The following is a 57671-nucleotide window of genomic DNA, read 5'->3' on the forward strand; positions in this document are numbered from 1 at the left end:
CACACTTCGCCTGACTTTTGTTACTATGGGCCGCCTTAGTTACACTTCAGCCTACTTTTGTTACTATGGGCTGCCTTAGTTACACTTCCACCGACTTTTGTTACTATGGGCCGCCTTAGTTACACTTCGCCTGACTTTTGTAATTCATGCAATAAAAAAAGAGCACAGGAACTAAATATCTGTCCCATGCTCTTAATATCAATTTATTATTGCGTTATCTTTTCATAAGATTTGCCATTTACAAAGAAATGATCAAATATAAATGTTCCAAAAGGAATAAATGCTACTATAAAAGCAATGACTGGCCACTTTATATGAATTCTAACAATAAGTGCCATTACCAATATCATGATGACATACATTGAAAATAATCCGCCATGTATCATGCCTAATACTGAAACTACATTTGGATTACTCAACATATACTTGATAGGCATTGCTATAAATACTAATAACAGTAATGATCCACCTTCTAAATATCCTGTAAACCTAAATAATGATGTTAATGTAGTTTTGCTCACTTTTTAATCCTCGTCTTCTTCGTCTTCGTCAAATATACTTTTTCTTTCTTTTATAAAATCTTTGTGTAAAGCAACTGTCTTAATTTGATGATTTTCAACATCAATGACAACCCATTTATCAAATTCTGTATCGACATAGTCGTCTTTTTCAATTTCTGGGTTATGCGCTTGTAACCAACCACCGATTGTATCAATATCGTCTGAATCTACGAAATCAATTCCGAATTTTTCTTCTAGTTCTGATAAAGTTACACGTCCATTAATTTGGTAAGTATCTTCACCAGTTTGAATGATATCATTTACTTCATCATCATCAAATTCATCACGAATTTCACCAACGATTTCTTCTAATATATCTTCCATCGTGATGACACCAGCTGTACCACCATATTCATCAATAACTAACGCCATATGCACATGATCTTTCTGCATTTTTACTAATGCATCACTAATTCTTGTAACTTCGTGAATAAGCGGCAAGTCATGTACGTAGTTATTAATTTTAATTTGTTCACCTGAAGCATATTCTGTTAAAAATTCTTTAACATTTATAAATCCTTTAATATGGTCTTTATCACCATCTTCAGTAATTGGGTAACGTGTATAATGATGCTCATTTATAATTTCTAATAATTCTTCAATATTAAATGGTTCTGTTAATGTAACCATTTGTGTTCTAGGTACCATGATATCTTTTGCTAATCTTTCATCGAATGAGAAAATATTTTGCATATAAGCTAATTCAGTGTGATTGATTTCACCACTTTGATAGCTTTGAGTCATGATAAGCTTTAATTCTTCTTCTGACATTGCTTGTTCTTCGTTAGTAGGTTGAATACCTATTGTTCTAACTAGAATACGTGCTGCACCATTCATTGACCAAATTAACGGTTTCATAACAATACCGAAATAATATAATGGTCGGCCGAAGACAAGTGTAAGTCTTTCTGCCTGTTGAATTGCTACCGTTTTTGGTGCCAATTCACCAACTACTACATGGATAAACGTTACAATTAAGAAACTGATCGCTATGGAGAAAGTTGTTGTTAATGCGTCTGGTAAGTTAAAGAAGTCTAATACAGGATGTATTAATACTTCAAATGTTGGTTCACCAATCCAACCTAATCCAAGTGATGTTACAGTAATACCAAGCTGACATGCAGATAAATAATAATCTAGTTCTTTGATCATTTTATGTACAATTTTAGCTGATTTACTTCCTTCAGAAATTAATTGTTCAATTCTAGTTATACGCACCTTTACAAGTGCGAATTCAGATCCTACAAATACCATTGTAAATGCAATTAATATAAAGAATACAATAAAGTTTATTATGGTCGAAATTTCCAATTAGTTCCCTATTTCTAGGGATTCACCTCCAAATATTTTGCGGTGACGCTATGGCCACCTTTGTATGATTTTTTTCAATAAGTTTATTTACGGTATACGTTTTCAAAACTAAATCCTTCCCATTTAGCGTCACCTCCCCCGATATTAGCATATTATTTTTAGTGTAGCATATTTTTATCACAATTTAAATGATATAAGAAGGAATGTAAATGTAGAAGTCTACACATACATTCTTTATATAGCCGTCGTTCCAACATGTTGCATGATAAATTTAGAACTAATTTTATTAAAAGCATCAGGTTGATCAATATTACATACATGACCAGCTTGCTCTATTATTTCTATTGAAAAATTTTCATTTTCTTTAACGAGTCTTTCAACTGGAGGCATAAACAAATAATCTTCTTCCCCCATGATAAAGAGTGTCGGAATATCTCTTGTTGCAACTTGTAAATGTGCTAAATAAGGATTTACAAGCTTCGTTAATTTAACCCATTTGATAAATTGTTTTTGAGACACTTTTTTAGCTTCATTCACAAATCTTAAGCGAGATTCTTCATGAGCTTTCCTAGGCATAATAATGTAAGCAAATAATTTATAAAGCAGCATATACGGCACAAAATTCATAATCGTACGGCCGATAGCTAACAAGAATTTAGTCCTTAAATTCACATTAATGATGGCGCCACCTAACACCAATGTCGTAATTCTCTCTGGATATGATTGCGCCATTGTTTGGCCAACTATTGTGCCAAGGCTCATGCCAATAATATGAGTCTTATCTATTTTCAAATGGTCCAATACATCTACAACTTCTTTTGCTAAATGTTCAAACGAATCATTTTTCTTCCATTCTTTATTCGCAGATTTCCCGTGCCCCCTCAAATCTACGAGTAATATATTAAAATGTTTCCTATAATATCTCATTTGTTTAAACCAAATCGAAGAACTACCACCAGCTCCGTGTATCAACGTAACCCATTCTGCGTCATTTGATTTGATAATTGTCTTGTAATATAACATTGTTCACATCTTTCCCTATGTTTACCATTTTCTACATATTATAATAATTTAATTTAATCATATAAAAATTTCCCCAACTTTTCAATTTTAAACATGTTAAATCAGCATCATACTTTTGGCCGAGGATTTAAAGCACTGACTAAAAAAGCTGTCTACAAAGTCACAACTCTGTAGACAGCTTTTAATTTAACACGATATATTGATTATTCTACTTCTTCTGCGATTTCAAGTTGCTCTTTCGTTAATTTAGGTTTAATAACACCATAAATAATTGCTGCAACTAATGCACCGACAACTACTGCTAGTAATGTTTGTAATACATGACCGAAGTCAGTTGCAAATATAACAAAGATACCGCCATGTGGTGCTTGAATTCTTGAACCTAATCCTAAAGCTAACGCTCCACCAATACCTGAACCAACCATCATTGATGGAATGACACGTAATGGATCTGCTGCTGCAAATGGAATAGCACCTTCTGTAATGAATGATAACCCCATCACATAGTTTGGAATAATAGAACCTTTTTGTGCTTTAGTAAATTTCTTTCTAAATATTAACATCGCTGTTGCTATTGCTATTGGCGGAATCATACCACCGACCATAGCAGCAGTAATTGCTGCTGCGTTTCCTTCAGTTAACGCTGCTGTCGCAAATACATATGCCGCTTTATTAAATGGACCACCCATATCAATTGCCATCATTGCACCAAGTACTAAACCTAATAACATAATATTAGAACCAGATAAGTTATTTAATCCGTCTAATAATAAATTGTTTAACCATGCTGTTGGTGGATTTACCACATACACCATAAGTAATCCAGTAAGTGATACTGATAAAATTGGATAAATTAATGTAGGTTTTAAACCTTCAAACATTTGAGGTAAGTTCTTAAATACATATTTGATACCTTCTGTTAAGTAACCTGCAAGGAAACCAGCGATAATACCACCTAAGAACCCTGAACCACCTGCTACTGCTAGCATACCACCGACTAAACCAGATGCGAAACCAGGTTTATCTGCAATACTTCTAGCGATGAAACCTGCTAAAATAGGCACGATTAATTTAAATGCACTTTCACTACCAATCGACCATAAATTAGCTGCAAATTCGTTATATTGTCCACTCTTTGGATCGAATGAGTTTTCACCAAATAAGAATACGATTGCCATCAAGATACCACCAGATATAACAAGTGGTAACATATTAGAAACACCATTCATTAAGTGTTTATATATCGTCTTAGACACACTTTGTTTTTCATTGCTAGAAGCACTACTTTGTTTCGCACCTTTAGCTACGAATGGTTTGCGTGATGTGTCTTGTGCCATATTGATTAATTCTTCCGGGCGTTTAATACCATCAGCAACCGGAACTTGAATCACATTCTTACCATCGAAACGATCTGTTTCAACATGTACATCTGCAGCTACAATGATACCTGATGCTTTTTCAATTTCTTCATCAGTTAAATGATTTTTAATACCACCTGAACCATTTGTTTCAACTTTAATAGGTACACCCATTTTTTTAGCTTGATTTTTCAATGCATCTGCAGCCATATAAGTATGTGCAATACCTGTAGGACATGCTGTTACAGCTAATACAAGTCCTTTTTCTGAATCCGCTTCTGCATTCGTTACAGCTGCTTCTTCTGAAGATTCATCTGAAGCTTCATCATCATGCTTATTAATGATATTTAACACTTCTTCTTTACTTTTTGCTTGTAATAACTCTGCTCTTACATCTTCATCCATCAAAATGCCTGAAAGTTTAGCAAGGGCATCTAAATGTGTTTGTGCACCACCAGCTGGCGCTGCAATCATAAAGAATAAATGAGCTGGTTGCATGTCTAATGATTGATAATCTACACCTTCAACAGATTTACCAAAAGCAATCGCAGCGGATTGTACAGCATCTGTTTTAGCATGAGGAATCGCAATACCTTCACCAATTCCTGTTGTACTTTGTGACTCTCTTGCATGAATCGCCTGTTTAAAAGTTGCTTCATCGCTTAATTTCCCAGCGCTGTTTAATTGCGCAACTAACTCATCAATGACTTGATCTTTACTTGTTGCAGAAAGATCCATTGCAATAGTTTCCTTCGTTAATAGTTCTGTAATTCTCATTTTAATAACCTCCCTATTTTAAACATGTTTAATGATTACTTTAGAAATTATTTTTTCTATATCTTCTATATTAGCTAAGTCCGCATTAAATGCTGTTGCTGTACCACAGCTTACCGCTAATTTAAATGCTGATTCTATGTCTTTGTCTGCTTCTAATCCTGCTACCATACCAGCAACAGTACTGTCACCTGAACCAACTGTATTCACAACTTGACCACTTGGTACGATAGCTTTTAATCGTGTTTGTTGATCCACATAAATAGCACCTTCTCCACCGAGTGAAACGATGACTGCTTGAGCACCTTCATTTAATAATTGCTCAGCACATTCAATGACTTCTTGATCCGTTTCAATTTGTTTATCAAATATTTCTTCTAATTCATGTTTATTTGGTTTAACAAATTTCGGATTATATGCTAGTACTGATTTCATCAAATCTTTCTCAGCATCCACAATTAAATTCGCACCAGTCTGTTTAAGTATTTCTGCTACTTCTTGATATACTGGATTTTGTAGTGAACTTGGCACACTGCCCGCAATTATAACCGTATCTTCTGATTGCGTATTTTTCATTTTCGTTAAAAATTCTTCGTAGTCATGAGGTTCAATATTTGGCCCCGGTCCATTGATTTCAGTTTCTAAACCAGATTTCAATTTCACATTTATTCTTGTATCATCTTTAACTTCTACAAAGTCAGTTAAGATGTTTGCTTGATTAAGTGCATCTTTAATAAAATCTCCAGGAAATCCACCTATAAAACCTGTCGCTGTGCTTTTGATATCTAATGTTTGAAGTACTCGAGAAACATTAATACCTTTTCCACCAGCAAACTTGTTTGTTTCATGTGCTCTGTTTAATTCACCTACTTCAAATTGATTTGTAAACATTACATAATCAATTGATGGATTAAACGTAACTGTATATATCATTTTAGTCCTCCGTTAATTTTATATTTTTCTTTAAATTGATTTAAATTAGTTAATGTTTGAATCGCTTTGTGAGAAGTTAATATTTCTATTGATTTCTTATATGTCACTTCCGCAAACGATACTTCATTAAATTTAGAATGATCTAACAAGACATATACTTGAGATGCTAAATGAATAGCCTTTTCTTTCATTTCAGATTCGTACGGGTCTGGTGTCGTTAACCCATAGTTCAAATCAATGCCATTCATACCAATAAAAGCTTTGTCAAAACGATATCTTTCAAGGGATTTAACTGCATTGACGCCTATATTCGCAAATGTCGTTGCTTTTACTTCTCCACCTGTCATATAAACCGAAATGCCTTTTTCTAATAACGGTCTTACATGTGTTAAACCATTTGTTACAACGATAATATCTTGTTGTGTAATAAATGGAATCATTTCTAAAGTAGTTGTCCCAGCATCTAAATATATCGTATCTCCGTCTGAAATTTGACTGACAGCTAATCGTGCAATCTCTTGTTTTTCATCTTGATGTCGCGATTCTTTATCTGTCATATTACGCTCTTCATGGCGCTTTGCAATTTGAGTTGCACCACCATGAACTCTTTTGAGCAAACCTCTTTCTTCAAGTTGAGATAAATCTCTCCTAATTGTTGATGTACTTGAATTCGTCAAATTAATAAGTTCTTGTAGAGATACTGTTTCCCGTAAATTAATCTCTTCTAATATTAATTGGTGTCTTTCAGTCGTTAACATACAATCTCCCCTATTCCTCTACATAATAAAACGTTTTCATTTCAATGTCAATCACTTTCGTTCACTTTCAACCAAAATCAACCAAAAATTTTTAGTTGTTTTATAAGTGCAATCATTTTATACAGTAAAAGATTACTGTTATACTTTTCTAGTATAATTTTAGGAGGTAAATCATGAATAATTTAAAAGAAAAGCTTTTTAACCTAATTGAAAAGAAAGAAAGTGACATGATTGATATTAGAAGGCATTTGCACCAACACCCAGAACTCTCATTTGAAGAAGCGCAAACTGCTGAATATATTAAATCATTTTACGAAGGCAAAGATGTTAAAGTAACACAACCTTTAGAAAAAGAACATGCTATTATTGTAGAAATTAAAGGTGGTCAAGAAGGTAGAACGATTGGTTTAAGAGCTGACTTTGATGCTTTACCTATAACTGAAGAAACAGATGTTCCTTTCAAATCACAAAATGAAGGTGTTATGCATGCTTGTGGCCATGATGCTCACACTGCTTATTTAATGGGACTTGCAGATGCACTTATTGAAATTAAAGAAGAATTACCTGGCACAGTTAAAATCATTCATCAGCATGCTGAGGAGAAACCTCCTGGTGGTGCTAAAGCACTTGTAGAATCTGGTGCACTTGATGATTTAGATGAAGTTTATGGTATCCATATCGTTCCAGTAGCTGGACCTGAATTTATTGGTTACAATAAAGGACCATCATTCTCAGGAAGTTCAACATTCAAATTGACGATTAATGGTTTAGGCGGACATGCAGCAAGTCCACACAAAACACATGATGCATTAGTTGCTGGGACAAACTTTGTAAATGCTATTCAAACGATTGTATCAAGACGTATCGATCCATTAGATATGGGTGTCGTTACGATTGGCGCATTCGAAGCACCAGGTGGATACAATGTTATTCAAGATAGCGTTACAATCAAAGGTACTGCTAGATATTTAAACCCTGAATTAGAAGAAACAATGTATCAAGAAATCAAAAAAATTGCAGATAGTGTTGCAGTTGGATTCGATATTGAATATGACTTAGATTATCAATTTGGTTATCCTGTACTTTACAACCATCCAGAACAAACTGATAAAGTAGCAGAAATATTATCAAATAGTAAAGGCGACTATTTCCAACAGTTAGTTGAAATACCTCAAGTTACAGGATCAGAAGACTTCGCCTACTATCTACAAAAAATTCCTGGTTCATTCTACATTGTAGGCAGTAAACCAGAAGGCGTAACAGAACCATATATGAATCACCACCCTAAATTTGATGTGAATGAAGATTGCTTACAAGTAGCAGCAAAATCTTTAGCAGAAATTACATTAAATAGATTAGAAAAATAAATATTAATATAAAAGATGAGGCTGGAACCTGTATATAGGTTCCAGCCTCATCTTTATATCATTATCATACTATAATATATCTTCACCACGTGATGCGACATAAATATCGAACCACTCTTGATCTGTTAATTGTAATTTCGTAGCATTTACAGCTTCGTCGACTCTTTCTATCTTACTTGAGCCTACAATTGGCATCACTTTTGAAGGTAATCTGAGTAACCAACTGTAAATGACCGTGCTTACTGATACGTTATATTTTTCTGCTAATGGTTGTATAACTGCCATAATGCGTCTTGCTTTTTCATCAGTTTGATCAAATAATTTACCGCCAGCTAATGGACTCCATGCCATTACTTTAACATCATGTTGCAACATTCTATTTAATGTACAATCTTCAATATTTTCAAGTTGATATGGTGATACTTCAACTTGATTGACTGAGATATGCGACATTTCTTTCTTCAAACTTTCATTTAATAATTCATATTGATTGCATTTAAAGTTTGAAACACCGAACGCTTTTATTTTTCCTTGTTCAACTAAATGCATCACTGCACGCGTCATTTCATCTGGATCCATTAATGGAGATGGACGATGAATCAGTAGTGTATCGATGTAATCTGTCTTAAGATTTAAAAGCGATTTATCAACTGATTCAATAATATGATCATAACTTTGATCATATCGATGACCAGTATTTTTAGCGATTTGATCATTCGGTAAAATAATACCGCATTTTGTGACGATTTCAATTTTCTCTCTTAAATTAGGTGTTAATGCTAATGCATCACCAAATAATGATTCACATGTATAATTACCATATATATCAGCATGATCCATTGTTGTAATGCCTCTATCAACAATTTCATGTATAAAATCATTTAATTGTTGATTGTTATAACCCCATTCATTCAATCTCCAAAAACCATGTACAATTCTAGAATAACTAACATGTTTATTTATACGAATTCTTTCCATCCCATCATCTCCTAAGAAAAATTCAACATATCTAACTTGTTGCGAATACTTGCTTTATCTATAGATTCACCTATTATGACAATTGTTAATGGCATATTCATTATTTCTGGTTCATATTGAGGTACCCCAAATGCATATTGAAATAAATAAGTTTGCTCTGGTTCTTCCCTAAACTTCAGAAATCCTTTAATTCTAAGAATCGAATCAGGTAATTGTCTTAAGAAATTCATTAATAGTTCCATTTCTATCGGACCACTAAATGTATAATTTATGGATTGAATACCGTGATGATGACTATGTTTAGCTTGAAGTGACAAAACTTCATTTACAGGTATTTCAACACCATCAATATTTGAAAACTGCGTAAAGTGTAGCACTGGTTGATGTTTGATTGTTTGTAATGACGTTTCTAATGATGCTTTTTCTTCAGCAGATAATTCATCAGACTTATTAATAATAATCAAATGAGAATATAACATTTGTTCTTCCATTAATTGTTTCGTCTGAACGGTATATCTCGATCTTTCTAAATATCTTTTGCCGTCCATAACACCAATGATTGTTGGCATTTCAACTTTATCTACTAATGTAGGGTTTTGACATGCATCCACTACTTCTACAGGATGCGCAATACCAGTAGCTTCAATTAATACAAGATCAGGCTGGTCTTTATGATATAAATTATGTAATACAACTTCAATATCATCTTTCAATGAGCAACATATACAACCATTTAATAAACTTTGAGTAGAGACATCATCACCTAACAAATTACTATCAACATCAAAAGAACCAAATTCATTCATAATGATTGCGACCTTTTGGCCAGAGTTTTTTGCTTTCATGATGAGTCTTTGAAGTAATGTTGTTTTACCACTTCCTAAAAAACCTGTCAAAATTGTTACTGCCATTTTATTTTTATTCTTCATACTTTGACTCATATTCAAACCACCTTTCTGTAATTATATGATATAAGTTCAGAAACTACAAAGACTTAAAGTTCATCCTATAACTTATACTTTAAATATTCATAAATTACACATCACTAAAATATTTACAAAATAAAAATATTCATTATATAATGAATTAGGAGATTTCAAAAAAAAATAATGAACCATTGCATTTGTAGTTTGGGGGAAAGATTATGCCGGATAAATTAGATATCCAAAACCAATTGTGTTTTAATTTGTATAATGCGCAACGACAAGTTAACCGCTATTATTCAAACAAAATTTTCAAGACGTACAATATTACATATCCACAATATTTAGTATTAACGATTTTATGGGAAACCGCACCGGTCAATGTCAAAAAGCTTGTAACAGACTTAGCCCTAGATACAGGTACTGTATCCCCTTTATTAAAAAGAATGGAAAATTTAGATTTAATTAAACGTGTACGTTCTGAATTAGATCAAAGAGAAGTGTTTGTTCATCTAACTGAAAAAAGTGAACAAATGAAACCACATTTACACCAAGCTTCACATTTAATTCAAGATGTATCAGAGTTAAATGATGAAGAAACCAATCAATTAAACAACTTATTACAAAAATTGATCAATAATGTAGATAAAATCAATCAAGAAAAATAATACAGCAAGCCTCTATCATCTTGCTCAAAATAAATAAGCATATCACGCAACTGAATTCTCAGTTTAAAGTGATATGCTTATTTTTAATCTAATTGCTCATTATATTGAATGACTTTATATAAATAACCTTGTTCTTTAATGAGTTGTGTATAACTACCTTGCTCTATGATATGTCCTTCATTCATAACGATTATATGATCGAAGTATTGTAAATATTTCAAGTTGTGCGTCACAATTACAATCGTATCGTCTTTATTTAATAAGAGATTCATAACATTTTCTTCATTTTCTTCATCTAATGAAGCTGTTGGTTCATCAAGTAACCATATTTGTGCTTTTCTTAACAACAATCTTGCTAAAGATAAACGTTGGCGTTCCCCACCTGAAATATTCTCAGCATTTTTAGTTAGCTGCTGATCTAAGTTTAAATGCTTTAAATTCACAGCAGCAAGAACGTTAGTCATAAGTTCATCTTCCACATCAATTAATAAATTCTCTCTTACTGTGCCTTCGAAATAATGATTATGTTGCAACATTGTATTGATTTCATTCACATAATCTTCTTGAATCATATGAGACAACTGTTCACTTTTATAGGATAAACTGCCATCATTCACACTATATAATCCCATTAATATATTGAGCATAGTTGTCTTACCTGAACCTGAAGGACCTATAATAGCTACATGATCCCCTTTATTTATTTCAAAGTTAATTTGAGATAACGTTTCTCTTTCTTGGAAGTCATATTTAAACATTACATTCTCTGCTTTATACAATGCATGATTTTGAACTGAACGTTCTTGAGGCACCTCAAATGATTGATTGATGACTTCTTCAATATTTTTAAGACTTCGCTCTGTATCCGCTTTGTAAAATGCAACATTAGTCATTGGGATAGCTTGTTCAAATAACGTAATTGTAATCATTAATATACTCGCAAAGAATACAGCGTTTAATACGCCGTCTTGTATTTGCCAAATACATAAAATGGTCATACACCAAATACTCACCATAGATGATAAATTCAGCATAAAGTCATAAGAACTTAAAAATTTCTGTTCTTTATATTTTCTATCTTCATATTGGTATTGTTTATTTAAAACTTTCTCTTTAAATGCACGATATTGTTGGAATCTTTTTAATTCTGAACGTCCTTTTTCAAAATCAAAGTATTCAGCCACATATGCTTCTTCACTTTGTTGAACAGCTTCAGATAAGCTTTCAGCTCTTTTAGCTGATAAATAAGGGATGACAATGACTGACATCAACATTGAAAGTCCTATAATCACACCGGCATATATATTGAAATTAATCATCACGAGTATTGTTATAAATGTCGTAATGATAATAACAATTGGTGGATAATATACTCTTAGTAAAATATTTTGTAATCGTTCAACATGGTTTACCATTTGCGTTAATAAATCACTCGAACGGTATCTTCTAAATACGTTTGGAACAATTGGGATGAGTTGATTAAATAAGTTAACACGTATATCCCTCAACATTGTAAATGTAGAACGATGCGAATATAATCTTTCGAAATATCTAGTAATTGCACGAACAAAACCAAATAACTTAATAGATACAATTAAAATCATTAATGCATATAAAGGTGTTCCAAGTGCACTTTTAGATATCATATATCCACTTAATGCAAACATTCCAAGTGCAGTTAGCATGCCAAAGACGCCTATTACAATAGAAAGATAGAAGTCTTTATCAAATTTAATTTTTATTTTTTTCATGACATACCACCACCTTTTTGAGATGCGTCATATGATTGAACTGTTCCATTATGAATTTCTATAAAATCAGTGGCATATCTCAACACTTCTTTTCGATGCGCGATTGTGAGAATAGTCTTTTGATGCGCAAATTGGTTAACAGTTTGCACGATAAGTTGTTCGGTTTCAATATCTAATCCAGTTGTTGGTTCATCAAAAATAACCACATCTGGATCAAGTAATAGTAATCTGGCTAGTTCTATTCTTCTCATTTCTCCACCAGACAACATTTCATAACCATCACCAATCATAGTATGCATACCTTTAGATAATTGTTTTACTTTTTCAAGTAAGCCCACTTCAGTTAACACTTCATTAACACGTTTTTCATCATAATTTTGGAACATCGTGACATTTTCATACAAAGTTGCGCTGAAAATATAAGGTCTTTGAGATAAATAACCCATTTTTAGTGGTTTTTTATAAATAATCTTACCTTCATTGGGATTTAATTCATTTAACATAAGTTTGATTAATGTCGATTTACCAGCACCACTGGGTCCAATAATTGCTGTATGATGATTTTCTTTTATACTTAAATTGATTTGATCAAATGAAAAATCTTTACGCTCTGGGTAAGTGAATGATACATGATCAAATTGAATGAGATCTTCATCATTAATATTTGAGTCAATATGAATGTTTGAAGCTTGTATAGATTCTTCATTACTCATTTCTTCAATCAATTCAATATAACCTTCACTTTGTTTACCCGTATGGAAAGCTTGTCCTAGGTCTTTAATCGCATTATAAAATTCTGGTGCTAATAATAAAGTAATGATGGCAACTACAAAAGATACATCGTGAAATACGATTAATCTTAGGCCAACTTCAAGTGCCACAATACCTATTCCAAGCATTGAGATAAATTCCAACATTAAGCCTGATAAGAAGGCACTTTTCAAAATTTCCATTGTTAAATCTCTAAATGACGTACTTGATTTATAGATTTTTTCAGTCGTTTGATGTGTTCGATTGAATAGTTTTAACGATACGAGACCTTTTGTTAAATCTATAAATTCTGCTGCAAATTGATCTAAAGATTGCATTTGGTCTTTCGCTTTATCACGAGTTCTTAGTCCAAAGACAATATAGAACAGTGGAATAAATGGCGCTGTAATCATCATAATTAAAGCAGCTGGCCAATGAATAAAGAGTAATGTAATGATAATCGTTACTGGGATAATGGTTGATTTGAAGACTTGAGGCAAATAAGATTCATAAAAAGGATGTATACCCTCAACCACTTCAGTAATCATTGTTATTTTAGTTCTATCTGTTTCATTATTTATCAATTGATGTCTAACATCTCTTTTAACTTTATAAGAAAGTTTTTGTCCTGATAATTGATTAAGGTAGTTAAAGCATGCTCTTAAAAGCAATACAATGAGCAAGATTGCTAGCCATAAATAAAGTTGTTGACCATTTGATTTTACGACGAGCATTTGGTTAATAATTTTCCCTAAATATATATTTTGAAATACGACTGTTAAACTTAATAAAAACGAAGCGAGAAACATAAATATTTGCAACGTTTTATAATGCATACTATACTTTGTTAAATCTTTCACAATCTCACCACCTTGTTCCATTATAACGCCTTTATGAAAAAAATAAACTAAAATGTATTATTAAATATTAGCATATTACATTGTAATATTTGGTACAATGATGATACGGTGATTGTCTCTAGATAACCACAGACTTTCATAAAAATAGAGGAGCAAAGCTATGTTTATATTAGAATTAATAAAAGCCATTATATTAGGTATTGTTGAAGGTTTAACAGAATTCGCACCTGTTTCATCTACAGGACATCAAATTTTAATAGATGATATGTGGTTAAAGTCTAAAGCCTTTCTTGGAAGCGAATCAGCATTCACATTTAAAGTTGTGATCCAATTAGGTTCGATCCTTGCAGCAGCATGGATATTTAGAAATCGATATTTTGAAATGTTACATATTAAACAAAACGAACAGAAAAAAAGAACATTAAAATTGTCACATATTATTGTCGGGCTTGTACCAGCTGGTATTCTTGGACTATTATTTGATGACTTTATTGAAGAACATTTATTTAGTGTTCCAACTGTATTAATCGGTTTATTACTTGGGGCTATATATATGATTGGTGCGGATATGTATTCTAAACGCGTCACAAATCCACACAAAGTAGATGATATGAACTATCCAAAAGCATTTGTAATTGGTCTATCTCAAGCAATTGCATTATGGCCAGGATTTAGTCGTTCAGGTTCAACCATTTCGACAGGTGTCTTCTTAAAGTTAGATCATAAAGCTGCTTCTGACTTTACGTTCATAATGGCAGTACCCATTATGTTTGCAGCGAGTGCAAAAGCATTACTTGGAAATCTACAATTTATAACGTTGGATCAAATACCTTTCTATATTGTAGGGTTTATCGCATCATTTATATTTGGACTTATTTCTATTAAATTATTCTTAAAACTGATTAATAGAGTGAAATTAATACCTTTTGCGATTTATCGTATTATTTTAGTTATTATTATTGCCATTGCATATTTCGGTTTTGGAATTGGTCAAAATATCGGCTAACGTATCGTACCAATCGTTTGAAGATTATGATATAGGGTATTGGAATAAGATATATTATAAGAAATGACTACGGAGGAATGACTCATGAATGATAAAGTTAAATTAATTGTTAACACATTACCACTTGTATTAGTTCCATTAATTAGAGAACGCAAAAAAATAAAAGAACATCCAGATGTTAAACATGTAACTGAAACGACTGTTGATTTTTCACATAAAGTAAAAGATAAAACAATCGAAACGAAAGATAAAGTTGCAGAAAAAACACAACCTGTAAAATCATATGTTGTTCAAAAGAAACGTTTATATGAATATAACAAACAAATGAAACAACCTTTTAAAGAAGAACAAAAAGAAGCAAAACAACAACAAAAAGAAATTGATCATTTAGATAAAAAACTTCAAAAAAATATCGATGCTCGTAATAAAGAAGAAGAAAAAGCACAAAAAGAAAATAAAAAAGCGCGTATTAAAGAATTGACTCATTACCAAAAAGTTGAAGAACAACAAGCTAAAAAAGGTGAAAAACTTCAAAAAGAAAACGAAAAAGATGTGACGAAGTTAGATAGAAAGTTACAAAGTAATATCGAAGCGCGTGAACAAGAAGAACAAAAATTAGGGCAACAAAACAAAGAAGAACGTATTAAAGAAATAAAGAAATATGAGGGACATCAAATGAACACAGCAACTACACAAAGCAGTAATGCAAAATCAATCAACGACGTAAGCTCTAAACAAGCAAAACCAAACATCCAAGAATTAGTCAATGAAAGAGTTAGAAATGAGAAAGAAGAAAAATCTAGTCATCTTCTATTTAATCAACATAAATCGTCAATGTCTCAACATATCAGCCAATTTCCATATGATGAACATACGACTGAACACCAAAAATCTAAGAAAAGATTTCGTCGCAATAAATGATTAACAGAATTATTATAGATGGAGATGCTTGTCCAGTTACGGATGATATCATTCGCTTAACTCAACATACAAGCATCTCTGTTCTTATTATTAGAAGTGTTAACCATTTCTCACTAAGGGAATATCCCGATTATGTTTCAACAATATATGTTGATCATGGTGCAGATAGTGCAGACTTTAGAATTGTCAAATTGACGCAACCAGATGATATAGTTGTGACGCAAGATTATGGACTAGCGAGTCTTTTATTAAATAAAGCCCTTCACGTTATCCATCATAAAGGTTACGAGTATACGCCTCAAAATATTGAACAACTGTTAACGCAAAGACATATTTCTGCTCAAGTACGTCAACAAGGTGGTAGAACGAAAGGACCTAAAAAACTCACACAAGAAGACCATAAAGTTTTTTCAGAATTTCTATCAAAATTAATAAAAAAACATTCTGGACAATGGTAATCGTCCAGAATGTTATTATTCTATCATTTGTTTTTTAGCTTTTTCTAAATTAACTTTATCTATTTCTTTCATTTGTTCTAATTCTAACCGCATCTTATCCGTCTCTAATAGATAGTTCTCATGCTTTAATTTTTCAAGCTCTAATTCATCTTTAACACGTTGGGATTTAATTTTTTCTATTCTAACCGTTTTACTTTGGTGGTTTTTTATAAGACCTGCTACTGATGAAATAAGCACAATAAGCACGACCATTAAAAATATATTCACAGTTATACCCCCTTCTTAAATAAATAGAAGTATCTTTTAAGTTATTATACTACATATGCGAGAGGAGTAATATATATGAAGAAAATTGCTGTTTTCTGTGGTGCAAGTAAGGGAAATGACCCAATTTATACAGAACAAGCTTATGCGTTAGGTAAATATTTAGCCGAAAATAAATATGAATTAGTATATGGTGCCGGATCAACTGGCATGATGGGAGCAGTAGCCAATGGTGTCATTGACCATGATGGTATTGCTATTGGCGTAATGCCAAGATTTTTAGGAGAACGTGAAATCGCTCATGAGAATTTAACAGAATATCATGTTGTCGAAACAATGCATGAAAGAAAACAAATGATGTCTGATATGGCTGATGCATTCATTATGTTACCTGGTGGTGCTGGTTCTTTAGAGGAATTCTTTGAAATTTATACATGGTCTCAAATAGGACTACATCATAAACCAATTGGTGCATTAAATACTAAACAATTTTTCAATCCATTAAGTTTAATGATTGATCATTTAATATCAACTGAATTTATCAGTTCAGATTATAAAAATTTAGCGATTATTAAAGAAAATATCGATGATTTATTTAGTGCTATGAAAATGGCACAACCCGTTAAACTTCGTGATTATCAAAAATAGTTAAAAATGTTTTTTCATCATAGACGTTAATACCATTTAATGTAAAGAGGGCTGTCGTAACACCGACACCTTCTTTTTTATTTCCCGTAAATGTACCATCGTATATAACAGTACTACCACATGAAGGACTGTCACTTTTCAGAATAACTGTATCGGCATTTAAATCTTTAATAATAGAGAGTGCACGTTTAGCGCCTTCTTTAAATTGTATTGTGACATCATGACCTGTAACAGTCATGACCTTTGCTTGATCATTCCACACATCACAACCATCTCCTCCGATGATTTCTGCTGGTTCTCTAGGAACTTGTAAGCCACCTAATATTTCAGGACAAATACTAATTGCTTTCTTCTCATCTATTAGATTCTTATAGAACAAATCTAACTTATGGTTGCCATCATACCTTACTTTTTCTCCAACTAAACATGCACTAATAACGATCATATCATCTACTCCTTACAATACTTTATGATATAAAACATGTGCTGCTAAATCATCATCATGTATGACTTTTGGATGTAAGAAATTCCTAATATGGTTCATTTCTAATTTTTCCATGACTCTTCTGGAAGGTTTATTAATTTCCGACGTAAAACTATACACTTCATCGATACCTTTTGATTTAGCATATGTTAATACTGCTTCCGCCGCTTCTGTTGCTAACCCATTACCCCATACATCCTTATCCATGCGCCAACCTATTTCATAAAAAGGTAATTCTGGGAAACTTAATTCGCTACCTTCTGGGATATAATTCAAACCTACCATACCGATAAAGCTTTTAGTTTCTTTTAATTCCACAGCAAATAAACCAATTTCATGTTGATCGATGACCGATTTCATTTGGTCAATCATATTTTCAGTCGCACGATAGCTCAATATATCTGGAAAGTACCTTCTCACTTCAGGACTTGCATTCATACTTTGAAATAATGCAACATCCTCATCTTTCCAATTTCTAAGTATTAAACGTTTTGTTTCAATGTAATGTTTCATTTCATTCACCCAACCTTTATCATATTCAAAAAAGGATGTACTAATATTTTAGCACATCCTTCAAAAAATTATGATCTTACTGAACTCCTAATGTGAAATCTCTTCCCAGTTGGGCCTTCTATACTAAACATACCGCCTCTTCCATCAACAACATCGACTTCTAAATTCGTATGTTTCCAATATTCATATTGCTTATTATTCATATAGAATGGGACACCTTCAATTTCACCTAATTTCACGTCTACATCTCCAATAATTAATGTTCCTTCAACAAATAACATTGGAGAGCTACCATCACAACATCCACCTGATTGATGAAATATAAGGTTTTCACCATGTGTTTTCTTTAATTCTCTAATGAGTGATTTGGCTTTTTCAGTAGCAGTGACTTGTTCAGTCATTTAGAACAGTCCTGCAGGCTTCTCGTCATAACTCACGAGTAAGTTTTTAGTTTGTTGATAATGTTCTAACATCATCTTATGGTTCTCACGGCCAATACCACTCATTTTATAACCACCGAAAGCAGCGTGAGCTGGATAAGTATGGTAGTTATTCACCCATACACGACCTGCTTGGATTCCTCTACCAAAGCGATAAGCTTTATTTTGGTTTCTAGTCCAAATACCTGCACCTAAACCATATAAAGTATCATTCGCCATTTCTAAAGCTTCTTCATCGTCTTTAAATGTTGCTAATGATAATACTGGTCCAAAGATTTCTTCTTGGAATATTCTCATATTTTGTGTGCCTTTAAATATTGTTGGTTCAATATAGAAACCATTTTCTAATTCTCCAGCTTCTTCTCTTACATTACCACCAACTAATACTTCTGCACCTTCTTGTTTACCAATATCTAAATAGCTCTTAATTTTTTCAGCTTGTTCTTGTGACGTTTGTGCACCCAGCATTGTTTCTGGATCTAGAGGATTACCTGTCTTAATTTGTTTTACACGCTCGATACATTTTTCGATAAATTTATCATAAATATCTTCATGTACCAATGCTCTTGATGGACATGTACATACTTCACCTTGGTTAAGTGCGAACATCACTAATCCTTCAACAGCTTTATCTAAGAAGTCATCATCTTCATCCATAATATCTTTGAAGAAGATATTTGGTGATTTACCACCTAATTCAAGTGTTACTGGAATTAAGTTTTGACTCGCATTTTGCATGATGATACGACCAGTAGTTGTTTCACCCGTAAATGCAACTTTATTAATATTTTCATGTGTCGCTAAAGCTTGTCCTGCTTCCGCACCAAAACCATTTACAACATTAATCAATCCTTCTGGTAATAAGTCTTGAATCAGTTCAATAAAATGTAAAATAGAAACAGGTGTTTGTTCTGCTGGTTTAAGTACAACAGCATTACCTGTTACGATTGCTGGCGCTAACTTCCAAGTAGCCATTAATAACGGGAAGTTCCATGGAATAATTTGACCAACTACTCCAATAGGTTCCTTAAAGTGATACGCTACTGTATTGTCGTCAATTTGAGAGATTGCCCCTTCTTCTGCTCTGACAACTCCAGCAAAGTATCTAAAATGATCTACAACTAATGGTAAATCAGCTGCTAGACATTCTCTAATAGGTTTACCATTATCAAATGTTTCAATAACTGCTAATTCTTCTAAATTTTCTTCAATACGATCTGCTATATCTAAGAGTAATTGCGAATGTTCAGCTGGCGACTTTTTCGCCCACTCAACTTGTGCTTTATGTGCTGCTTTAACTGCTTCATCTATATCTTCTTTTGTAGAACGAGGAATTTTTGCATATACTTCACCAGTTACTGGCGATCCATTATCAAAGAATTCACCATTTTTAGGATCCACCCATTTACCACCGATAAAGTTCTGATACTTGTCTTTAACTTTGTATTTTGCATTTGCTGCAGTTGGATATTCAAAAGCCATATTAAAACGCCTCCCTTAAATTGATTACAGTTTAATTTTAATCTACGGAAGCGCTTACATCAACTAAAATGCATTTTATATTATTAATAAAAATTTAAATAAAAAGTTACAAATAACTATATAAATAGCGTCTGGAGCATAAACTTATGTACAGACGCTTTAATGTCGTTATATGAAATTTATTGAGATACTGCTAACTGTCAGAATTTCGAATTGTGGTAATTAGAATGCGCTAACTTCCATTATTCTGAATTGTGGTAATTAGAAAATACTCACCTAGGGACATTTCTCCAAATTCTGTCCCTAACGACACCCGTTATTGTACATTTAATGTGGTTTTAGCTATCACGTTGCCGCCTGATAAGACTTCAACTTCTACTTCGTTGTCTGCTTCGTTTGCTATTTTGGATTTAAAATACCAATCAGTTACTCCGTTTTTAATTTTTGGTGATACTGAACTTGAAACTCCTGGTGCTTGTCCGTCAAACATACCTACTTCTCGTCCGTCTTTGTTTTTGATAGACAACTGAAATTTATTATTTACTAATTTCGATTCATCGACATGGACTGTTATTTCAAATTTCTCTTGTTTTTGAACGGATGATGGCATTTCAAATGTACCTTCTTCGCTATTGGATGTTTGATTATTATTTTGTTGCTTAGAACTAGACGTCGTTGATTGATCAGCTTTATTATTTTTACTTTCTGAGTTTGCACCATAACTTCCAGATGCATAAGTTGAGGAATCATACCATTTATAGCCTTGTTTAGGTGTTCCCCAAGGTTCTTTTTCATTTTCTCTACTATTCTCAGGTTGTTCAAAATTCAATAAATTAGTCTTATCATCAAGTTGAACATTCATGGTTGATAAATCTTGGTCATCATCTTTTTTATTTAACCAATCTACAATTTGCATAATCATTTTTTGGTTATCTTCTTCTTTAAATCCATCATAAGTCTTTTTAGTTTCTCCGTTGTCTTCACGTTTATACTTTGGTGACTTGTCTTCTACCATTGAAGAATCGCCTATAAATGCGCCTTTACCTTTAGAAACTTTACTCACAGCAATATATGGACCTTCATTGCGGCCACCACCATTGTATATGCCTTGGTCTACTGCATGATTCCATGCATCATCTTTTGATAATTTAGGAACAAAAGCGACACCTTTTGCTTTATCAGGATCTGTAATAGCGATTGTTGAACCGGCATGCATCGATACTGCTTTAACACCTTTAGTAATTCCGAAGCTATCTTTTTCATCTGCCAAATCATCAACTTTAATGTTACCTAATGCATTGTATCTAAATCTCAAGCCAAAGACTTCGTTTAAGAAATCTCTACTTTGAATATCTTTCATCTTATCTGAGGAGCTTTCTTCAGCGTTCATGCCTTTTGTAGGATTATCAAAAGCACCTCTTCTATAACCATTCATCACTTCTGAAGAATCATATCGATTAAAGTTTCTATCGGCATTATAATGATCACTAATCATTAATATACTTCCACCAGACTTCACATATTGCTCTATAGCATCTTGTTCACTCGCTTTAAGTGGATTATTAGCCTCTGGAATAACAACGACTTCATAATCTTTCATCTTATCATAATTTAATAATTGGTTATATCCTAAATCTGTTACTTCATAGTTTTCTTTCGTTAATGCATCAGCAAAATCAGAAAAGCCACCATTAATGACCCAATCTGCACTGCCTGCTGTTTGACCATGTGCACTATCAAACAAGACTTTCCCTTTAATGTCATCACTTTTAGGTGATAATACAATTTTTCCATCTTTGCCTTCTTTCTCAGTTACGTCATTTGAACAACCCGCAATAACAAAGACAATCAATGTTATTAAACTCCATATCGACAGTTTAGACCTCATTATATTTCTCCTTATGTATAAAATATGGAGCGAGTGAGAAATCTTTTATACTTAAAAGATTTCATCATCCCGCTCCGTTATGTGTACTATGCTTTTCTAATATATGTTAGCAGTCTAATTGTTACAGGATCAGTATCATAATTTTTAAAGCCTCTAGGAACTTCAATCGTTGCATCAATCAAATCATTAACTTCGTTAAAACGATATGTGACTTGATTAATATTAGATTTGCGATTAAAAATTACTGCTTCTGATGGCCAACTTCTAACCTCACCTGTTGTTGATTGTAATGTTCGACCTGTGATTGTTTCGATTTCATGACCTAATTCTAATAATGTCATTTTTCCGCCTTCAATCAGAACAAATTCTTTTTCGTGCACGATGACATCCCTCTTTTCAAATAATCCTTTGTTGTTTATTCCCTAATACAATTCAATCTAAACGCGACCTATAAATCTAATTTAAATGATTTTACTTTATCAGTTGCATCATCAAATGTAGCAGTTTTACTTACGCCACCGTGTATATTGAAAGTAGCACGGTTATTTTTAAGCGCTTCATAGGCTTTTTGAGAAATTGGAATAGATTTTAAACTTTTTGTCTTTTCTCCTGGCTGATATTCATCTGTATTTTCTTTAGACTTTTTCATGTACTTTTCATTGTGAGAGTCTGGTATAAATGATGCATAATCAGATCGTTGTTTATGACTGCCATCTTGAATAGACGCCGTATTATCATAGTATAACTTATGATTAGAAGTATTTTCAGTTAATACTTCATACATCACGACATAACCATTTTTCGCACCATTAAAAAGTAAGACCTGTCCTTCAGGCATGTTATGCACTTGGAAAATTTGCAAATGATCAATATTGACTTTCATGCCACTGTCTTCAAATTGAAAATGTTTATCTCTAAGATCATGAATGAGTTCAACATCTCCATTTGTTGATGTTCGAATTGTATTAGGAAATGGCTTTTTTGCTGAGTCCTCTTTACTTTCAGTACTTGAAGTTTCTTTTTTATCTTTAGAATCATCTTTGCTTCTTTTAGATTCTTCTGTATCTGTTTGGTTGCTTTTCACTTCATCTTCAAGCTTTTTTAATTGTTCTTCTTTATCTTTAATACTTTCTTTTAACTTTTCATTTTCTTTTTCTAAAGACTTTTTATCTTTTTGATAATCTTTAGTCGATTTCTCTAAAGATTTAATTTCTTGTTCTAGATTTTTCTGTTCATCATCATTACCACACGCTGCTAGAATAATTGATGAGCTCACCATAAGTAAAAGTGCCTTCTTCATAGGTGTCGCCTCCTATATATAGTCTTAAACATTTTACCACACAACATGTAAGCTATCTATTGAAAACAAACTATATGCTGTTACCGAGAACGATCATTTCATCATAATTAACAGATTCTCTTAGTTTGATTGCCATTGAACGACTGACTTTACCTTCTTCTGTTAACTGATTAATCATTTCTCTTTGAATTCTTAATGCGTAAATTTCCATTTCTGTATATACAGCAGTGTGATTGCCTTTGAAGTAATCAGGCGTTAATCTTTCAACTTTGTTCAAGTAAGAATCACATACGATGCTAATTTCAAATTCGTTATTGTCATTCATTTCTTCAGTTAATCTTTTAACAACATTGAAATGCACTTCTTTACTTATAAATCTCATCTCTTTAATGTTACTTTCAATTGAAAGTGAACTTGTAGCACTGATGAATGTTTTAATTTTTCTACGTCTAATAAACAATTTCAACATTAATTTCGCTTTTGTATATAAAGAAGCATTTTTAAATGTAGATGAACGTTCTGTAATTTGTCTGTAGTTATCAAATGTACTTTGAGATATTTTATTTTCTTTAATGAGTTTATCCAACGTATTGAATTCTGTATCAATCGCAATGCGTTGCATACGTTCTAACTCTTTAATATCTTCATCTTTTTCTTCATTTTCTCTTAAGAATGATAATTGCATATGATAACTGCGTGTGATTTTACCGTAAATATAGCTTGTTTCTTTACTGTAAAATTCTTGTAGATTTTCTAATGCACTTTCAATTAATAAAATTTTCGCTTCGTTAAATGTTAGTAAACTTTGATCTTTCGGTTTAGCTTTTGGTGTAACGAGCGGTAATATTAATTGTGCGAGTACAAGACTGATTAAAATAACACCTGTTGCGATAAACAATAGATGATCACGATAAATAAAATCAGTGTGTTCTGACAATTTAAATGGCAACATCAATGCAATTGCTAATGAAATGGTACCGTGAACACCACAAACCGTCATAATAAACGCATATTTAAAGCGATTTGGTTTATCTACTTGAGATTCTGGGGCAATATCTTTACCCGTATTTAACATTTTAGAAAATCGACTTTCTGGTAAATAGAAATATGGATATGAAATAAGCACCCAAATATATCTAAATAGATACACTAATGCAGCTACAAATAATGTAATACCTATCACATGCATAATTTCATGTTGTGGTTCTTCTAATATATTAATCATGACTTCAGGTATTAAGAAACCTAATAAAATAAATACAAAACCGTTTAATAAATAACTCAGTAAATCCCAAGTATGATTATATGTTACTTGCTCTTTCGTTGTTGCTTGAGCAATTCTATCTTTTTCGACACCGTGAATTAAACCTGCAATAACTGCAGCAATAATACCTGATGAATGGAATGTTTCAGCAATAATATAAACTAAAAATGGTGTAATAACCTGGATGAACGTAAGCATATTACCGTTATTAATACCATTTCGTGTTAAATAAACACGTAACTGTACAACACCATAACCAATGATTAGCCCAACAATTGCGCCACCGATTGCAGTTATAAAGAACTGTCCAACTGCACCGGTTAAGGAGAATGAACCACCTACTAATGCGGCTAATGCAATCTTAAATGATAAGATACCTGCAGCATCATTTAGTAAAGATTCACCTTCTAATATGGTCATAGATCCTTTAGGCAATAATTTACCTTTCGCAATAGCTTGAACTGCTACCGCATCTGTAGGTGAAACAATAGCACCAATCGCGAAACATGCAGCTAATGGTAATTCTGGCCAGATAATATGTAATAAGAAGCCAAGACCAATAACTGTTGAGAATACAAGCACTAATGCCATTGACATAACGGGTTTCAAATACCTCGCTAAATGAACACGCGATACCGAAATACCTTCTAAAAATAGCAACGGTGCAATAATACCTACCATAAATACTTCTGACTCAAAATTTAATTCAACTGGAATTGGAGATAAGAATATAACAAAACCAATTATAATTTGAACAAAACTTAAAGGTATTTTAGAAATATAATGATGTATGATTGAACTTAGAATAATACCCATGATGAACCATAAAAAACCTTCAAATATGGCCATAAAATTCCTCTCTTCTGTTTAAAATAGCTTTTTACGCATAATAACTTTTTCAACTTCGTAGTCCATTGATTCATTTAAATGAATCATTGTTTTATTGTGAGCATGGACTGTTGAAACGATGGTATACGCACCCATATCTTTTGCCCACTTTTCTATTTCTCGTTTCAAAGCGGTTGCTATACCGTTATTTCTTTGACTTTTATCTACGAGAAGGTTGTATATCTTAACCTCTCGATCATGAACATTATATTTCGCCCATATAAAACCGATACATTCATCTTGAATTAAAGCACCTTTCAAAACACTCTTCTCATATTCAAGAGACCGCTTTATCGCCTCATATTCCAATGATGTAGCAAGTTTCAAACTTTGATTTTCCTCTTTAAATGATGAAGCAGCCATTTCACTAATGTTATAAATCATTGCGTCATCTTCTATATTTTTTATGACAACCATTTTTAACCTACCTAATTATTCTCGATTAGTAACTTAATTGCTAAAATAAATATGATAATAAACATCACAATTTTCAGTTTCTTTTCAGGTAAAGAAACCGTTAAACGACCACCAATAAAGCCACCTAGACCTGAACCAAGTGCTAAGCTTATGGCAAATGGCCAATTAACATAACCTTGAAAAATAAAAACAAAAGTAGATAATGATAAGTAAATCGTTATAACTAACGTCTTCATACATTGAACTTCTGCATAAGTCAGTCTTGGCATAATTAAATTTAAAGCGATAATAAATAAAAATCCTACAGCAGCTTGAACAATGCCACCATAAATACCAAGTGCTAGAAAAACAATAATAAGAAGGAAAATTCTAAAGGCAGATAATTTTTCAGATTGTTTTTGTGTATCTTTCCATCTGGTAGGAATAATCATAACGATTAAAACGAGAAGCATAATAATACCTAACATGCGGTTAAAGACAGCATCCGGGAGATTTATAGCGTAATGAACGCCGATAAAAGAGCCAATTAAAGCAGGCACACTTAACATCAAACTCAACTTAACATTTTTCATACCTTTTATGTAAAACACATATAAGCCTAATAAATTTTGAACTAAAATCGCAACCCTGTTCGATGCATTCGCAACAGTAGTTGGTAATCCAAAAAATATAAGTAACGGCAAGACAATTAACGAGCCACCAGCCGATACAATATTAATCGTTCCTGCAAAAATCCCTACTAAAAAGATAATAAATAATGTCATAATCTCCAAGACTACACCACCTGTTACATTTAATAATATCGAAAAATTAATCATCTGTAAAAAGTATAAACCTCAAATTTGTAATGTTTTATTAGAAAATACTTGTTAGAATAAAATTATTGATAACAGAAAGGAAAACGCTGATGAAAAAATCAACACGCGACCTTATAATAGAAAACAACGTAAAACGATTAAGACTCAATAGTCACGATAGAGAAGTTTACGAAAATTATATAACATATGTACGCGCAAATTTGAGCATCAATGAATATGACTCAGAGAAAATGTTGCTCAATATACTTAATCATTTATTAAGTGCCGAAAAAGATGGCATGCATGCCATGGAATTTTTTGAACATGATCCAAAAAAACATGCCGACACGATGATTAGAAATATGCCTAATAGAACATTCCAGAATATATTTAAATTCATCGGATTACACATCCTTATATTGTTAGGTGTCTTCTCATTCATAAGAGGATTCACAGGATTCTTCACACAAGTTGAATTCACTTACCTCTATACTTTCCTCATCACCTTTGTAACAGGATTTACGATGATTTTTATATTTATATGGATGATATTTAAAGTCGTTCAAATACGAATATATAGCGAATCCAATTGGACAACCATGATTACTAATATATTGATATTCGGGACATTAGTTGTGACGATACTAGCCTTTTATTTACCAGGCGTCTATTTACAATTAGGACCTAAAATATATACATCGAATTGGGCATATATCATACTTTCGTTCATACTAACACCACTAGGATTATATATAGATCACCACAGAAAAATAGACCAGCCTGATTCAAGGTAAATAGGACAAGCGAAGCAGGACAATAGAGCAGAACAAGCGGAACCATCATTGATTATGGTTCCGCTTGTTTCATTTAATGTGGTATTAGGAAATTACCAGGCCGATAATTTATTTTATCGGCCTGCAAATCTCGTTTTCGGGTCGATATTTATTTTTATCGGCCTGCAAATCTCGTTTTCGGGTCGATATTTATTTTTATCGGCATGCAAATCTCGTTTTCGGGTCGATAATTTATTTTATCGGCATGCAAATCTCGTTTTCGGGTCGATATTTATTTTTATCGGCCTGGTAATCTCGTTTCTGGACCGGTAATTTTATTTATCGGTCCACATTTCTTATTTCTGGACCGGTAATTTTATTTATCGGTCCACATTTCTTATTTCTGGACCGTAAATTTTTTTATCGGTCCAGAAAGTCACTTCATATAATAAAAGTACCTATATATAGAATTAAAAATATCAATAGTGTTTCAATATTTATAAAAAACACATTTGGACTAATACCTTTTTTGTATCTTGTTACATAATATATAAGTATGCCAATATAATAGACAATCAATAATCCCCATATTAGAAATAATAAGCCTATCCCATATTCATTATTTTGAATTAAATGTATACCAAATAGTAATAGCCAAACTGATTTCAGTATATTACCTACTACTTCTAATGGATCAGACACTATTTTGAACATTTTATCTATAGTTTCTGCTCTAAACAAATTCGTATAAGATATTAAATCACAAATCACTTGAAGAAACATGGATACACTCATCAGTATTGTAAACATCAATCCAAATACCAATACAATGGCATTTAAGTCCCCATCAAGTTTTGCATAATAAATTAAAGGAATTTGGCTAAAACAGATAAAGATTATTGTAAACATCGTATGAATAATATAGAATTTTTCATTTTTAATTAAGTAATTAGCCAATAATAACAAACATATATAAACGCCCAACCCTACTACCATCATGCTACTCACCTATCTTTAATAGTTTTCATTTACGATGGCATATAGGTAATGATCTTTCCATTCGCCATTTATTCTTACGTTAGATCTGTTTAGTCCTTCGCGTATCATGCCTGCTTTTTCTAATACTCTAACTGAACCGATATTTGTTGGTTGTACGCCTGCTTCAACTCTATGAAATCCTAACTCATTAAATGCGATACGAATGACTTCTTTTGCTGCCAATGTTGTAATACCTTTTCCGTTGTATGCAGCGTCTAATGCATATCCCATCATACAGCTTTGAATATTGTGTCTGACGATTGCAAATAAATCTATCGTTCCGATTACTTTATTATCTTCTTTATGTACAATGACATAGTGATAGCCTTTATCTTCTGTCATATCTTGTAAATGTTTGTCTATAATTTTTCTATAATTATAGAGTTGATAGTCTGAATCTTTGCGATCTGCTGCTGAATATGATTCAAATAATGCTCTATTACGTACATCTATATCTAACAATTCACTTGCGTCTGTCATTTCAACTGGTCGGATTTCAATCATGATGCACCCCCGATATTTATTTATCTATTAGTATACACTTATACGATGTAAAGTTATAAAAAATAAGGTCATAGATTAAATTTCCTAGGAAATAATAATCTATGACCTTGCGCTTTATGTTTGATATAAATATTTTCCAACTCTGTTTTCCATCTTGCCAAAAATCCATTCGAAAATGATAGCCATGATCCAATATATTGCACTTGCTATAATATATACTTCAACAAAACGATAACCATCGTTAGCAATAATTTGGCTGATTGCGAGTATTTCTGTTACTTGCACGACAAACGCGATTGCTGTCCCTTTAATTAAAGCAATAAATTGATTACCTAAGTTTGGAATTGCATAACCTAAAGCTTGAGGTATCACAATTCTCATGAGTATATGTCGCTTTCTAAGTCCAACTGTTAGTGCCGCTTCTATTTGTTTATCATCAACACTTCGTAAACCACCACGCATCACTTCTGTCAAATACGCAGCTGAATGTAATGTAAATACAAATAATACGATTGCTAAAGGATTGATACCATCAGGTTCAATGTTCCAGTGCCACATTTTGTTTAACCACTCTATTACTACAGGTGTTCCATAATAAAAAGCAAACAACTGAACGATGAGTGGTGTTGATCTGAAGAATGAAACAAATATGACAATGAGTTGATTAATAACTGGATACTTAGCTTGTCTTATTAATGCAAAAGCAGTACCAATCACTAATCCAAATACCATACTGACAACTGCTATTAATAACGTTGTCGGCACACCTTTTAAAATATCTCCAACATGTTCATACATAAAAGGAAAATCTATCGTCAAATTGCTCACCTCATTTGTTCAGTTTGATATGGAATATTGTATTTCTTTTCTAAAAGCATCACGATAAACTCGACTATGATACAGATGACCCAGTAAATGATACAAATCGCGACATATACGGGAAACATACCTAGTCCGTAGTTATTACCGATAATTAAATTCACTTGTCCCATCATATCGATTAAACCGATTGTAAATGCTAATGATGTGTCTTTAATCAGTTCTATAACTTGATTACCGATGTTTGGTAAACTATTTCTAAATCCTTGTGGAATAATAATTCTTAATAAAATTGTATGATCATTAAGACCGACTGTTTTCCCTGCTTCAATTTGTCCTTTATCAACAGAGTTGTATCCAGCTCTCATCACTTCTGATAAATATGAACCAGTATGTAGCGTGAATGTCAAAATAACAAAGAAAAGTCTACTAAAATGATTAATATCAATGTAAACCCACTGCAATATGATCGGTAACGCAAAATATACTAAAAATAGTTGTAATATAAGTGGCGTACTTCTGACAAAGGATACATATAATTTTACGATTTGGGATAGTGCAGGTACTTTTTTGATTCTAATAACTGCTAATACTAGCCCCAATATCATCGCAAATAAAAGAGAAAGAACAGTAATAAACAATGTAATTGGTAGTTTATCCAGTATTTGCGCAAACAAATCTGGCCAAGTGGTAGTTCCCATATGTCTCCTCCTTATAAGCGGTCTTTAATATCATTTAATGACTCTTTATCATCAAATATATTAAATCCAAACCATTTTTTAGATAAGTTCTCTAGCGTACCATCTTCTTTTAATTCTTTAGTTGCTTTGTCTATATCTTTTTGTAATTGCGTATTTTTCTTGTTATATAAAATATGAACAGATTCTTTTGAAACAACGCCACCAACTTTCACGTCAGCATTGAGTTCTTTTTGAATTGCTTGGTAAGTTGTTAAGTTTAAGAACATGGCATCTCTTCTTTTAGATTCAATCATTTTGAAATTTTCACCATTTGAAACTTTATGGATTTCATCAATGTCGATTTGATTTTTATGAGTCTTGTTGTAACCTGTTAAGATTGAATATAAGCCGCCACTCGGTGACATAGGCGTTAGTCTTTTATGTTGTAAATCATCTAAAGTTTCAATATCATTTGTATCATTATGTACAATAAGTGTTGTTAAAGAATAAACATAAGGCTCATTCTGATACAAGAATTTCTGTTCTCGCTCAGGGGTTTTGAAGAACCAATTAATGCCCATATCAAATTTACCAACACCAATACCAACAACGTTAGATTCTTCTTCTCCAAATTCATATTGGAAATCATATTGTGGTAATTTCTTTTCAAGTTCTTTCATATAATCCATATCGTATCCGACTGGTTTATTATCACTATCTGTATATAAATAAGGCGGATTGACTTCTGCAGATAAAGCCACTTTGACAACTTTTTTGCCGTTATTTTCTTTCGTGATTGTGCCGCAACCAGATAAAGAAATGATGAGCATCATCAAAATCAATAATTTAATATATTTCATTCTTTACCTCCTACAATCCGACTGGTGTTAAACGACTTAAGAATCTTCTCGTACGCTCAGACGCTGGATTATCAATAACGGCTTCCGGTGTCCCACTTTCAATAATTTCACCTTTATCCATAAACACAACTTGATCAGATACTTCTTTCGCAAATTGGATTTCATGCGTTACGATAACCATCGTTCTACCTTCGCTTGCAATTTCTTGAATGATATTTAACACACCTTGTACAGATTCAGGATCAAGTGCTGAAGTTGGTTCATCTAATAACAACACTTCAGGCTCTATACTGAGCGCTCTCACAATACCAACTCGTTGCTGTTGTCCACCTGACAGTTGAACAGGATAAACATTAGCTTTATCATCTAAAGATACTTTTTTAAGATATTTCATAGCTTTCTCTTTAGCTTCTTTCTTCTTCATACCTTGTCCGTATATCAAACCTTCTGTAATATTTTCTAAAATTGTACGGTTTTTAAACAAATTATAGTGTTGAAAAACCATTGCAGATTGACTTCTTAAGCGTGTAACATCCTGCTTTTGATAATTTTCTACATTGAACTTACAATTCCCGAGTTCGATTAATCCTTTATATGGTGTTTCAAGCATATTTAAACTTCTTAGTAGTGTCGTCTTCCCCGATCCACTTGGTCCAATAATTGTTGTGACGGTACCTTTTTCTTGTTCAAAATTTATATTCTTCAAAATTTCTTGTGTACCAAATTTATGATACAATCCTTCAACTTTAAGCAAGTCATCCACTCCCGAACGTAATAATATGTTGAATTTATCACAACTATTCTTATAAGTAAAGTCGGTTTTAATTCAAATACGCATTTTAACAGCCTTAATGAATTTTTCTTATCTTTTAACTCGGATTTAATTGAATTTTTTAAATTGTCTGACTATAATGGCATATATAACTTAAGGAGGTAATTATGAATGACACAAGAAAATTGGAATAAAGAGACATTAGCAATTCATGGTGGTCAAGTACCCGATCCTGTAACAGGTTCTACAGCTGTACCTATTCATCAAACAACTTCATATACGTTTAAATCTACTGAACATGCGAAGAACTTATTCGCTTTAGCTGAAGAAGGAAACATATATTCTCGAATTATGAACCCAACAAATGATGTATTCGAGAAACGTATCGCTTTATTAGAAGGCGGACTAGCAGCATTAAGTGTTGGTAGCGGTCAAGCAGCCATTACTTTGAGTATATTAAATATTGCAGAAAGTGGCTCTGAAGTAGTCGCATCTACTAACCTATATGGTGGTACATATAATTTATTTGCTGTAACTTTAAAGAAATTCGGCATTAAAGTACACTTTGTAGATCCAGATGACCCAGCAAATTTTGAAGCAGCAATCAATGAAAACACGAAACTTATTTTCGCTGAAACAATTGGTAACCCACGTATCGATGTATTAGATATTGAAGCTGTTGCTAAAGTCGCTCACGATAATGGTATTCCATTAATCGTCGATAATACATTTGCTACACCTCACCTACTACAACCAATTAAATTTGGCGCTGACATCGTTGTTCATTCTGCGACTAAATTTATTGGTGGGCATGGTACATCAATTGGTGGTGTGATTATTGATAGTGGTCAATTCAACTGGGATAATGGCAAATTCCCTGGATTAGTTGAACCTGATCCAAGTTATCATGGTGTATCTTATGTCAATGACGTTGGTGCAGCTGCATACATTACAAAAGCACGTGTACAATTGCTGCGTGACATTGGACCAGCACTATCACCATTTAATGCACAACAATTCCTAATCGGACTTGAAACTTTACATTTAAGAACAGAACGTCATTCTGAAAATGCTCAAAAAGTTGCAGAGTTTCTAGAAAATCACGAAAAAGTAAGCTGGGTTAATTATCCTGGACTTAAATCTAATCAATATCACGAACTCGCAACTAAATACTTACCTAATGGCCAAGGTGCTATCTTAACATTTGGTGTTAAAGGTGATTCAGAATCTATTCCCGAATTTGTTGAAGCACTGAACTTATTCTCTTTATTAGCAAACGTTGGTGATTCTAAATCACTTATCATACACCCAGCAAGTACGACACACCAACAATTAACAGACGAAGAACAACTTGCATCAGGTGTTACGAAAGACTTAGTACGCTTATCAGTTGGTACAGAATCTAGTGAAGACATTATTAAAGATTTAGAACAAGCGTTAAATAAAATTAAATAAGCTTCACTTAATAAGCGTTTGGGATGTCATATGATATCCTAAACGCTTATTTTTCTACTCTTTAAAGCACCTTATATGAATATTTTTAATATTTTTGATAACATTTATATATCATAAGTATTATAAAGGAGCACTGAACACAATGAATCAAAGCGTATTTGACTTAACTCAACAGCATCGATCTGTTAGACAGTTTAAAGATGAACCTCTTTCTAAAGAGACTGTAGAAAAATTAGTAAAAGCAGGACAAATGGCTTCAACTTCAAGTTACGTTCAAGCTTATTCTATTATTGGTATTACAGACCCAGAAATTAAACAAGCATTAAAAGAAGTATCAGGGCAACAACATGTTGTCGATAACGGTTATTTATTTGTGTATGTGATAGATTATTACCGTCATAGTTTAATTAACCAAGAAACACAAGGCAATATGCAACCTAGTTTTGAGTCAGCTGAGGGCTTGCTCGTTGGTACGATAGATGTTGCACTTGCTGCACAGAATGTTGCTTTAACTGCTGAAGATATGGGACTAGGTATTGTTTATTTAGGGTCATTACGTAACGATGTTGGTCGAGTGAGTGAGATATTAAACTTACCTGAGCATGTCTTCCCACTATTTGGTATGGCTGTCGGTGTACCGAGTGATGACGATCAAGGTTCTCCTAAGCAACGTTTACCATTTGAACATGTCTTCCACGAAAATCAATATAATGCCGACAAAGAGCAACAACTTACTCAAATTAAACAATATGACAAAGATATCCAAGAATATTATGAAAAGCGCACACAAGGTAAACGCTCAGAATCTTGGTCAGAACAAATTAAGAATATGATGAGCAAAAAAACAAGACCAGATATTCTAGAAAAATTAAATCTCAAAGGTTTTATTAAAAAATAAGCACACAAAAAGCGGCTGTGAGATGATTAACATTCTCCAGCCGCTTTTCCTAATTATGATACTTGTTCCTCAATTCTTCCGTCACTTAATTTAATCACTTTATCTGCAAATTCAAATATTCTTTCATCATGTGTAATCATAATACCAATCGAATTATTTTCTTTCACACTATTTTTAATCATTTTTGCTACTTCTATTGCACGTTTTGAATCTAAACTTGCAGTAGGTTCATCTGCCAAAATCATTTTTGGATGATTCATCCAAGCTCTCATAATTGCAACACGTTGTTTTTCCCCGCCTGACAATTCATTTGGATATGATTTGAGTCTATGAGATAAACCAATTTGTTTTAATAATTTTTCAGCTCTTTCTTTAGCATCTTTCTTACGCATGCCAGCCATTTCTCCAACATAAACAAGTTGATCTGTAACATTTAAATATGGTATTAAGTGTGATGATTGAAAGATAAACCCTATTTGATTCAATCTCATATCTGTTAATTTTTTATCTGATAAGTCTACATAATCTAAATCGTCTAATGTTATTTCTCCTGAGCTTTTGCCAAGTAATCCACCAATAATAGAAAGTAATGTAGATTTCCCTGAACCAGAAGCGCCATTCAAAATAACAAGCTGTCCTTTTTCTGCTGTAAACGTAATATCGTTTAATACTTGTGTTTTTGCTTCTTTTTCTCCGAATGATTTTGTAACATGTTCAACAACTAATCCCATTATTATTCTCCTCCTATAGCTTCAAGTGGTTCGATTTTTGTCACTTTAATCAGTGATAGTACGGCGCCGATTAATGAAACAACGATGAATACGGCTACCATTAACATCATTAAGTTTGCGTCAATATAGAATGGCATTGAAACTGGCATCACACTGTTGATGATGAATATAACGGCAATGGATAAGACCACGCCCACTAATGTGATCATCAGAATTTGCAACATTAATGATGCGATAAGTGATTTGTTTTTTGTACCGATTGCTTTTAAAATACCAAATTGGCTTGTTTTTTGAATTGTCATAACATAGAAGAATGCCGTGATAACAATAGCTGAAATAACGAATAAGAATACAATCATCAAGTTCAATGGTTGTTGTTCAGCATTATAACTTGGAATGGCATTTAACATGTCATCTTGTGAAATGACTTTAACATTGTCTACATCGTTGATTTCATTTTTTTGATGATCATTCAAGTTGTCATATGCAATGACTGAAATATGATGACCTTTCAATGTATCCATGCCATTTTTATTTACATAAGCCATAGATGTATGTGAGAACATGATATTATCAGCAAATCCTGAGATTTCAAATGATTGATCGCCTTCTGATAATTTAATTTCGTCCCCTACTTTAAAGCCTTCTGATTTTAATTTCTCATTCAATAACACTTCGTTTTTATTTTGAGGTAAATGTCCTTCTGTTGGTTTCGGTTTAATGTTATTTGTCATTTGTGTAAACATTAAATCCGTTTTTCCACTTTTAGTATCAATTTTTTGCATTGCTGTTTTGACTGTGTCGCCTTTAGCTATTGTATTAACAGCTTCATCAGTTTTCGTCGTAATATTAGACTGACTTAAGTTATTGTCAGCATCACTGGCTATTACGTACGTACTTTTATTCCATTGTTCAATTCCCGATACATTCTCTTTAGCCAATCCTTGTGCTAACGCTGATATAAATAACACTAAAAATGCTAATAAGAATAAAATTAATGTTACGAGTAAATATTTAAATTTGTAATAAGTAAGTTCTTTAAGTGCTAGTTTCATGTCTATCCGTTCCTCTCTCTTTAATGTATATATATATCATAACGAGGCAATATGAACTGAATATGAACAAAAAGACATAAAAACAAATTTTTTTATTTTAATGAATAATTATGGGAAAGACGATTTACTAGTCTATATTATTTGAAGTTGATACAATTTAAAAAAAGAGGAGGAGAGCTTAATGATTAAGTCTACTTGGCAAGGTAAGAAAACTTTTAAAGCACAATCCAAATTTGGCCACGACATCATTTCTGATGCACCAACAGAATCAGGTGGAGATGACAATGGACCATCTCCTGTTGAACTTATGTTAAGTGGTTTAGCTGGGTGTACTGGAATTGATGTTACCAATTTAATGAAAGAACGTTTAGCTCAAGTTACGAAATTGGAAATCACTGTAGATGATGAAAGAGAAGATACAACATCTCGATCAGTGAAACATGTCACATTAACATTCGATGTTGAAGGTGAAGTGGATTTAAAAAAATTAAAGCGTTCCATAAAACTGAGTGTCGATAAATATTGTACGGTTGCACATTCTTTAAAAGCAACAATTGAACCAAAACTTATCTTTAATGGTGAAGAACAAACTTTAGACTAAAAAATAAGAGTTGGATGAAATACCCTATTTATCGTAGAGATTTCAATCCAACTCTTTAATTTTGAATATATGGTGCTCGCCATATATAAAATGTTGCATAAGAACTCCACTCATGCCAACCTTCATTTAAACTTAACATTTGTTCTTTAGATGGTTTCTTATCTAAATTCAAGATGTCTTTCAATGCGTTTTGTAAACCAACATCTCCGATTGGAAAAGCATCCTGAACACCTAATGCACGCATCATAACATAATGTGCAGTCCATGGACCAATCCCTCTAATTTTAATCAGTGAACGCTCAATTTCATTCGTATCCTTAATATCCATCAACATGTCTTTAGATAACATTTGAGAATGCATTCTTTTGGCAATATCTATTAAATATTCTGCTTTTCTTCTTGAGAATTTCAAATCCATCAACTCTTGTACTGAAACATTCGCAATCACTTCAACTGTAGGATGGATATAATACGCTTTATGATTATACGTGATTTTCTCGCCATAAGTTTGAACAAGTCTCTTTTTAAGTTGGTATGCAAATGTTAAATTAATTTGTTGACCAATTATGCCCCAGGAAATAGCTTCAAATAAATTTGGAAGTCTAATCAATCTTAAACCATATAATTTACGGATTAATGGCTTTAATATTTCATTTTTCCTACCATATTGGTAAAACGATGATAAATCTGCTGAGAAATCGAACCATTCTTCTATATATGCAATTATTTTTTCGGTAAGTGTTGGATTTACAGAAACATCATTTAAAACCTCAACAATTAAGTAATGACTATGATAATAAATACATATCAACAGTCTCTCGCCATCTAAATTAATTGCACGATAAATTTTATGATCTTCAACTTCAAATAACACTTCATTCTCATCTCTTTTTAAATAATCTAAGCATTTTTCATAGTCGAATATTTTGGGACATTCTATTCTAATTTCATGCATGATACATCACCTCCATCGTTAAAGATATTATGCGTTATTTACAATTAATACACAAATTTAAAATATAAAAATTGATACTATTTAAAGAAATAACATGTTATAATTGAAAGTAATTATCAATTAGGAGAGAGAAAAATGACCAAAAAATTACTTGTATTCCTCGCTACATTGTTACTTGTATTAGCAGCATGTGGCAACAAAGATGATGACTCATCTAAAAGTAAAACTCACAAATATAAAACAGATGAAGGTAAAACAGTTGAAATTCCTAACAATCCAAAACGTGTAGTCGTATTAACAACTAACCAAGGTAACTTCCAAAAACTTGGTGTTGATCCAGTCGGAACAGATGCTGATTTCCCTAAATCAAAATATGTTGACGATAAAGACGGGAAACGTGTTGGTTCTGAAGATGTTGAAGCTGTTACAAAGCTTAAACCTGATTTAATCATTACTTATAATGCTAACCCACAAATAAAAAAATATGAAAAAATAGCACCTACTGTACCATTCGACCACAGTAAACGAACTTTTAAAGAAGTACACATCGAAATCGGGAAATTATTAGGTAAAGAAGATAAAGCTAAAGAACAAATTAAAGAAATAGAAGATATCATGGCTAAAGATGGGAAAGAAGTCAAAGATAAAATCGGCAAAGACAGCACAGTTTCTATAATGGAAGTTGGACCTAAAGAACTTACATTAATCGGTAAGAACTTTGGTAGAGGTTCTGAAGTTATTTATCAAGGATTTGGATTTAAACATCCAGAAGCAGCACAAAAAGACATTCCTAAAGAAGGTTGGTTATCAACTTCATTCGAGAACTTTAATAAATACACTGGTGATTATTTATTAATCCCAACTGAAAATGGAAAAGCACCAAACTCTTCATTAACTAAAGGTAGCATTTGGAAAAATACACCGGCAGTTAAAGACGATCACGTATACTACTATCCAAGAAATGAATTTATGTATTCAGATCCAATTTCAATCGAAAAACAATCTAAATACTTTAAAGATATGTTAACGAAATAATAAAGCAGAGACTAGGTCATAACGACCTAGTCTCTTTTATTATATAAGTATAAGTTATAGAAACTGTTGTGAACACTTCTGGCCAAACCTGTTTGTAACGGAGTTGTTAGTTACAAAACTACTGAGAATTGTTACTATGGACAGCCTTTATTACAAAACTCCGCTGAAATGTTACTATGGACGGCCTTAATTACAAAACTACTGAGAATTGTTACTATGGACGGCCTTAATTACAAAACTCTACTGAAATGTTACTATGGACCTCCTTAATTACAAAACTTCGCTGAAATGTTACTATGGACGGCCTTAATTACAAAACTCAGCTGAAATGTTACTATAGACCTCCTTTATTACAAAACTCTGCTGAAATGTTAATATGGACGGCCTTAATTACAAAACTCAGCTGAAGTGTTACTATGGACCGTCTTAGTTACAAAACTACTGAGAATTGTAATTACTGGTCTCCTTATTTGCACTTCTAGCCAAAACTGCTAATAACGCACTCAGTATTTGCATTTCTCACCAAACTTGCTAATAACAGCACGCTCAATTACAAAACTCGTAACAACTATTCCTCACGACCTCCCTATTTGCATTTCATGAATTTTATGCATACACTGTATATTAAAGGAGTGGAATTTATTTTGACTAAACAAACGGATTTACGTGTGATTAAAACTAAAAAAGCTCTCACAGAAACATTAGTCTCAATACTTAAAGAGAAGAATTTCTCAGATATTACTGTAAATGAAATTTGTCATGCATCTCTTATACATAGAACAACATTTTACAAGCATTTTATGGATAAGTTTGATCTTTTACAATATGCATTAAGCGAATATACGAAAGATTTCTTTGAATTAGATTTATACGATCGTCTGCACCATCCTTTTCAATCGATGGAGAAGGCATTTATCAGTGAGCTAAGTGACGTATTTGAAAAGCAAAAAGATAATAGTGATACTGCATTTATGGATGAACTTATTAAACACTTCATTGAAGTATTTAGTGAAGATTTCAAAAATAATATTGATAAAGTTACGACTCCTACCCACCTACCTCAATCTTTACTTCCGTTTATTTATGGATCTAATTTAGCGGCAATTATACATTGGTCTGAATTAGCAGATGGTGATATAGACTTTGAAAAGCTAGATAAAATATTTAACGAAATCAATATAATTAGCATGAATAACGGTTAATCAATTTCATCATTTGTATATAAAAAACCTTTCAATTTAGACCTGTTATGGTCTTCATTGAAAGGTTTTTAACGATGTTATTTATTGTTGAACGAGATTGTTAACGTAATCTTTGAATGCTTCTTTGTCGCCTTCTTCAATATCAATCATTGCAACTTTTCCTTGTGGGAATTCAATAAATAATACACCTTTATCTTCTATTGTAACGGCTTTGATGTCTTGATAACTAAATACTCTTTTATAAGGTTCACCGTTCATATCAACGCTCATAATGACACGTTCGTTTGTTGTAATATATGCCCCTTTAAATTGGCTTTGTTCGCCTACTTTATAAATGATTGTTCCTAATACACTTGGACCAACTTTTTCTGTAGGATATAATTCATTTTCATCAATTTCATTTAATTTCATGTTCAATACCTCCATTTAATAACTACTTCTATTGTACGAAATAATGAGAGGTCGTAACAAATATTATGATTGCACATCTCTATATACTTTTCTTCTAGATAATAAAATTGTGACAACAAATGCGACAACAATTGTGATTGCCATACCGATAATATAGTTAAACCAACTACCTGGAGCTATAGAGATAAATCCTGGTAATCCTGCTGTACCGAGTGCAATGGCTTTTACTTTTGTTGCAGCTACATAACAAGAACCGGCACCTGATCCTATTATTGCACCGATAAATGGATAACGTAATTTTAAGTTTATACCAAACATAGCTGGCTCTGTAATACCTAATAATGCAGAAATACCTGCTGCTGAAGCTGTACCCTTCATTTTAAGATTCTTCACAATAAAGAATGCTGCAAGTGTTGCTCCACCTTGTGCAACGTTAGACATTGCTGCAATTGGGAATATAAATGATCCGCCTGTATTTGCTTTATCTGCAATCAATGTTGTTTCTATAGCGATAAAGCTATGATGCATACCAGTAATAACAATCGGTGCATATAGTAATCCAAATAATAATCCACCGATTGCGCCACCCGTTTCATATAACCAAGTTAAACCGTCAGATAAGAATGTCCCTGCAGTTCGTGTAACTGGTCCAACTACTAAAAATGTAACAAATGCTGTAAAGAATAATGACAGTAATGGTGTTAATAAATTATCTAAAGTAGAAGGAATGACTTTTCTAAATCCAATTTCTAACTTAGCAAGTATGTAAGATGCGACTAATATTGGTAACACTTGTCCTTGATAACCAACCATTTTGATAGAAAGTCCAAATATTTCCCAGGTTGGGATTTCGTCGCCTTTTACTAAAGCTTTAGGATAATCATAACCATTCATTAAACTAGGGTGTACAAGTATCATACCAAGTGCTGCACCGAGAAATGCGTTTCCTCCAAACCGCTTCGCTGCACTAAACCCTATTAGAACTGGTAGAAACACAAATGGTGCATTCGCGAAAACATTAATCATATTGGCTAAACTTGCAAACTGATCATGAACATCAATAAATGACGCTTTATCATAAAATAAATCTTTAGCAGTTAAAATATTGTTAAGCCCCATTAATAAACCACCTGCTACAATTGCAGGAATAATCGGAACAAATATATCTGATAACATTTTTACAAATTGCTGAATCGGATTTAATTTCTTAGTCGACTTTTCTTTTACTTCTGATGTCGTAGATGCCTCTAATCCAGTTAAAGATTCCATTTCCGCAAAGACTTTATTAACCGTTCCAGAACCTATAATAATTTGATATTGCCCACCCGTTGAAAAAGTCCCCTTAACAATATCCATATCATTTAATTGGTCTTCATTTACTTGAGACTCGTCTTTTAATACAAGTCTTAATCGTGTGGCACAATGCGCAATAGCTTCAATATTACCTTTACCACCTATTGCTTCAGTAATATTCTGAGCTTCCTTTTTATAATTCATTGATTTCACTCCTTATTTATCCCATTCTTTTTGGTACCGGTACCAAAAAGGGTCAAAAAAATATATTAACCTGATACGATTGTAATCGGTTCCATTAAAATTGTCAACGCTACAAAATTAATCATACTAATTTTAATTAATATGTTCATTTTATAAAATTAATATTCAGAAAAATTTGAAAACAAATGATTACTTTTATATAATGTGAATAAATAATTGAAAGGAGAACTTTTACAATGACAGAACGAATTTATGGCAATACACCTTGCTTTTTAGGTGGTAAAAACTTAACAAAAGAAAAAGATTATTCCACAGACGTTCTCGTATATGGCGTCCCTTTCGAAGGACCTTGCACTTGGGGAGATTATACAGGGTGTGAATTAGGACCGAAACAAATTAGATTATCTTCTGCTAGATATAGCGGATATTTACCTGAATTAGATCACATAGATGTACATAAGCATTTATCCATCGGGGATGTAGGCGATGTTTCAACCGTACCACATGATGTTGATCAAACGGTTCAGAACATCGAAGTATTTGCTGAAGATTTATGGAAATCCAATAAATTTTTAGTCGGTTTAGGAGGCGATCACGGTATCACATATCCGATTTTAAAAGGATTAACGAACACCGGGAAAAAAGTAGGCATTATTCATTTAGATGCGCACTATGATAATATGCCTCACTATGAAAATGAACAATTTGCGCGTAATACACCATTCATGAGGTTATATGAAACAGAAGGCATTCGAAACGAAAGCTTAATTCATACTGGTATTCATGGACCTCGTAACCAGCCTGAAACGGGACAATTCGCCAAAGAAAATGGTGCGGTTACCATCACGATTAATGAAATTAAAGAAACAACTGATTTACGTCAGTTTGCGCGTGATATTTATGCACAGGCAAGTAAAGATGTTGATGTTGTTTACTTAACGATCTGTAGTGATGTACTCGATTTTGCTTTTAATCCAGGCGGACCTGTTGATGGTAATGGTTTAACAAGTTATGAACTTTTAACAATGATTTACGAATTTGGAAAGTTAGGTCTTATTGGTATGGACTTTGTTGAAGTTTATCCAATGCAAGATGCGAACCAAAACTCTGCTCACTTTGTATCAACTGCTGTACTTTACGTATTAGCCGGCCATATTAAGTTTTTAAACAAAGTTTAATGCCTTACAAACGAAGGGATGACAAGATATGACTGAAAAGAGAGAAAGAAGTAAGTTTAGTATTTTTGGTCCTGGAATGATTATTACTGCATCATTTGTTGGTCCTGGTACCGTTACAACCATGACTCAAGGTGGTGCTGGATTTGGATACAGCTTACTCTGGGCAGTAGTCTTCTCAATTATCGCAACGATAGCGCTTCAAGAAATGGTTGCTCGATTGGCTCTTGTTACAAATGAAGGTTTAGGAGAAGCTATACGGGATATTTTTAATCACAAATTACTTAAACTCATCACAGTTTGGTTCAGTATGATTGCTGTAGCAGTTGGTTGTGCAGCATACATATCTGGGGATTTATTAGGGACGTCGTTAGGTGCTTCCTATTTACTTGGCATTCCAGAAAATTATATTGCCCCTGTCATTGGTATCGTTATTTTGTTAATTGGGTTAAGCGGTAGCTATGATTTAATAGAAAAAGTTATGACTGTACTCGTGCTCATTATGGGTGTCATCTTTATTACAACAGTTATTGTCATTCAACCAGATTTCGGCGCAGTATTAAAAGGTGCATTTATACCGAGTATACCTAACGGATCATTATTAACAATCATCGCACTTATTGGTACAACAGTTGTACCTTATAATTTCTTCATACATGCTAGCTCCATTCACGAACGATTTAATGGCATTAAAGACTTAAGAATTGTAAGAATTGATACAATTGTTGCGATAGGATTAGGAGGACTTATATCTGCTGCCATACTGATTACAGCAGGAACACTCATCCATGGTAAAGAAGTCACAAGCTTAGTAGAATTATCCGAACCACTTAAACCGGTATTGGGAGACTTTGCACCTATATTCATGAGTGTCGGATTATTTTCAGCAGGTCTATCTTCAGCAATTGCTTCTCCAATGGGTGCTGCAGCAACAATCAGTAGTTGTCTCCGTTGGGAAGGTGGCGTAAAAAGTAAAAAGTATAGACTCGTGTTCGCAATCGTCATTTTCATTGGTATCATTACCTCTTCACTCGGGTTCGAACCATTAGAAGTCTTACTAATCGCACAAGCATTAAATGGCATCATTTTACCACTCATCGCAATATTAATCTTTGTAATCTTAAATAAGAAGAATATGATGGGTAAATTTGCAAACGGCATCGTCCTGAACATCATCGGAATATTCGTCGTACTCGTCGTATCATTTTTAGGCGTCTACAGTTTAATAGATGCTATTCAAAGCTTTATTAGATAAATCAAAAAACCCTTCACTATCACATTAGTGAAGGGTTTTCGTCTTAAAATATAACATTTAATCATCTAATATGCTTAAATGTCGTTAAAATTCTATCGAGTTTTCTCTTTATCCAATTTCTATTTTTTAATAGCTTTAATTGACTCTTTTGAGCGACTTCATTAACAACTTGGTCAACATTTAATTGATCTGTATATATTTTATATTCTGTAACAATATTATCAAAAAACTCAATACAGTCGTCCATTTGAACACGAGCAAACGTTTCTCCCAATTCCAATCTTTTATTTAAACGTCTATTTAAAGTTTTCTTATTTGCATACAGTATATAATGATCTAACCGAATCCCATCTTTTTTTAAGCGTTCAATAATTTCTTGGTAGTACTCAATATTAATGATTGTCATAGGTACAATGATTATACCGTCATATGATTCCGCTACATACTTTAATAAATCATAGTTAAAGTATCTCCATTGATCATGGTCTTGAAAATTATCTTTATGTAAATTCTCAGGTATATTATGACGTATAAAAAAACCTAAATTTTCAGGATCATAAACAAAAGATTTAGATAATCTCTTATTCAATTCAAAAGCCACAGTCGTTTTTCCAGAACCAAATGCCCCATTTAACCAGATAATCATAAGTTCACCCTTTTCTATTGTTAGAAGCATTATATCCTTAACTACAAATAATGAAAATCGGTATTGTCAAAAGTGGTATTTAAGTAAAAATTCAAAAACAAAATGCAGTTTTTAAAGAATCTAGGTACAAAATTTAAATTAAATACAATTTTATAATAAAAGTTTTTAATTTTTTAATATAATGATATAATTATATCGTCGCCTACCTCTATGGCGTAATTCTACATAGAGAGGAGGTGTTGAGAATGACAACTGCTTTTGTCAATATCATTGCACCCATTATATGTGGATGTGCAATAGCTTACTTTTCTCATTGGTTAGAGAATCGTAAGAAAAAATAAAAGGCGACGTTTAGCCGACACCATTAATAAAGCCCCCTCACTATGGCAGTAGTGAGGGGGTTTGGTGTTGAGTCACAACAATTGCTTTTGTTAGTAACATTATACCACCTATTGCATTTCATGTCATCTGTAACATTGTCATTAATGTTCAAAAAATTTATTTACTTTTAGCAATAGACATTCCCATTTCATTCTTTATGTGACTTGCTACAGTCTGTAATTCAGGAAAATAATTATTAGCAAAACCTATAATAATTTTATTCTTCACAAATTCATTTAATTGTCTATCCTCTGGAATAGTCTGATCTATCAATTCCAAAAGTTCTCTATGATTTATATCATCTAAACTTACATTACCCAAATACTTCATAATAGCTAGCATAAGTTTATCAAATACCTCATGTTCAAAATCAAAATCCAATAATAATAAACTTACAGAGTTTGTCTCTAATTGATTATCACCAATTCTAACTGATAGTTCGCTTATAGCTTGATAAAGTAATCTAAAACTCTCTTTATTCTCAAGCATATTCAAACACCCCTTGATTTTAAAATAATTAGTATGTGTATTACCACAATCATCTTCTAAATTAATGATAACCAAAACTCTAAATCAAGTCCAAACGAACAGTAAATGAAACATTGCATTAAAAACTCCCTCACTACGGCAATAGTGAGGGAGTTAGGTGTTTAAATACAGTTATTACTTTTGTGAGTAACATTATACCAGCTATTACATGACATGTCATCTGAAAATTGACATTATTTTTCCAGTTCATTCTACATGATTTCAAATATCTTCGATTAATAAGCGTAACCAAAGATAATAATAAATAATATAGACATTACTATATTTGTTACTAATATCGTTCTAAATAGCTTTTTGGAAACTTTTCTATTATACCTCTTTAATCCATATACCTGTACCCACGTGTTAAATGCAGTATATCCTATGATAAATAAAAAGATGATTAAAAATTGCAATGCAATCACTCCCAAATACACCTATTCTACCTATGACTCACTACGTTTAAATTAATTTTACATCAAACAGCACCTACTTCAAAACAATATTTACAAATAAATGGGATTATGGTTAAATTATGTAAAAATAATAAATATTAAATAAAGTAGGCGCACGTGTATGTCATCTTTTGTATTCATTTTAAAAGAACAGGTTAAAAATATTTATTTAATTAAAAGGTTAGCTAATTTTGAAATTAGAATTGCAAATACGAATAACTATTTAGGTACGGCATGGGAGTTAATAAACCCTATGATCCAAATTGCAATATACTGGTTCATTTTTGGGCTAGGATTTAGAAGTAATCAGCAAATAGAAGGTATTCCCTTTATTTATTGGTTAATAGTTGGAATAAGTATGTGGTTTTTTATTAATCAGGGGATCCTAGATGGAACTAGGTCTATTAGTATGAAATATTATCAAGTAGCAAAAATGAACTTTCCAATTTCAATATTACCTAGTTATATCGTAGTGAGTAAATTTTATAGTCATTTAGTGCTATTGGGTATTATAACTTTAATATGCTTTATTGCTGGATTTACACCATCTATATATTTAATACAATTATTAATATTTATTCCATATGCACTTTTACTTTCGATATCTATAGCTATATTTACTTCGACTTTAAACGTCATAATAAGAGACACTCAAATGATTATACAAGCTTTAATGAGAATGCTATTTTTTGTATCGTCTATTCTTTATCTACCAGATAATAAAATTGTCATAAATATCATCAAATATAACCCTATTTATTTTCTTGCTGAAGGATACCGTTCAGCGATTCTATATAAAGAATGGTTCTTTATTAATAATTGGGATTTAGTGATATATAACTTTGTTTTTCTGATAATAACGTTTGTAATTGGTGCATATGTTAACTTTAAATATAGAGATTACTTTTCAGATTTTATGTAGAATTTATTATCTCTATTGCGATTTTCATAATAAAAAGAGACCTGAAATTAGGTCTCTTTTTTATATATCATTTTCTATTTTTTTCTTTTACGGTTAACCAAATAATAACCATAAAGTCCGCAAGCTAAAATAAATAAAAATATAAGCATATTCTGCCCCCTTATATTATATTTATCTCTATATTTCTGTCTCAACGATATAGTCGGTTGATATGTCATTACCGGCTACGAATTGATGAGATCCTACTATTTTATAGCCATGCTTAGTATAGAATTTGAGTGCTTGGTGATTATGTTCCCATACGCCTAGCCACAGTTTTGATTTTTGTTGTTCTTTAGCAATTTCAAAGGCTTTTTTCATGAGTTCACTGCCGATTCCTTTTGACTGAAATTGTTTATACATGTATAAACGTTGTACTTCTAGATAGTCATCTCCCATTGGTTCTGTTTGTGCTGATCCAATGTTGAGTTTCATGTATCCTGCGATTTCTTGATTGATTTTGGCAAAGAAGTACCATGATTCTTTATTTTGCAATTCACTTAAAAGTGTTTCATGATTGTATGCTTCTTCAAAATATTGATTCATATCTTCTTGTGGCATGTCGTCTACAAATGTATCTTTAAAAGTCGTTCTACATATTGTTGATAAAGCTTCTATTTCATTTTCTTGAATAGCTGTTATTTCGATTGTATGCATATTGAGAGCCTTCTTCCATACTATTTTATTAATATTTTTCTAATCATATCAAAGAAAACGATTGTTTTAAATATGTTAAACTAATAAAAAAGGAGTGAATATTCGTATGACAAATTTAACGATTTATTTAGCAGGACAAATTCATAATAATTGGAGAGAAGAAATCACTCAGAAAGCTGAACAACATAATTTACCACTAACGTTTGTTGGTCCACAAACCAACCATGATCGTTCTGATAATATTGGCGAATCTATTTTAGGTGAACAACCTAATAATTATTATAAAGATAATGCCGCTTCTGATATTAATAATTTTCGTACGCAAGTATTAATGAATAAAGCTGATGTTGTCATTGCTTTATTTGGTGAAAAATATAAACAATGGAATACAGCAATGGATGCTTCAACGGCGATTGCTTTAAACAAGCCGTTAATACTTATACGACCAACTGACTTAATTCACCCGCTTAAAGAGTTATCTAACAAAGCTAATGTAACTGTTGAGACAGTGGATCAAGCATTAGAAGTACTTAAATATATTTACGAATAAAAATAAAAGGTTATGACGCTTATTATTTACAAATACATGCGTGATAACCTTTTTATTTAACTTTATTTAATTGTCGATGTTTCTTATATTTATAGTAAACTTTCGATAATAAATCTGCTATGAGTAACCCAAGTGCTATTGAACTTGAGATAAGTGCAACTTTTATCATCGTAATTAATGCTTCATGATAATCATTTAATACTAAATTTTTAATCGCTTCATAGGCTGTGCCACCTGGTACAAGTGGTATGATACCAGGAATAATAAAGAGAATAACTGGCGAGAAGAATTTTCTACTCATCATATGCCCTGCCACACCTATAAACAAACCGCCTATAAATGAAGATTGTACGTCAGAACCATTAACCATCATACCCGTTTGAAAAGCAACCCACCCGATGGCACCAACTATACCAGCAGGGGTTAATAAATATTTAGGTGAATTAAATAATAAAGCAAATAAGAAAGCCGTACCAAAACTAAATACAATGTTTAATATTATCGTTATAATCATAATTCACCTCTTATGAGAATATTAACAACACGATACCTACACCGACACCAATGGCAATAGAAGTAAAGGTTGCTTCTAATCCTTTAGATATACCCACTAATAATTGACCTAAAAATAAATCTTGAATCGCATTTGTTATGAGCACACCTGGAACGATTGGCATAACTGCAGATATAATCGCAATATTTAACGCATCTCCTCCAAATAACATTTGATTATAAATGGCGATTAATGCGATGACACTCGCGGCAATAATTTCTGCTATAAATTTAACACGTGTCCATGAATGTAGAATTTCTACTATAGAATAACCTATTGCACCTCCAATAAATGTGGCGATGATATCTTCTTTATGTCCACTAAATAAATATAGGAAGAAAATTGAAATAAAACCTGCAGCAATCATTTTAAACGGTAACGAGTATGGTAATGGGGATTTATGTATAGTACGAATACGCTTCAATGCCTCTTCAGCTGATATTTGCCCTTTATCTAACATTCTAGAAATATTATTCACGCGATGAATATTACCTAAATTCGTATCTCTTTTACTGACTCTATATACTCTAATGTTGTCGTCTATATCTAAAGCGAAATTTATAATTGTTGAACTGACATAACATTGATTATTCGGATATCCTAATCGTTTAGCCATTCTATACATTGTATCTTCAACTCGAAAAGCCTCCGAACCCGCTTCTAATAATACTAAACCAGCATTCATCACAATTTCTTGAACTATAGATTTAGGATAGCGTTGTTGATTCATATACTACACACCTCACTTTATCTTTATATATATAATAGAGTATCAAAAATAACATTACAATCGGACTTTTATTTCTATAAAATTCAATTTTATATAAATGCGAAAACTGAGATTTTATAAAACTGTATTGAGTGCGATAATTTTTTCTATTTTATGAACATTTCGTAAATAACTTGACTTTGTTTTCATTTCATAATAGGCTTAATTTTGACGTAAGGAGGATAATAAAATGGATATACCACCAATCAACAAACAACTTGGATTCATGTTATATGTTGCGTCAAAAGAGCTTATAAAAAAATATACACCAATATTGAAGAAATATAATCCAACTTATACAGGTTATATCGTTCTTGTAGCTATAGATAAAAACGAAGTAATCAATATTAAAACTTTAGGCGACAGACTATACTTAGATTCTGGGACTTTAACACCACTTTTAAAGAAACTTGAAGAAAAAGGGTTCGTTAATCGCGAAAGAGCGATTAATGATGAGAGAAATTTACGTGTTTCTTTAACTAAATTGGGTATCGAAACGCAAGGCCAAATCTTAGAAGATATCTATCAAACATTCCAAGATTTAAACATGGATACTGATCATTTTAACGAATTACGTGATTCAGTTGAAACATTTATTCAAACAAATCTTAATAATGACAAAGATGCATAATTTTGAAATAACATAAAGAGGCTGGGACAAGGTTTAAACATTGTCTCAGCCCTTTTTATTTCTATTATAACTATGATATGGACAAGTGATGAGATGGTCATCTATTATACCGATACTTTGTAAGAAAGAATACATGATTTTAGGACCAACAAATTTAAAACCTAATTTCTTTAAGTCTTTGCTTAATTTAATAGAAAGATTTGTTTCTGCCGGCACTTCTGACATGTCATGCCATTCATTTATAATTGGCTCGCCATCTACATATGACCAAAGAAAATCTGCAAAACTGCCATATGTTTGTTGTATTTCTTGAACTAATAATGCATTACTTTTTACGGACTTTATCTTACCTATATGTTTAATAACATTATATTCAATTTTAATGTGTTCTAATGCTTCATCTGTTAACACTGCACATTGATCAATTTTAAATTGTTTAAAAGCTACTTGATATGCTTCTCGCTTTTGAATGACCGTTTCCCAAGAAAGACCAGCTTGTGCACCTTCTAATGATAGCATCTCAAAGATGTAATCATCATTTTTATTAATTCTACACCATTCATTTTCGTGATATTTTTTCATTAAATCACTATTTGGCCAAGTACATTCTGACATATATTTTCACTCATTTCGTATTTTCATTTTTATCTAACATATAATTTCGAGCCATAAATATGATAATCGTCACGCCTATCACACTTAATATAATGATCGTTTCCCATACACCCAACTTAAAAGGCATACCAAGCGCTGTATATAAGTCTTTAATGACGAGAAATGTAAATAATGCCATCATTTCGAATTTGATAAAGTAAATTAATAATTTAGCATTTTCTATTTGGGCTTTATTTGGTTGATCATAAAGTGATGGAACATGTATGTATTTATCTATATTTGGATTACTGACTAAATAATGAAGTATAAGCCATATCAATAATCCTAATACAGGCATAAAGAATATAAAAGTCTTAGTCGACCATGCATCTGCATTTCCTGCAAAATTATAATGACTCGGTATTTTGTCAGGTAAATCGGCAAAGTTAATCATAATTAATATAATAGAAATTAACCACAAAACAATACTCGATATATCTAATACTTTTTTGAGCATGATATATCCCCCTTTATAAAAAAAGCAACAAGTACATTAAATGTGCTTGTTGCTTTTAAGTTTAAACTTTAAAAGTGTTTATTGAACTTACCAAGCAAATAATCCAACGAATGCTGCTGTTAACAGCGATACTAAAATACCTGATAACAACATCATTGGTACGTATTTAGATACGAAATTAGATACATCTTCTTTAACGATACCTTTCAAAGTACCTATTATCATACCAATAGTAGAGAAATTAGCAAATGATACTAAGAATGTACTAATTACTGCTGCTCTATGTGTTGAATATTCACTTATTTCTTTACTAATCGTGCTCATAACAACAAACTCATTTGTTACTATCTTAAGTGCCATTTGTTGAGCAACTACCCATGCTTCCCCAACTGGCATACCAAGTAAAATTGCGAATGGGAACATAAAGATTCCGAGGATATACTCTAATCTTATGTTTGGTAAATATGGAATTGGATCCATAATACCTAGTAATTTATTAATCAAGTCCGCAATCGCAACAAATGCGATAACAAATGCGATAATGATTAATACAAGTTTACCTGCATTGATGACTGAATCACCTAAAAATGAGAAGAATGGCTGTTTTTCCCCTTCGTCTATCTCAGCCACAACATCATCTTCTGGGTCTAAATCAAACGGATTTAAAATTGTTGTTACAATAATCGCGTTAATGATGTTTAATGGTATTGCCGTTAATACATATTCTCCTGGTATCATCGTGACATACGCACCAACAATTGCCCCTGATACAGAACTCATAGACATCATTGCAAGCGTAAGTACTCTGACTTTATTCATAGATGTTAATTGTTTAGATGAAACTGCTAAAGCTTCCGTATTTCCTAAGAACATCATTTCAATTGAGAAGAATGACTCAAATTTAGGTTGTCTTGTTATTTTTGAAATAACCCAACCTAACATTGAAATAAATTTTGGTAAAATACCTAAATACATTAAAATATCGAATACTGGTACAACTAGTAAAATTGGTAGTAACGCTGAAACTGCCATATCCATTTTCCCTGGCCCTGGTGCTGTAAAGCTACCAAATGCAAATCCAATTCCCGAAAAAGCAGATTCTAAAAGCCATGATACGCCATCAGCCGCACCTTTAACGAATCTCGCTCCGAAAGAAAATTGTGTGAAGAACCATGCTAATACTAAGTTAATGACAATTAGTATTAAGACTGATTTCCAATCAACATTCTTTTTGTCTCTAGAAAAAAGAAAAGCGACACCAATGAATACCAACAAACCAATTATGTTGATGATTAAAAACATTGTTTATTGTCCACCCTTTTCGTTTAATTAAAAGCATCATTATTATAACATGCAACTTAAAAGTATGTTACTACATTTTTACATACTATTTACGATTTTTATATAAATAAAAAAACGAATAAACCATCAAGGCTTATTCGTTGAAGTTTCAATCATATACATTTTTACTCGTTAAATTTAATTATTTAGAATATTGATCAAATTGATTAATAGATTGATCGCATTTCATACTGATAGCTAAATATACGATATAACCAGAAACCAGTACCATGATTAAAGCATAAACTGTTAATACATAAATATTAGAAATAATTGCCGTATTAAACAGTACCAACATGAGTATCATGATTGCATCTATAATGCTTAATGATATGACACATACACGCTCCATTTTAACCCTTCTTTTCTCAATAATATGACTCTAGCTATTAGCTACTTATCTTGCGCAATGAGATACATCTTACTACATTCACTATATGAATTCAATACGTTTTCCAAAATATTTATAAGCTGATTATTCCTATCAACAAAAATAGTTATGATATAGTTTACAAGTGTACAGTCATTATATTTATATAGGAGGCATTTTATCATGGAAAATTATCATTTAAATGATGGACAAGTGTTACCGCAAGTAGGATTTGGTACGTATAAATTGAACGGATCATCTGGTGTGCATGCAATCGTAAACGCATTAAACAATGGATATCGCATATTAGATACTGCATATAACTACGAAAATGAAGGTACTGTCGGAAAAGCGATACAAGAAAGCCATGTTAGTCGCGATCAAATTATCGTAACATCAAAGCTACCTGGTCGTTATCATAGTTATGATCAAGCCATTACTGCTATACAAGAATCGATTTATCGATTAGGTGTAGAATATATTGACTTATATTTAATTCACTGGCCAAACCCTAAACAAGGCAAATATGTAGAAGCTTGGAAAGCACTCATAGACGCACAAAAACTTGGCCTTATTAAATCTATTGGTGTATGTAATTTCTTAGAAGAACATATTGATACATTAGAAAAAGAAACTGGTGTACTACCTGCAGTTAACCAAATAGAATTACATCCTTATTTCAACCAAAAAGATGTACTCGAATATCATCAAGAAAAAGGTATTATAATAGAAGCTTGGAGTCCTCTAGGTCGCGCTTCAGAAGTTATAAACGATAAAGAAATTGGTAAAGTCGCTGAAAAATATAATAAAACAATTCCACAAATCATTTTAAAATGGCACGTTCAAAATGGTATTGTCCCAATTCCAAAATCAACATCTAACGAAAGACAACTACAAAATTTAGATGTGTTTGATTTCTATTTAGAATCAGAAGATTTACACGCAATCGAAGCATTAACTAAAGCTGATGGACGACTTAAAGATCAAGATCCAGCAACTTATGAAGAATTTTAATTCAAACTTATTCAAATTTAAAACAAACAATGAGAAAAGGATGATTGAAATGGCAAAACGCGTAAAATTAGGTAAATCAAATATTGAAGTTAACCCAATTGGTTTAGGAACTAATGCTGTTGGCGGTCATAATTTATATCCAAACCTAGATGAAGAACAAGGTAAAAATGTTGTAAGAGCTGCCCTAGACAATGGCGTTAATTTATTAGATACTGCTTTCATCTATGGTCCTGGAAGATCAGAAGAACTTGTCGGAGAAGTCGTTAAAGAATACAATCGCGAAGATGTCGTTATCGCTACTAAAGGCGCTCACTACTTTGACGGTGATGATACGAAATTATCTAACGACCCTGAATTTTTAAAAGAACAAGTTGAAAACAGCCTTAAAAGATTACAAACTGACTATATAGATTTATACTATATTCACTTCCCAGATGATGAAACACCTAAAGACGAAGCAGTTGCAGCTTTACAAGAATTAAAAGATGCTGGAAAAATTAAAGCAATCGGTGTTTCTAACTTCACTTTAGAACAACTTAAAGAAGCCAATAAAAATGGTAATGTAGATGTTATTCAACATGAATATAATTTATTAAATCGTGAGAATGAACACATCTTAGAATATACCGCAGAACATGATATTACATTTATTCCATATTTCCCATTAGCTGCAGGATTATTAGCTGGTAAATATGATGAGAATACAACATTCGATGATTTAAGAGCAGAAAAACCAGAATTCCAAGGTGAAGCTTTTAAAGAAAATCTAAAAAAAGTAGACAAACTTAGAGAAATCGCTCAAGAGCATGGCGTAGACGTAGCGCATATTGTGTTAGCATATTATTTAACAAAACCATCATTAGATGTGATCATACCAGGCGCTAAACGAGGCGAACAAGTTATCGACAACTTAAAAACATTAGAAGTGAACTTAACAGAAGAGAACATTCAACTTATAGAATCACTCTTCCCAATCGCATAAGTTTGATAAGAAGGCTGAGACAGGAAAAATTGTCTCAGCCTTTCATTATGTGACAGTGTGTTAACTTTCATTTTTTATGAATTCTGGTAATTAGAGGGCGGTCACTAAGGGACATTTCTCAGAATTCTGTCTCTAACACCTACTCATTTTTCGACCATACAGTCATCTATCTATCAATCCCGCCCATACAAGTATGCCCACCTAATTTTTATTCATCTAAAAGAATTCACATATATATTTTATTAAAAAATTATGACAATTCCTTCATTGATATTGATTATCATTTGCAAATATAGGATAATAACCGTAAGTTGAAATAATTAGGAGGAATCATGACTGATGAATATTACAGACGTTACGATTATCGGTGGGGGGCCAGCGGGATTATTTGCGAGTTTTTATTCCGGGTTGAGAGGAATGAGCGTAAGAATAATAGATTTCCAAAATAAATTAGGCGGTAAAATGCATGTCTACCCTGAAAAAGTCATTTGGGATATAGGGGCACTTGCGCCAAAACCTTGTTATGAAGTTATTCAAGATTTAGTGCAACAAGGCTTACATTTCGGTCCAGAAGTGTGCTTAGAAGAAAAAGTTATTGATATTAAAAAAGTTGAAGAACAACATTTTATTATATATACAGAAAAAGGTCATGAGTATCATTCAAAATCTGTCATTATTGCTGTTGGTGGTGGCATAATTAAGCCTTTAACTTTAGATATTGAAGGTGCTGAGCGTTTTGAATTGTCCAATTTAAATTATGTTGTGCAGTCTATCCAGAAATTTAAAGACAAGCACATATTAATTTCGGGGGCAGGTAACTCTGCATTAGATTGGGCTTGTGATTTATCAGAATATGCGAAAAGTGTTACGCTTTGCTACAGAAAAGAGGAAATTTCTGGGCATGAACATATGAAACAATTATTAGATAAACTTGATATCTCTAAAAAACCAAGTATGGTTATTAAACAACTTAACAGTGATCCTAATAAACCAGTTATCACAGAGGTTGTTTTAGAACATGTTGATACAAATGAACAAGAAATCGTACCTGTTGATGAAGTCATCATTAGTCATGGTTTTGATCGTGAATCAGAGTTACTTCATAATGCACAAACAAAAGTCAATTTAGTTAATGATTTCTTTATTGAAGGTTTAGGAAACAGTCAAACTTCAGTACCTGGTATATTCGGTGCTGGGGATATCATTAAACATGATGCGAAAGTTCATTTGATTGCTTCTTGTTTCAATGATGCCGCAAATGCTGCAAACTTAGCTAAAAGCTATATCGATCCTGAAGCACAAGCAGGCGGTCGCGTATCGAGCCACAATGATATCTTCAAAGAAAAAAACAAAGAAGTTATCAAAAAATATATTGCACAATCTTAATACGAACTATTTACCTTCCAATCTGTTTAACCTTAAAAGAGATTGGGAGGTTTTATTTTGTTAAAAATACTAAATTTTTATGTACATATCATACTTGAATAATCCTCTTGAAACTTTTTTAAATAATATTTAACTTCCTCATCTGATAAATCTCGCTCATGATCTACTTCATTAAAAAAGCTTTGTCGTTCAATTTGTGCGTGTTTACGTTGTATCATATCACGATACTTTTTTGGCGTAACACCATAATACAATTTAAAAGAATAAATATAAGACGATACATTATAAAATCCATGTTTTTCAGATATGTCGATTATTTTTTCTTGTGTATGAATTAAATCATACGTGCTATTTAACAATCTGATGTCCGTTAAATAATCTTTAAAGTTCACACCCATTTGTTCTTTAAATAATTTCGAAAAATACGATTCAGAAATATGATATTTATCGGTAAATGTATTGATGGTTATACGTTCATTATAATGATCATATATATAATCTTTAATTTCATCAATTATCGGGTTGATATGTCGGTTAACAATTGGACATTCTTTTGAATAAACCGTTAAACGGTCTCTATAAAATTCTAATATCGTAATAAGTTGCTTCATTATTTTTAAATTGCGGTTGTTCTCTTGTATTAAATATAAATCACACAAGCATATTAAATGGTCTCTTAAAGTGACTAATTCTGTTTGGTTTTGTATATACTGATGATATGAAAGTAACTCCGGTATCATCGTTGATATTAATGACTCATACAAATGAATTTGTACAACAATATTCCCTTCTAGCACATCGAGTTTATACCACTCATTATGTTTAACAACAAACGT

At 32.3% G+C, this 57671-nt stretch carries 63 protein-coding genes (1 of these 63 cut by a window edge); 21 read left to right on the forward strand and 42 right to left on the reverse strand.

The window, feature by feature from the left end; translation table 11 throughout:
• Positions 1–206: 206 nt before the first annotated feature.
• The 6 genes from CD035_RS05095 to CD035_RS05120 all read right to left on the reverse strand — a co-directional run bounded on the left by CD035_RS05095 (position 207) and on the right by CD035_RS05120 (position 6717).
• On the reverse strand, positions 207–521 hold the full coding sequence (locus CD035_RS05095; protein ID WP_048539963.1) for a DUF3817 domain-containing protein: 315 nt from the start codon (positions 519–521) through the stop codon (positions 207–209).
• Between the two features lie 3 nt (positions 522–524).
• Positions 525–1871 carry a hemolysin family protein gene (locus CD035_RS05100; RefSeq protein WP_048539964.1) on the reverse strand — a complete coding sequence of 449 codons (1347 nt, stop codon included), beginning with the start codon at positions 1869–1871 and terminating at the stop codon, positions 525–527.
• Between the two features lie 234 nt (positions 1872–2105).
• On the reverse strand, positions 2106–2894 hold the full coding sequence (locus CD035_RS05105; protein WP_048539965.1) for an alpha/beta fold hydrolase: 789 nt from the start codon (positions 2892–2894) through the stop codon (positions 2106–2108).
• Between the two features lie 203 nt (positions 2895–3097).
• A complete protein-coding gene (locus tag CD035_RS05110) occupies positions 3098–5029 on the reverse strand; it encodes a PTS fructose transporter subunit IIABC (RefSeq protein WP_048539966.1) in 1932 nt (643 codons plus the stop codon).
• Positions 5030–5047: 18 nt separating this feature from the next.
• The gene (gene pfkB / locus CD035_RS05115; RefSeq protein WP_048539967.1) at positions 5048–5959 is read right to left on the reverse strand and encodes a 1-phosphofructokinase; all 912 of its coding nucleotides are present in this window, start codon (positions 5957–5959) and stop codon (positions 5048–5050) included.
• Entirely contained in the window at positions 5956–6717 is a 762-nt protein-coding gene (locus CD035_RS05120; RefSeq protein WP_048539968.1) for a DeoR/GlpR family DNA-binding transcription regulator, read from the reverse strand. The genes pfkB and CD035_RS05120 overlap by 4 nt, the downstream gene beginning before the upstream one ends.
• 173 nt (positions 6718–6890) lie before the next feature.
• Here CD035_RS05120 and CD035_RS05125 point away from each other — a divergent pair, with 173 nt between their 5' ends.
• Positions 6891–8084: a M20 metallopeptidase family protein gene (locus CD035_RS05125; protein ID WP_048539969.1), complete on the forward strand. Its 1194-nt coding sequence runs from the start codon at positions 6891–6893 to the stop codon at positions 8082–8084.
• A gap of 69 nt (positions 8085–8153) precedes the next feature.
• Here CD035_RS05125 and CD035_RS05130 read toward each other — a convergent pair whose 3' ends face one another.
• A complete protein-coding gene (locus tag CD035_RS05130; RefSeq protein ID WP_048541888.1) occupies positions 8154–9062 on the reverse strand; it encodes an aldo/keto reductase in 909 nt (302 codons plus the stop codon).
• A gap of 11 nt (positions 9063–9073) precedes the next feature.
• The gene (locus CD035_RS05135; protein ID WP_048541886.1) at positions 9074–10003 is read right to left on the reverse strand and encodes a CobW family GTP-binding protein; all 930 of its coding nucleotides are present in this window, start codon (positions 10001–10003) and stop codon (positions 9074–9076) included.
• A gap of 203 nt (positions 10004–10206) precedes the next feature.
• Here CD035_RS05135 and CD035_RS05140 point away from each other — a divergent pair, with 203 nt between their 5' ends.
• The gene (locus tag CD035_RS05140; protein WP_025904738.1) at positions 10207–10653 is read left to right on the forward strand and encodes a MarR family winged helix-turn-helix transcriptional regulator; all 447 of its coding nucleotides are present in this window, start codon (positions 10207–10209) and stop codon (positions 10651–10653) included.
• A gap of 83 nt (positions 10654–10736) precedes the next feature.
• On the opposite strand, the gene cydC is transcribed toward CD035_RS05140, so the two are convergent.
• Positions 10737–12404 carry a thiol reductant ABC exporter subunit CydC gene (gene cydC / locus CD035_RS05145; protein ID WP_048541884.1) on the reverse strand — a complete coding sequence of 556 codons (1668 nt, stop codon included), beginning with the start codon at positions 12402–12404 and terminating at the stop codon, positions 10737–10739.
• The gene (locus tag CD035_RS05150; protein ID WP_048541921.1) at positions 12401–14014 is read right to left on the reverse strand and encodes an ABC transporter ATP-binding protein/permease; all 1614 of its coding nucleotides are present in this window, start codon (positions 14012–14014) and stop codon (positions 12401–12403) included. The genes cydC and CD035_RS05150 overlap by 4 nt, the downstream gene beginning before the upstream one ends.
• Positions 14015–14174: 160 nt before the next feature.
• On the opposite strand from CD035_RS05150, the gene CD035_RS05155 reads away from it, so the two are divergent.
• The 3 genes from CD035_RS05155 to CD035_RS05165 all read left to right on the forward strand — a co-directional run bounded on the left by CD035_RS05155 (position 14175) and on the right by CD035_RS05165 (position 16399).
• A complete protein-coding gene (locus CD035_RS05155; RefSeq protein WP_048541882.1) occupies positions 14175–15020 on the forward strand; it encodes an undecaprenyl-diphosphate phosphatase in 846 nt (281 codons plus the stop codon).
• Positions 15021–15104: 84 nt separating this feature from the next.
• Positions 15105–15941 carry a hypothetical protein gene (locus tag CD035_RS13915; RefSeq protein ID WP_229412520.1) on the forward strand — a complete coding sequence of 279 codons (837 nt, stop codon included), beginning with the start codon at positions 15105–15107 and terminating at the stop codon, positions 15939–15941.
• Positions 15941–16399 (forward strand): YaiI/YqxD family protein, encoded by a 459-nt coding sequence (locus tag CD035_RS05165; RefSeq protein WP_048541917.1) that lies wholly within the window; start codon positions 15941–15943, stop codon positions 16397–16399. Before CD035_RS13915 ends, CD035_RS05165 begins: the two co-directional genes overlap by 1 nt.
• Before the next feature lie 15 nt (positions 16400–16414).
• On the opposite strand, the gene CD035_RS05170 is transcribed toward CD035_RS05165, so the two are convergent.
• Positions 16415–16666 carry a hypothetical protein gene (locus CD035_RS05170; RefSeq protein ID WP_078355492.1) on the reverse strand — a complete coding sequence of 84 codons (252 nt, stop codon included), beginning with the start codon at positions 16664–16666 and terminating at the stop codon, positions 16415–16417.
• Positions 16667–16741: 75 nt separating this feature from the next.
• Between CD035_RS05170 and CD035_RS05175 the strand changes: the two genes are divergently transcribed.
• On the forward strand, positions 16742–17311 hold the full coding sequence (locus CD035_RS05175; protein ID WP_037589271.1) for an LOG family protein: 570 nt from the start codon (positions 16742–16744) through the stop codon (positions 17309–17311).
• On the opposite strand, the gene CD035_RS05180 is transcribed toward CD035_RS05175, so the two are convergent.
• The 10 genes from CD035_RS05180 to CD035_RS05225 all read right to left on the reverse strand — a co-directional run bounded on the left by CD035_RS05180 (position 17286) and on the right by CD035_RS05225 (position 26751).
• Entirely contained in the window at positions 17286–17756 is a 471-nt protein-coding gene (locus CD035_RS05180; RefSeq protein ID WP_048541880.1) for a 2-thiouracil desulfurase family protein, read from the reverse strand. The two genes, CD035_RS05175 and CD035_RS05180, sit on opposite strands and share 26 nt — an antisense overlap.
• Positions 17757–17768: 12 nt before the next feature.
• A complete protein-coding gene (locus CD035_RS05185) occupies positions 17769–18308 on the reverse strand; it encodes a GNAT family N-acetyltransferase (protein ID WP_048541878.1) in 540 nt (179 codons plus the stop codon).
• A gap of 68 nt (positions 18309–18376) precedes the next feature.
• Positions 18377–18709 (reverse strand): DUF779 domain-containing protein, encoded by a 333-nt coding sequence (locus tag CD035_RS05190; protein WP_025904728.1) that lies wholly within the window; start codon positions 18707–18709, stop codon positions 18377–18379.
• Positions 18710–20230, reverse strand: coding sequence for an acetaldehyde dehydrogenase ExaC (gene exaC, locus CD035_RS05195; RefSeq protein WP_048541876.1), 1521 nt, complete (start codon positions 20228–20230; stop codon positions 18710–18712).
• 316 nt (positions 20231–20546) lie between these two features.
• Complete coding sequence (locus tag CD035_RS05200; RefSeq protein ID WP_048541874.1) at positions 20547–22118, reverse strand: Gldg family protein; 1572 nt, start codon at positions 22116–22118, stop codon at positions 20547–20549.
• Between the two features lie 86 nt (positions 22119–22204).
• Positions 22205–22498, reverse strand: a complete 294-nt coding sequence (locus CD035_RS05205; RefSeq protein WP_048541872.1) for a hypothetical protein — start codon at positions 22496–22498, stop codon at positions 22205–22207.
• 68 nt (positions 22499–22566) lie between these two features.
• The gene (locus tag CD035_RS05210; protein ID WP_048541870.1) at positions 22567–23418 is read right to left on the reverse strand and encodes an SA0632 family lipoprotein; all 852 of its coding nucleotides are present in this window, start codon (positions 23416–23418) and stop codon (positions 22567–22569) included.
• A 70-nt stretch (positions 23419–23488) separates the two neighbouring features.
• Positions 23489–25531 carry a cation:proton antiporter gene (locus CD035_RS05215; RefSeq protein WP_048541868.1) on the reverse strand — a complete coding sequence of 681 codons (2043 nt, stop codon included), beginning with the start codon at positions 25529–25531 and terminating at the stop codon, positions 23489–23491.
• Between the two features lie 18 nt (positions 25532–25549).
• Positions 25550–25987, reverse strand: a complete 438-nt coding sequence (locus CD035_RS05220; protein WP_048541866.1) for a GNAT family N-acetyltransferase — start codon at positions 25985–25987, stop codon at positions 25550–25552.
• An 11-nt stretch (positions 25988–25998) separates the two neighbouring features.
• The gene (locus CD035_RS05225) at positions 25999–26751 is read right to left on the reverse strand and encodes a sulfite exporter TauE/SafE family protein (RefSeq protein ID WP_075578075.1); all 753 of its coding nucleotides are present in this window, start codon (positions 26749–26751) and stop codon (positions 25999–26001) included.
• Positions 26752–26894: 143 nt separating this feature from the next.
• Between CD035_RS05225 and CD035_RS05230 the strand changes: the two genes are divergently transcribed.
• Entirely contained in the window at positions 26895–27578 is a 684-nt protein-coding gene (locus tag CD035_RS05230) for a DUF1129 family protein (protein WP_025904720.1), read from the forward strand.
• Between the two features lie 420 nt (positions 27579–27998).
• Here CD035_RS05230 and CD035_RS05235 read toward each other — a convergent pair whose 3' ends face one another.
• From CD035_RS05235 to CD035_RS05260, 6 genes are all read right to left on the reverse strand, one after another.
• Positions 27999–28553: a hypothetical protein gene (locus CD035_RS05235; RefSeq protein WP_048541863.1), complete on the reverse strand. Its 555-nt coding sequence runs from the start codon at positions 28551–28553 to the stop codon at positions 27999–28001.
• An 18-nt stretch (positions 28554–28571) separates the two neighbouring features.
• Positions 28572–29099 carry a GNAT family N-acetyltransferase gene (locus CD035_RS05240; protein ID WP_048541861.1) on the reverse strand — a complete coding sequence of 176 codons (528 nt, stop codon included), beginning with the start codon at positions 29097–29099 and terminating at the stop codon, positions 28572–28574.
• A 114-nt stretch (positions 29100–29213) separates the two neighbouring features.
• The gene (locus CD035_RS05245; protein WP_229412521.1) at positions 29214–29918 is read right to left on the reverse strand and encodes an amino acid ABC transporter permease; all 705 of its coding nucleotides are present in this window, start codon (positions 29916–29918) and stop codon (positions 29214–29216) included.
• A 5-nt stretch (positions 29919–29923) separates the two neighbouring features.
• Complete coding sequence (locus CD035_RS05250; protein ID WP_048541859.1) at positions 29924–30619, reverse strand: amino acid ABC transporter permease; 696 nt, start codon at positions 30617–30619, stop codon at positions 29924–29926.
• Between the two features lie 11 nt (positions 30620–30630).
• On the reverse strand, positions 30631–31458 hold the full coding sequence (locus CD035_RS05255; protein WP_048541856.1) for a transporter substrate-binding domain-containing protein: 828 nt from the start codon (positions 31456–31458) through the stop codon (positions 30631–30633).
• Between the two features lie 10 nt (positions 31459–31468).
• Positions 31469–32212 carry an amino acid ABC transporter ATP-binding protein gene (locus CD035_RS05260; protein ID WP_048541854.1) on the reverse strand — a complete coding sequence of 248 codons (744 nt, stop codon included), beginning with the start codon at positions 32210–32212 and terminating at the stop codon, positions 31469–31471.
• Positions 32213–32401: 189 nt separating this feature from the next.
• On the opposite strand from CD035_RS05260, the gene CD035_RS05265 reads away from it, so the two are divergent.
• A complete protein-coding gene (locus CD035_RS05265) occupies positions 32402–33685 on the forward strand; it encodes a homocysteine synthase (RefSeq protein ID WP_048541852.1) in 1284 nt (427 codons plus the stop codon).
• Between the two features lie 142 nt (positions 33686–33827).
• Complete coding sequence (nfsA, locus tag CD035_RS05270) at positions 33828–34583, forward strand: oxygen-insensitive NADPH nitroreductase (protein WP_048541850.1); 756 nt, start codon at positions 33828–33830, stop codon at positions 34581–34583.
• 53 nt (positions 34584–34636) lie between these two features.
• Here the strand turns inward: nfsA and CD035_RS05275 are convergent, their stop codons facing one another.
• Positions 34637–35314 carry an ABC transporter ATP-binding protein gene (locus CD035_RS05275; protein WP_048541848.1) on the reverse strand — a complete coding sequence of 226 codons (678 nt, stop codon included), beginning with the start codon at positions 35312–35314 and terminating at the stop codon, positions 34637–34639.
• A 2-nt stretch (positions 35315–35316) separates the two neighbouring features.
• A complete protein-coding gene (locus CD035_RS05280) occupies positions 35317–36369 on the reverse strand; it encodes an ABC transporter permease (RefSeq protein ID WP_048541847.1) in 1053 nt (350 codons plus the stop codon).
• A gap of 181 nt (positions 36370–36550) precedes the next feature.
• On the opposite strand from CD035_RS05280, the gene CD035_RS05285 reads away from it, so the two are divergent.
• Positions 36551–36970 carry an OsmC family protein gene (locus CD035_RS05285; protein WP_048541845.1) on the forward strand — a complete coding sequence of 140 codons (420 nt, stop codon included), beginning with the start codon at positions 36551–36553 and terminating at the stop codon, positions 36968–36970.
• A 55-nt stretch (positions 36971–37025) separates the two neighbouring features.
• Here the strand turns inward: CD035_RS05285 and CD035_RS05290 are convergent, their stop codons facing one another.
• On the reverse strand, positions 37026–37925 hold the full coding sequence (locus CD035_RS05290; protein ID WP_048541843.1) for a DNA-3-methyladenine glycosylase family protein: 900 nt from the start codon (positions 37923–37925) through the stop codon (positions 37026–37028).
• Positions 37926–38060: 135 nt separating this feature from the next.
• Between CD035_RS05290 and CD035_RS05295 the strand changes: the two genes are divergently transcribed.
• Together CD035_RS05295 and CD035_RS05300 are read left to right on the forward strand one after the other, a co-directional pair.
• The gene (locus CD035_RS05295; RefSeq protein WP_048541841.1) at positions 38061–38960 is read left to right on the forward strand and encodes an ABC transporter substrate-binding protein; all 900 of its coding nucleotides are present in this window, start codon (positions 38061–38063) and stop codon (positions 38958–38960) included.
• Between the two features lie 644 nt (positions 38961–39604).
• Positions 39605–40162 carry a TetR/AcrR family transcriptional regulator gene (locus tag CD035_RS05300; protein ID WP_048541839.1) on the forward strand — a complete coding sequence of 186 codons (558 nt, stop codon included), beginning with the start codon at positions 39605–39607 and terminating at the stop codon, positions 40160–40162.
• Positions 40163–40243: 81 nt separating this feature from the next.
• On the opposite strand, the gene CD035_RS05305 is transcribed toward CD035_RS05300, so the two are convergent.
• Positions 40244–40573, reverse strand: a complete 330-nt coding sequence (locus CD035_RS05305; protein WP_048541837.1) for a hypothetical protein — start codon at positions 40571–40573, stop codon at positions 40244–40246.
• Positions 40574–40636: 63 nt separating this feature from the next.
• The gene (locus CD035_RS05310; protein WP_048541835.1) at positions 40637–42070 is read right to left on the reverse strand and encodes a sucrose-specific PTS transporter subunit IIBC; all 1434 of its coding nucleotides are present in this window, start codon (positions 42068–42070) and stop codon (positions 40637–40639) included.
• A 236-nt stretch (positions 42071–42306) separates the two neighbouring features.
• Between CD035_RS05310 and CD035_RS05315 the strand changes: the two genes are divergently transcribed.
• Complete coding sequence (locus tag CD035_RS05315) at positions 42307–43248, forward strand: agmatinase family protein (protein ID WP_048541833.1); 942 nt, start codon at positions 42307–42309, stop codon at positions 43246–43248.
• Positions 43249–43276: 28 nt separating this feature from the next.
• On the forward strand, positions 43277–44500 hold the full coding sequence (locus CD035_RS05320; protein WP_048541831.1) for an Nramp family divalent metal transporter: 1224 nt from the start codon (positions 43277–43279) through the stop codon (positions 44498–44500).
• A 61-nt stretch (positions 44501–44561) separates the two neighbouring features.
• Here the strand turns inward: CD035_RS05320 and CD035_RS05325 are convergent, their stop codons facing one another.
• On the reverse strand, positions 44562–45146 hold the full coding sequence (locus tag CD035_RS05325; protein ID WP_048541829.1) for an AAA family ATPase: 585 nt from the start codon (positions 45144–45146) through the stop codon (positions 44562–44564).
• A 245-nt stretch (positions 45147–45391) separates the two neighbouring features.
• On the opposite strand from CD035_RS05325, the gene CD035_RS13820 reads away from it, so the two are divergent.
• Positions 45392–45487 carry a type I toxin-antitoxin system Fst family toxin gene (locus tag CD035_RS13820; protein WP_107603061.1) on the forward strand — a complete coding sequence of 32 codons (96 nt, stop codon included), beginning with the start codon at positions 45392–45394 and terminating at the stop codon, positions 45485–45487.
• A 157-nt stretch (positions 45488–45644) separates the two neighbouring features.
• On the opposite strand, the gene CD035_RS05330 is transcribed toward CD035_RS13820, so the two are convergent.
• Positions 45645–46016, reverse strand: a complete 372-nt coding sequence (locus CD035_RS05330) for a hypothetical protein (protein ID WP_048541827.1) — start codon at positions 46014–46016, stop codon at positions 45645–45647.
• Positions 46017–46631: 615 nt separating this feature from the next.
• Between CD035_RS05330 and CD035_RS05335 the strand changes: the two genes are divergently transcribed.
• Entirely contained in the window at positions 46632–47432 is an 801-nt protein-coding gene (locus CD035_RS05335) for an ABC transporter permease (RefSeq protein ID WP_048541824.1), read from the forward strand.
• A 177-nt stretch (positions 47433–47609) separates the two neighbouring features.
• Here the strand turns inward: CD035_RS05335 and CD035_RS05340 are convergent, their stop codons facing one another.
• Positions 47610–48128, reverse strand: coding sequence for a GNAT family N-acetyltransferase (locus CD035_RS05340; protein ID WP_048541823.1), 519 nt, complete (start codon positions 48126–48128; stop codon positions 47610–47612).
• Between the two features lie 106 nt (positions 48129–48234).
• On the opposite strand from CD035_RS05340, the gene CD035_RS05345 reads away from it, so the two are divergent.
• Complete coding sequence (locus CD035_RS05345) at positions 48235–48678, forward strand: YtoQ family protein (protein ID WP_048541820.1); 444 nt, start codon at positions 48235–48237, stop codon at positions 48676–48678.
• Positions 48679–48730: 52 nt separating this feature from the next.
• Here the strand turns inward: CD035_RS05345 and CD035_RS05350 are convergent, their stop codons facing one another.
• A complete protein-coding gene (locus CD035_RS05350; RefSeq protein ID WP_078355474.1) occupies positions 48731–49192 on the reverse strand; it encodes a threonine/serine exporter family protein in 462 nt (153 codons plus the stop codon).
• Positions 49193–49202: 10 nt separating this feature from the next.
• On the reverse strand, positions 49203–49961 hold the full coding sequence (locus CD035_RS05355) for a threonine/serine exporter family protein (protein ID WP_048541818.1): 759 nt from the start codon (positions 49959–49961) through the stop codon (positions 49203–49205).
• Between the two features lie 229 nt (positions 49962–50190).
• Here CD035_RS05355 and CD035_RS05360 point away from each other — a divergent pair, with 229 nt between their 5' ends.
• Positions 50191–50631, forward strand: coding sequence for a MarR family winged helix-turn-helix transcriptional regulator (locus tag CD035_RS05360; protein ID WP_048541817.1), 441 nt, complete (start codon positions 50191–50193; stop codon positions 50629–50631).
• Positions 50632–50676: 45 nt separating this feature from the next.
• Here the strand turns inward: CD035_RS05360 and CD035_RS05365 are convergent, their stop codons facing one another.
• The 4 genes from CD035_RS05365 to CD035_RS05380 form a co-directional block, all read right to left on the reverse strand.
• Entirely contained in the window at positions 50677–51246 is a 570-nt protein-coding gene (locus tag CD035_RS05365; RefSeq protein ID WP_048541815.1) for a DNA-3-methyladenine glycosylase I, read from the reverse strand.
• 10 nt (positions 51247–51256) lie between these two features.
• On the reverse strand, positions 51257–51742 hold the full coding sequence (locus CD035_RS05370; RefSeq protein WP_048541813.1) for a DUF1648 domain-containing protein: 486 nt from the start codon (positions 51740–51742) through the stop codon (positions 51257–51259).
• A gap of 87 nt (positions 51743–51829) precedes the next feature.
• Positions 51830–53044 carry a NupC/NupG family nucleoside CNT transporter gene (locus CD035_RS05375; protein WP_048541811.1) on the reverse strand — a complete coding sequence of 405 codons (1215 nt, stop codon included), beginning with the start codon at positions 53042–53044 and terminating at the stop codon, positions 51830–51832.
• Positions 53045–53225: 181 nt separating this feature from the next.
• Positions 53226–53435 carry a hypothetical protein gene (locus CD035_RS05380; protein ID WP_048541810.1) on the reverse strand — a complete coding sequence of 70 codons (210 nt, stop codon included), beginning with the start codon at positions 53433–53435 and terminating at the stop codon, positions 53226–53228.
• A gap of 201 nt (positions 53436–53636) precedes the next feature.
• On the opposite strand from CD035_RS05380, the gene CD035_RS05385 reads away from it, so the two are divergent.
• The 3 genes from CD035_RS05385 to CD035_RS05395 all read left to right on the forward strand — a co-directional run bounded on the left by CD035_RS05385 (position 53637) and on the right by CD035_RS05395 (position 56835).
• Positions 53637–54467, forward strand: a complete 831-nt coding sequence (locus CD035_RS05385) for an aldo/keto reductase (protein WP_048541808.1) — start codon at positions 53637–53639, stop codon at positions 54465–54467.
• Positions 54468–54516: 49 nt separating this feature from the next.
• A complete protein-coding gene (locus tag CD035_RS05390; protein WP_048541910.1) occupies positions 54517–55449 on the forward strand; it encodes an aldo/keto reductase in 933 nt (310 codons plus the stop codon).
• A gap of 345 nt (positions 55450–55794) precedes the next feature.
• Complete coding sequence (locus CD035_RS05395) at positions 55795–56835, forward strand: NAD(P)/FAD-dependent oxidoreductase (protein ID WP_048541908.1); 1041 nt, start codon at positions 55795–55797, stop codon at positions 56833–56835.
• Positions 56836–56912: 77 nt separating this feature from the next.
• On the opposite strand, the gene CD035_RS05400 is transcribed toward CD035_RS05395, so the two are convergent.
• On the reverse strand, positions 56913–57671 hold the 3' portion of the coding sequence (locus CD035_RS05400; RefSeq protein ID WP_048541806.1) for a helix-turn-helix transcriptional regulator. Its footprint extends 144 nt past the window's final position; 759 of the gene's 903 nt are visible here — the last part of the coding sequence; its start codon lies beyond the right edge, outside the window; its stop codon occupies positions 56913–56915.

This window comes from Mammaliicoccus sciuri, from assembly GCF_002901825.1.
Classification (GTDB): Bacteria; Bacillota; Bacilli; order Staphylococcales; family Staphylococcaceae; genus Mammaliicoccus; species Mammaliicoccus sciuri.

Excerpts from the sequence above, each read along its gene's own strand:
- CD035_RS05105 (WP_048539965.1), bottom strand. The coding sequence starts at position 2,894 with ATGTTATATTACAAGACAATTATCAAATCAAATGACGCAGAATGGGTT.
- CD035_RS05110 (WP_048539966.1), bottom strand. The coding sequence starts at position 5,029 with ATGAGAATTACAGAACTATTAACGAAGGAAACTATTGCAATGGATCTT.
- pfkB (WP_048539967.1), bottom strand. The coding sequence starts at position 5,959 with ATGATATATACAGTTACGTTTAATCCATCAATTGATTATGTAATGTTT.
- CD035_RS05120 (WP_048539968.1), bottom strand. The coding sequence starts at position 6,717 with ATGTTAACGACTGAAAGACACCAATTAATATTAGAAGAGATTAATTTA.
- CD035_RS05125 (WP_048539969.1), top strand. The coding sequence starts at position 6,891 with ATGAATAATTTAAAAGAAAAGCTTTTTAACCTAATTGAAAAGAAAGAA.
- CD035_RS05130 (WP_048541888.1), bottom strand. The coding sequence starts at position 9,062 with ATGGAAAGAATTCGTATAAATAAACATGTTAGTTATTCTAGAATTGTA.
- CD035_RS05135 (WP_048541886.1), bottom strand. The coding sequence starts at position 10,003 with ATGAGTCAAAGTATGAAGAATAAAAATAAAATGGCAGTAACAATTTTG.
- CD035_RS05140 (WP_025904738.1), top strand. The coding sequence starts at position 10,207 with ATGCCGGATAAATTAGATATCCAAAACCAATTGTGTTTTAATTTGTAT.
- cydC (WP_048541884.1), bottom strand. The coding sequence starts at position 12,404 with ATGAAAAAAATAAAAATTAAATTTGATAAAGACTTCTATCTTTCTATT.
- CD035_RS05155 (WP_048541882.1), top strand. The coding sequence starts at position 14,175 with ATGTTTATATTAGAATTAATAAAAGCCATTATATTAGGTATTGTTGAA.
- CD035_RS13915 (WP_229412520.1), top strand. The coding sequence starts at position 15,105 with ATGAATGATAAAGTTAAATTAATTGTTAACACATTACCACTTGTATTA.
- CD035_RS05175 (WP_037589271.1), top strand. The coding sequence starts at position 16,742 with ATGAAGAAAATTGCTGTTTTCTGTGGTGCAAGTAAGGGAAATGACCCA.
- CD035_RS05180 (WP_048541880.1), bottom strand. The coding sequence starts at position 17,756 with ATGATCGTTATTAGTGCATGTTTAGTTGGAGAAAAAGTAAGGTATGAT.
- CD035_RS05185 (WP_048541878.1), bottom strand. The coding sequence starts at position 18,308 with ATGAAACATTACATTGAAACAAAACGTTTAATACTTAGAAATTGGAAA.
- CD035_RS05190 (WP_025904728.1), bottom strand. The coding sequence starts at position 18,709 with ATGACTGAACAAGTCACTGCTACTGAAAAAGCCAAATCACTCATTAGA.
- exaC (WP_048541876.1), bottom strand. The coding sequence starts at position 20,230 with ATGGCTTTTGAATATCCAACTGCAGCAAATGCAAAATACAAAGTTAAA.
- CD035_RS05200 (WP_048541874.1), bottom strand. The coding sequence starts at position 22,118 with ATGAGGTCTAAACTGTCGATATGGAGTTTAATAACATTGATTGTCTTT.
- CD035_RS05210 (WP_048541870.1), bottom strand. The coding sequence starts at position 23,418 with ATGAAGAAGGCACTTTTACTTATGGTGAGCTCATCAATTATTCTAGCA.
- CD035_RS05215 (WP_048541868.1), bottom strand. The coding sequence starts at position 25,531 with ATGGCCATATTTGAAGGTTTTTTATGGTTCATCATGGGTATTATTCTA.
- CD035_RS05220 (WP_048541866.1), bottom strand. The coding sequence starts at position 25,987 with ATGGTTGTCATAAAAAATATAGAAGATGACGCAATGATTTATAACATT.
- CD035_RS05225 (WP_075578075.1), bottom strand. The coding sequence starts at position 26,751 with ATGACATTATTTATTATCTTTTTAGTAGGGATTTTTGCAGGAACGATT.
- CD035_RS05230 (WP_025904720.1), top strand. The coding sequence starts at position 26,895 with ATGAAAAAATCAACACGCGACCTTATAATAGAAAACAACGTAAAACGA.
- CD035_RS05235 (WP_048541863.1), bottom strand. The coding sequence starts at position 28,553 with ATGGTAGTAGGGTTGGGCGTTTATATATGTTTGTTATTATTGGCTAAT.
- CD035_RS05240 (WP_048541861.1), bottom strand. The coding sequence starts at position 29,099 with ATGATTGAAATCCGACCAGTTGAAATGACAGACGCAAGTGAATTGTTA.
- CD035_RS05250 (WP_048541859.1), bottom strand. The coding sequence starts at position 30,619 with ATGGGAACTACCACTTGGCCAGATTTGTTTGCGCAAATACTGGATAAA.
- CD035_RS05255 (WP_048541856.1), bottom strand. The coding sequence starts at position 31,458 with ATGAAATATATTAAATTATTGATTTTGATGATGCTCATCATTTCTTTA.
- CD035_RS05265 (WP_048541852.1), top strand. The coding sequence starts at position 32,402 with ATGACACAAGAAAATTGGAATAAAGAGACATTAGCAATTCATGGTGGT.
- nfsA (WP_048541850.1), top strand. The coding sequence starts at position 33,828 with ATGAATCAAAGCGTATTTGACTTAACTCAACAGCATCGATCTGTTAGA.
- CD035_RS05275 (WP_048541848.1), bottom strand. The coding sequence starts at position 35,314 with ATGGGATTAGTTGTTGAACATGTTACAAAATCATTCGGAGAAAAAGAA.
- CD035_RS05280 (WP_048541847.1), bottom strand. The coding sequence starts at position 36,369 with ATGAAACTAGCACTTAAAGAACTTACTTATTACAAATTTAAATATTTA.
- CD035_RS05285 (WP_048541845.1), top strand. The coding sequence starts at position 36,551 with ATGATTAAGTCTACTTGGCAAGGTAAGAAAACTTTTAAAGCACAATCC.
- CD035_RS05290 (WP_048541843.1), bottom strand. The coding sequence starts at position 37,925 with ATGCATGAAATTAGAATAGAATGTCCCAAAATATTCGACTATGAAAAA.
- CD035_RS05295 (WP_048541841.1), top strand. The coding sequence starts at position 38,061 with ATGACCAAAAAATTACTTGTATTCCTCGCTACATTGTTACTTGTATTA.
- CD035_RS05305 (WP_048541837.1), bottom strand. The coding sequence starts at position 40,573 with ATGAAATTAAATGAAATTGATGAAAATGAATTATATCCTACAGAAAAA.
- CD035_RS05310 (WP_048541835.1), bottom strand. The coding sequence starts at position 42,070 with ATGAATTATAAAAAGGAAGCTCAGAATATTACTGAAGCAATAGGTGGT.
- CD035_RS05315 (WP_048541833.1), top strand. The coding sequence starts at position 42,307 with ATGACAGAACGAATTTATGGCAATACACCTTGCTTTTTAGGTGGTAAA.
- CD035_RS05320 (WP_048541831.1), top strand. The coding sequence starts at position 43,277 with ATGACTGAAAAGAGAGAAAGAAGTAAGTTTAGTATTTTTGGTCCTGGA.
- CD035_RS05325 (WP_048541829.1), bottom strand. The coding sequence starts at position 45,146 with ATGATTATCTGGTTAAATGGGGCATTTGGTTCTGGAAAAACGACTGTG.
- CD035_RS13820 (WP_107603061.1), top strand. The coding sequence starts at position 45,392 with ATGACAACTGCTTTTGTCAATATCATTGCACCCATTATATGTGGATGT.
- CD035_RS05330 (WP_048541827.1), bottom strand. The coding sequence starts at position 46,016 with ATGCTTGAGAATAAAGAGAGTTTTAGATTACTTTATCAAGCTATAAGC.
- CD035_RS05335 (WP_048541824.1), top strand. The coding sequence starts at position 46,632 with ATGTCATCTTTTGTATTCATTTTAAAAGAACAGGTTAAAAATATTTAT.
- CD035_RS05340 (WP_048541823.1), bottom strand. The coding sequence starts at position 48,128 with ATGCATACAATCGAAATAACAGCTATTCAAGAAAATGAAATAGAAGCT.
- CD035_RS05345 (WP_048541820.1), top strand. The coding sequence starts at position 48,235 with ATGACAAATTTAACGATTTATTTAGCAGGACAAATTCATAATAATTGG.
- CD035_RS05350 (WP_078355474.1), bottom strand. The coding sequence starts at position 49,192 with ATGATTATAACGATAATATTAAACATTGTATTTAGTTTTGGTACGGCT.
- CD035_RS05355 (WP_048541818.1), bottom strand. The coding sequence starts at position 49,961 with ATGAATCAACAACGCTATCCTAAATCTATAGTTCAAGAAATTGTGATG.
- CD035_RS05360 (WP_048541817.1), top strand. The coding sequence starts at position 50,191 with ATGGATATACCACCAATCAACAAACAACTTGGATTCATGTTATATGTT.
- CD035_RS05365 (WP_048541815.1), bottom strand. The coding sequence starts at position 51,246 with ATGTCAGAATGTACTTGGCCAAATAGTGATTTAATGAAAAAATATCAC.
- CD035_RS05370 (WP_048541813.1), bottom strand. The coding sequence starts at position 51,742 with ATGCTCAAAAAAGTATTAGATATATCGAGTATTGTTTTGTGGTTAATT.
- CD035_RS05375 (WP_048541811.1), bottom strand. The coding sequence starts at position 53,044 with ATGTTTTTAATCATCAACATAATTGGTTTGTTGGTATTCATTGGTGTC.
- CD035_RS05380 (WP_048541810.1), bottom strand. The coding sequence starts at position 53,435 with ATGGAGCGTGTATGTGTCATATCATTAAGCATTATAGATGCAATCATG.
- CD035_RS05385 (WP_048541808.1), top strand. The coding sequence starts at position 53,637 with ATGGAAAATTATCATTTAAATGATGGACAAGTGTTACCGCAAGTAGGA.
- CD035_RS05390 (WP_048541910.1), top strand. The coding sequence starts at position 54,517 with ATGGCAAAACGCGTAAAATTAGGTAAATCAAATATTGAAGTTAACCCA.